The following is a 57,671-nucleotide window of genomic DNA, read 5'->3' as shown; positions in this document are numbered from 1 at the left end:
CCGGCGTAGCTCGCGCAGCGTATCGAGGGGAATCACCCCGCCGCCGCCACGGTTGTGGGTCTGCTCCACCGCGATCGCCCGGGTGGGCACCACCCAGGGGGCGTCGGGACGGACCATGCCGGCGACCACGTCGGGATCGAGCCGGGCGCCCACCGGTGGCCAGGTCCGCGAGGTGACCCCACCGTACGCGGCGGCGGCCCCCATCTCGTACGTGACCACGTGCGCGTCGGCGTCGCAGAGCAGCTCCGCGCCCGGCGGCACCAGCAGTTGCAGGGCTATCTGGTTGGCCATCGACCCGCTCGGGCAGAACAGCGCCGCCTCGTGCCCGAACATCGCGGCGACCTCGGCCTCCAACGCCCTGACCGTCGGATCCTCGCCGTAGACGTCGTCACCCACCTCGGCGGCGGCCATGGCCTGCCGCATCGCGGCGCTCGGCCGGGTCACCGTGTCCGACCGCAGATCGATCAGATCATCAGCCACGGAACACCTGCACGGCTGCCGACTGCGGGGCTCGCAAGCTCACTCCTCGCGTCAGCCACGGAGCATCTCCGCTACGAGGAACGCCAGCTCCAGCGACTGCTGGGTGTTCAGGCGGGGGTCACAGGCGGTCTCGTAGCGGTCCGGCAGGTCGAGGTCGGCGATGCCCTGGGCGCCGCCGAGGCACTCGGTGACGTCCTCACCGGTCAGCTCGACGTGCAGACCGCCGGGGTGGGTGTCCAGGCCACGGTGCACCTCGAAGTAGCCGAGCACCTCGTCGACGATCCGGTCGAAGTGGCGGGTCTTGTAGCCGTTCGACGACTCGTGGGTGTTGCCGTGCATCGGGTCGCACTGCCACACCACCTTGGCTCCGGCGGCGGTCACCTTGGCCACGATCGGCGGCAGCGCGTCCCGGACCTTGTGGTTGCCCATCCGGCTGATCAGGGTGAGCCGGCCGGGGATGTTGTCCGGGTTCAGCTTCTCGCACAGCTCGATGGCCTCGTCCGGCGAGGTGGTCGGGCCGAGCTTGACCCCGATCGGGTTGGCGATTCGGGAGATGAAGTCGATGTGCGCGCCATCGATCTGCCGGGTGCGCTCACCGATCCACAGGAAGTGCCCGGAGAGCCCGTACGGTCGGCCGCCGGAGACCCGGGTCAACGCCCGGTCGTACTCCAGCGCGAGGGCCTCGTGCGAGCAGTACAGGGTGACCGTGCGCAACGCCTCGTCGTCGGTCATCCCGCAGGCGCGGATGAACGCGAGAGCCCTGTCGATCTCCCGGGCGATCGCCTCGTACCGCTCGCCGGCCGGAGAGTTGCGCACGAAGCCCTTGTTCCAGTCGTGCACCGCGTGCAGGTCGGCCAGCCCGCCGGCCAGGTAGGCGCGCAACATGTTCATGGCGGCGGCCGAGTTCGCGTACGCCCTGATCATGCGCTGCGGGTCGGCGACCCGCGCCTCCGGCGTGGTCTCCAGCGAGTTGATCATATCGCCGCGGTAGGCCGGCAGCCCTCGGGCGTCGGTCGGCAGCGACCGGGGCTTGGTGTACTGCCCGGCCACCCGGGCCACCTTCACCACCGGCAACGACGCGCCGTAGGTCAGCACGATGGCCATCTGGAGCAGCGTGCGGGCGTTGGCCAGCAGGTGGCTCTCGGTGTTGTCGGCGAAGGTCTCCGCGCAATCACCGCCCTGGAGCAGGAACGCCTTGCCCTCACAGACGAGCGCCAGACGCTGGCGCAACTGATCGACCTCGTACGGGGCGACCACCGACGGCACGGTGTCGAGCACCTTGCAGACCTCGGCGACCTGGGCCTCGTCGGGCCAGGGTGGGGTCTGGGCGCGCGGCAGCTCCCGCCAGCGGTCCAGGCCGAGAGCCTCGTCCTCGGCGGAGTCGACGGTCGGGCGGCTGGTCTGCAGCACCGGGCTGCCCACCGCCGGATGACTCAACTGATGCCACTCATGGCGCATGGTATTCAGCCTACGGCGACCAGCCGAATAGGCGACCGGCGAGGGGCCGGGTTCCGGCAGATGGACGACCCTCGACGGTGACGCAGGTCAGGGCGTGGGCGCCGGGGCTGGGCTGTTCGCACCGGGCCGCTCGTCGGAGATGCACCAGTCGATCCCGTCGCGGGTGACGGTGAACAGCAGCGGGCGGGTCGCCTTCTTCTTGCCGACGGTCACCGTGACCGCGGTGCTGACCTCCTGCCCGGACGGACCGGGCCGGATGTCGGTGATCTCGGACTTGGAAACCTCGAAGTGGTCGGCGAAGTCGCCGTTCGGCTCGGTGGCGGCGGCGTCGAACGCCTCGTGCAGCACCGCGCAGAGCTGGCCGCGACCAGCCGCCACGTCCTTGGCCGCCATCGCGTCGAGGTACGCCTGGACCCGCTCGCGAGACTTGAGCATGGCCTCCTCAGCCGGCGCCCGCTCGGGCTGCTCCGCCTCGGTCTCACCACCAACGAGCCCACAGCCGACCACGACGAAGGGCAGAGTGGCCAGCAGCGCGGCGGTGCTCGCCGGACGCCGGTACGTGACCCGCATCGTCACCTCCCTCGATGGCGGACATCGAGACACGGTCGAGCGGCGAGTCTGTCACACCGCTGGTCGGGCCGGGAGATCGGCCCCGGGCACGCGGGACGGGGAGGGGCCGGTGCGGGCCCCTCCCCGTCGTGTGGGTGACGCGTCGGCCGTCGGCTCAGCCGAGACCGCCCTTGATGGCACCGATCAGCTCACCGTTGCTGGTGTCACCGGAGAGCTCCCAGAAGAAGGCGCCACCGAGGCCCTGGTTCTTGGCGTACGTCATCTTGCCGCCGATTGTCGACGGGGTGTCGTAGCTCCACCAGTTGCTGCCGCACTTCGCGTACGCCGTACCACCGATGGTGCCGGTGGCCGGACAGGTGTTCTTGAGCACCTTGTAGTCCTCGATGCCCTGCTCGTAGGTGCCCGGAGCCGGTCCGGTCGCGGTACCGCCCGGCGCGGTCTGGCTGACCCCGGTCCAGCCACGGCCGTAGAAGCCGACGCCGAGCAGCAGCTTGTTCGCCGGGATGCCCTTGCTCTTGAGCTTCTGGATCGCCGCGTCGGACCAGAAGCCCTGCTGCGGGATGCCGGAGTACGAGTACAGCGGCGAGTGTGGGGCGGTGGGGCCCTGCGGGGCGAAGGCGCCGAAGTAGTCGTACGTCATCGGCATGATCCAGTTGAGGTGGGTGGCGGCACCGGCGTAGTCGGTGGCGTCGATCTTGCCGCCGTTGCTGCCGTCGGCGGTGATCGCGGCGGTGACCAGGTTGCTCGAACCGAACCGGGTACGCAGCGCGCTGGCCACGTTCCTGAACGCGTTCGGGCCGCTGGCGTCGCAGGTCAGGCCGCAGGCGTTCGGGTACTCCCAGTCGATGTCGATGCCGTCGAAGACGTCGGCCCAGCGCGGGTCCTCGACCAGGTTGTAGCAGCTCTCGGCGAAGGCGGTCGGGTTCTGCGCGGCCTGGGTGAAGCCACCGGACCAGGTCCAGCCACCGAACGACCAGATCACCTTGAGGTGCGGGTACATCTTCTTGAGCTTGCGCAGCTGGTTGAAGCTGCCACGCAGCGGCTGGTCCCAGGTGTCGGCGACGCCGTCGACGCTCTCCGCCGCGGTGTACGCCTTCTCGTAGTCGGCGTAGCTGTCACCGATGGTGCACCGGCCGCCTGTGGTGTTGCCGAAGGCGTACAGGATGTGGGTCAGCTTCGACGCCGAGCCGCTGGTGTGGATGTTCCGGACGTGGTAGTTGCGAGCGTAGACGCCCCACTGGGCGAAGTAGCCGACCACCTTCTGCGCGCCCGGGTTCGGCGGCGTGGTGGTCGGTGGCGTGGTGGTCGGCGGGGTGGTGGTGGGCGGGGTGGTGGTCGGCGGCGTCGTGGTGGGCGGTGCGGTGGTGGTCGGCGGCGTGGTGCCGCCACCGCACGGCGCGCCGTTGATGGTGCAGTTCAGCGGCGCCCGGTACGCGCCGGTGCCGTTGTAGCCCCAGCTGAAGGAGGCGCCCGGGGCCAGCGCACCGGCCCAGCTCTTCTTGACCGCCACATAGCGGTTGCCGTCGCGGGTGACGTCGGCGTCCCAGGAGTTGCCGATGCTGGTGCCCGACGGCAGCTCGAACTCGATGCGCCAGGTGCTGACGCTGGCGTCCGACCCGTTGGTGATGGTGACCCGCGTTTCGTGACCGGTCCCCCAGTCCGAGACCCGGGTGAACGAGGTGGTCACGCTTCCGGCGCCGAACGCCGAGGCCATCGGGACCGTGGCGACGGTCACCGCGACCACGGCGCCGACCCAGAGGGTCCGGCGAAGCGATCTTCTCATGTGGCGTCTCCAAACAGTTAGGAAACTTTCCAAAAGGATGAGGAGACGCTACTCACACGCCACCACTTCGTCAAGATGTGCATGTATCGATTGCGCGCGGACGGCCAGATCGACGGGCGACGCCATCACCGCCGGCCAACGGTCGGGTACCGCTCGGTAACGTCGCCCCACCCGCACCGTCCGCCGCCACCGGCGCGGCGGTAGCCTCCGGGCATGACCGTCTTCGACATTCCGGTCGGTGCGCTCGCCGGCGGCCCGGCCGACCTCGCGCAGTACCGCGGACGCGCCCTGCTGATCGTCAACGTCGCCTCCCGCTGCGGCCTCACCCCGCAGTACGCCGGCCTGCAGACCCTCCAGGACGAGTACGCCGATCGCGGACTGACGGTGCTCGGCGTACCGTGCAACCAGTTCGCCGGGCAGGAGCCGGGCAGCGCTGCGGAGATCAGCGAGTTCTGCCAGGTCAACTACGGGGTGACCTTCCCGATCACGGAGAAGGTCGAGGTCAACGGCCCCGACCGTCACCCCCTGTACGCGGCCCTGGTGGACACCGCCGACGCTGACGGCCACACCGGCGACGTCCGCTGGAACTTCGAGAAGTTTCTGGTCGCCCCCGACGGCACCGTCGCCGCCCGCTTCGCCCCCACCGTCACCCCCGACGACCCCACCCTCCGCACCACAGTCGAAAAAACCCTCCCCACCTAAACCCCACCCCCACCCCCACCCGCCCCGCCCTACCTCGCCCCGCCCCGCCCGCCCCGCCCGCCCCGCCCCGCCTCGTCGATCTTGCAGTTGTGGTCGCCGTTTTCTGGCTTTCGCACCCTTTTGGGCCGACAGAAACTGCATGATCGACGTATCGGGGGGGGCGGGACGGCCGGGTGCGCTGGGTTCAGGTGGGATGGAGCTGTGGGTATGGCGACGGTGGGATTGATCGGCAGCGGACACATCGGAGGGACGCTGGCGCGGCTGGCCGTGCACGTCGGCTACGACGTGGTGGTGAGCAACTCACGCGGGCCGGACACCCTGACCGGCCTGGTCGAGGAGCTGGGGCCGCAGGCCAGCGCGGGCACCGTCGACGCCGCGGCTCGCGCCGGCGACCTGGTGGTGGTCACCATCCCACTCAAGTCGTACCGGGCCGTGCCGGCCGAGCCGCTGGCCGGCAAGGTCGTCATCGACACCAACAACTACTACCCGCAGCGGGACGGTCAGTTCCCCGAGTTGGACGAGGGCAGCGTCACCAGCAGCGAGCTGCTGCAACGCCACCTGCCGCAGTCCCGGGTGGTGAAGGCGTTCAACAACATCTACTTCACCCACCTGCTCACCCTGGCCCGGCCCGGCGACGCCGCCGACCGCAGCGCGCTGCCGATCGCCGGTGACGACCCCGAGGCCAAGGCAACCGTCGCCACCTTCCTGGACCGGATCGGGTACGACGCGGTAGACGTCGGTGCGCTCGCCGAAGGCTGGCGCTTCCAGCCGGACACCCCGGCCTACGGCGTCATCTACTCCGCTGATCCGTCGGACGCGGCGCGGGAAGCCCCGGCCGGCACGGGCATCCTGCGCTCCGCCCTCGCTGCCGCCGGCTGACCGGCCGCACTCCGACACCCCACGCCGGCCCCGTGGATGCGCCCGGGCTCACCTCGACTCAACGCAGCTCGTCACTGCCGGCGCCTGCCCGACCCTCGACTCAGCGCGGCTCGTCACTGCCGGCGCGCCGGGTCCGCCACTCAGGGGCCAACACCGACCAGACCTCCAGGTCGATACGCCCCTGCGGACCCGGTAACGCGTCCCGCAGCACACCGTCGCGGCGCATGCCCAGCCGGCGGGCCACCGCGATGCTGCGCACGTTGCCGGCGTTTGTCTGCCACTCGACCCGGTGCAGCCCCCGCTCGACGAGCACCCAGTCGATCAGTCGTTCGACAGCCCTGGTCACCAGGCCCCGCCCCTCCGCGGCCGGTTCCAGCCAGCAACCCGCCTCACAAACCCCGGACGCCGCGTTGAGCGACACCAGCAGCACCCCACCGACCAGCGTGCCATCGGACCAGATCCCCCAGATGCCGCCGTCGTCCCGGGCCCACCTGTCGGCGTAACGCTGGAGCACGTGCCGCGCCCCGTCGAGGTCGGTGGCCACGAAGGACGGCGACACCCAGGGCGCGATGTGCTGTCGTGACCGGTCCAGGTTGGCCAAGAACTCCTCGGCGTGCCACGGGTTCAACGGCCGCAGCTCGGCGTCGGCATCCAGTGGTGTGGCGAACATCAAGGCCCTCCGACCCGCCGCATCGCGGCCATCGACGTTTGACGGAAGCCGAGCTCCCGGTAGAGCGGCTCGCCCTCCGGGCTGGCCTTCAGGTCCACCGTGCGCACACCCCGGTCGGCGAACCAGTCCAGCAACGCGACAAGGCAGGCCCGCGAGAAACCCCGACGACGGTACGCCGGATCGGTCGCCACGTTGAAGACGTACCCGGACCGGCCGCTCGGGTCCATCGGCCCGCCGAGCCGCAGGTCGACCACACCGACCGCGCAGGCGGCAAGCGTCCCGGGCCGGCCCGGCGCATCCACGACGTACGCGGCGAGGTCGGCCTCCGGATCCGGCAGCTGTCGCCGGAGCGTACCCAGGGCGGTGTGCTGCCACTCGCCGGGCTCCGGCGGCGCGCCACCCATCGCGCCCAACATGACCGTCCGCAACCGGACCAGCTCCCGGGCGTCGTCCACAGTCGCCCGCCGCACGTCGCTCACCGGCAGAGACTAGCCGGCCGCGCGCCTACGCCCCGCCCCTGATCGGGCTCAGGCTTCGCCGCCGTACCCACATCCAGCGGTCGCCGTCCGATCCGGCCCGGGTCAGATCGGGCGGCGCCCGGCGAAGCCGCAGTCGGCGCGGTGGTACCAGCGCACGTCGGTGTCGCCCTCCAGCCAGCACCAGAGCACCTGCCGGCCCTCGCGCTCACCGGGGAAGTCGAGCAGCACCGGCGCCACGCTCTTGACCTCGATGCCGTGCTGCTGGATCTCGTCGAGGACCGCGTACAGCCGGGCCTCCAGGCCCTTGACCTCGGCCCGACCACCGAGTGCGCTGAGCCCGTGGCCGGCCAGGTCGGCCTGCAACTCGGCCAGGTCGGCCCGGACCCGGATCAGTTCGTCGATCCGGGGATGCAGGGTGGCTACCAGGTGCCGAGCCTGGGCGAGAGTGAACACCGCGCCAGTATGCGCCACCCCGATCACCGCACCGACCCCCCACCACACTCCGGTACGCCGAAAGCGTCCCACTCCCGTTGATCATGAGGTTAGGCAGTTCAGAGATCGACTACTGCCGCTAACCTCATGATCAACGCGGATGGGCGGGGGTGGGGAGGGGTTACTCGGCCTGGGTGGCTAGTTCGCGGGCACGGTCGCGGGCGGCCTCGAGGGCGGCCAGCAGGGCCGCGCGTACGCCGTGGTTCTCCAGTTCTCGGATGGCGGAGATGGTGGTGCCGGCGGGCGAGGTGACCGCCTCGCGCAGCTTCACCGGGTGTTCGCCGGAGTCGCGCAGCATCACCGCCGAGCCGATCGCGGTCTGCACGATCAGGTCGTGCGCCACCTGGCGGGGCAGGCCGAGCAGGATGCCGGCGTCGGTCATCGCCTCGACAAGCAGGTAGAAGTAGGCCGGGCCGGAGCCGGAGAGGGCGGTCACCGCGTCCTGCTGGGTCTCCGGCACCCGGATGGTCGCGCCCAGCGGCTTGAACATCTCCTCGGCCAGCGCCAGGTGCTCGCCTGTGGCGTAAGCGCCGGCCGAGATGGCGGTCATCGCCTGGTCCACCAGGGCAGGGGTGTTGGTCATCACCCGCACCACCGGGGTGCCCTCGGGCAGCCGGCGGCTGAAGAAGCTGCTGGGCAGGCCGGCGCAGAGCGAGATCAGCAGCTTGCCGGGCGGCACCTTGGGGCCGATCTCGTCCAGCAGCGCGGCGGCGTCCTGCGGCTTCACCGAGACGGCCAGCACCTCGGCCTCGTCCACGGCGGTGAGGTTGTCCACCACCCGTACGCCGTAGCGGGCGGCCAGTTCCTCGGCGCGGGCCGGACGGCGGGCGGTGGCCAGCAGCCGGTCCACCGGCCAGCCCGACCGCAGCAGCCCGGAGAGCATCAGCTCGCCGATCTTGCCCGCTCCGATCACCGCGACCGTGTGCACCCCGGCTGACACCTGGCGTACCCCCTTCGTGGGCCGGCGTCGCGGTGGGCCCGGCGGCCCGTCCGCGACGCCGGAACGACGATCAGCTACCGAAGAAGACCTCGGCCTCGGCGTACCGCTCCAGCGGAACGGTCTTGAGCTCGGCGGTCGCGTCGGCGAGCGGGACACGGACGATGTTGGTGCTCTGCATCGCGACCATCTTGCCCCAGTCACCCTCGTGGGCGGCGTCGATGGCCTGCAGGCCCAGCCGGGTGGCGAGCACCCGGTCGAACGCGGTGGGGGTACCGCCGCGCTGGATGTGGCCGAGCACGACCGTGCGGGCCTCCTTGCCGGTCTTGGCCTCCAGCTGCTCGGCCAGCCACTGGCCGATGCCGCCGAGCCGGACGTGACCGAACGCGTCCAGCTCCTGGTTCTGCAGGACCATCTGGCCCTCCAGCGGCTGGGCGCCCTCGGCGACCACGACGATCGGGGCGTACTGGTGCTGGAAGCGCTTCTCGACGTAGCCGGCGACCTGCTCGACGTCGAAGTTGCGCTCGGGGAGCAGGATCACGTTGGCGCCGCCGGCCAGGCCGGCGTGCAGGGCGATCCAGCCGGCGTGCCGGCCCATCACCTCGACCACCAGGGTGCGGTGGTGGCTCTCGGCGGTGGTGTGCAGCCTGTCGATCGCCTCCATGGCGATGTTGACGGCGGTGTCGAAGCCGAACGTGTAGTCGGTCGCGCCGAGGTCGTTGTCGATGGTCTTCGGCACGCCGATGACGTTGACGCCCAGCTCGTGGAGCTTGGTGGCAACGCCGAGGGTGTCCTCACCGCCGATGGCGATGAGCGCGTCGACCCCCTGCGCGGCCAGGTTGTCCTTGATCCGCTCGACACCGTTCTCGATCTTGAACGGGTTGGTCCGGGAGGAGCCGAGGATCGTACCGCCACGGGGCAGGATGCCGCGGACCTCCGCGATGCCGAGCGGGCGGGACAGCCCCTCCAGCGGACCCTTCCAACCGTCGCGGAAACCCACGAACTCGTGGCCGTAGCTGGCGACGCCCTTACGGACCACCGCCCGGATGACCGCGTTGAGACCCGGGCAGTCGCCGCCGCCGGTGAGCACGCCGATACGCATGATCCGCTCATCCTCCTGGGGAGCATCTGGTCAAGCCCGATCAAGCCCCAGGATATGTGTCAGCGCGGACCCTCGGCACCGTTGCCGGCCCGGGGCGGGCCGTCCCTACGAACTGTAGTCGCCGCTCGGTACTGCCCGCACCGCGCCCCGCTACCGGTCAGTAGCCAGCCTCCCGGCGATCGGCCGGAGATCCACCGCTTGACGCCGCGCCGACCGGGCCGATCAACTCGGCCTGGCCACCCCGGGCGTCCCAGCACCGGGCGGCCGTGGGGTGCACGACGACAAGCGTCAGACCCGCCGTCGCCGGACCGTCCGGGAACCACGCGGCCAGTCCCGGGTGCCACAGCCGCTCGGCGCGCGCCTGGTCATGGTCGTCCCGGGCGCTGCCGGTGATCGATGCCCACACCTGGGCCCGCGGGTCGTGCAGGCTCAGCTCGATCTCCGGGTTCACCCGCACCTGCCGGACCGTCGACGATCCGGCGTACGCGAAGAACCACAGCTGCCCGTCGAACTCCGCCCGCTGAAGCGTCATCGGCCGGGCCACCAGCCGACCGTCGAGGGAGAGCGTGGTCAGGGTGCAGATCCGCGCGGCCCGGATCAGCTCGGTGATCCGGGTCCGGGCCTGCCGGCCGCCGAGCACCCCGCCGCTCACGTCGGTACTCCACTGCACCTGTTCACGCCGGCACTCCCTCGCCTCGACCCGTCGGCGAACCCGGTGCCCGGGACGGCACGGGTCAAACCACCGAAATACCGGATCTCACGAACCGGTCATCGCCCGCCACCGGGCCAGGTTGTGCCGGGCGTCGACAAGCGCGTCGTGCCGGGCCGCAGCGGCGTTCGGCAGTGGCGGCCGGCCCCGGTCGTCCCACAGCTGCCGCAGCTCCTTGGTGTACCTGGGGATCTCCCGAGGCAACGCCGGCATCGCACCCCACAACTGGGCCAGCGCCACGTGGTCGTACGCCGCGTACCAGGCCCACAACTCCAGATCCTCGCCAGGGTTGCCGCGGATCGGCTCGACCAGGAAGTCGTACAGGTCGTCGCGGATACGTTCGCGGGACCGCCAGGACCTGTCGGCCGGCGAGGGCAGCTTGTCCAGCACGTTGCGGCGGACCCAGGGCACCGCCCGGGACGCGTCGAACTCGGTGGAGACCGCGTAGAACTCGCGGCCGTGCTCGTCGACGACGCCGATCGAGACCAGCTCGACGGTCCGGCCGTCCTCGATGAACTCACAGTCGTAGAAGTAGCGGTAGGCCATCCGCACCATCCTCGCCGACGGTCACCGCGGCCCGACGATCGGGTCGCCGACACCGGGAGCGCTTCCATCGGCCCTCGGGAGGTCACGCCCCAGCTCGAACCGGTCACGGAAGTGATTTGAGGGGTGTACAGCACGCGACCGGACCGTCATGATCTGATGTGTTACCGCTGCCGGACGCCGAACGGGTGTCGGATCACCTCGTCAAGGGCCGCCAGGCTCACCCGGTGAGCGAGTTGGGGTCCTTGACCGGGGAGGGGTGGGGCCGTGGAGATGCGCTTGCCGGAGCCGGGCGACGCGCTCACCGGCGTCGACATGTTCGCCGGACTCGAGCCGGAGGTACGCCAACGGGTGGTTGCCGCGGCGGTGCCCCGGACGTACCGCAAGGGTCAGTTGCTGTTCGTGGAGAACGACCCGGGCGAGTCGCTGATCATCCTGCGGCGCGGCGCGGTGGCCGTGTTCCGGACCGCGCCCACCGGCGAGCGGGCGATCCTGACCGTGATGCGACCGCCGGACGTGCTCGGTGAGGTCTCCCTGCTGGACGCCTCGACCCGGTCGACCTCGGCGGAGGCGATCGAGGACACCGCCGCGCTGGCGCTGTCCCGGCCGGCGTTCATGGAGCTGGTGCATTCGAACGCCCGCATCCTCGACGCGGTGATGCGCTCCCTCGGTGCGTTGATCCGCCGGCTGACCGAGCAGAACGCCGACCACGTCTTCCTCGACCTACCCGGCCGGGTGGCCAAGACGCTGGTCCGGCTCGCCGGTGAGAGTCAGGCCCCGATGATCACCATCGAGCTGAACCAGAGCCAGCTGGCCGAGATGGCCGGTGGTTCCCGGCAGAGCGTCAACCAGGCGATCGGGTCCTTCGCCAACCGGGGTTGGCTGCGTACCGAGGGCCGGCGGATCGTCGTCACCGACGTGCCCGCGCTGCGCCGACGCGCCGGGATGAACGAGCGCTGAGCGGCCCGCCGCCGTCGAGGACATCAGGTACGCGGGCGGGGCCGGGACGATCGTCCCGGCCCCGCCCGCACTCGTTGTGGTCAGGGCTTGGTGCTGCCCGGCCCGACCCATTCGGTGTCGCCCGGTCCGACCCAGTCCGTACCGTCCTTGCCACCGCCGGGCACCTCGCCGACGATCCCCTGCGCCTGCAACTGGGCGAGCGTGGCGGCGTCCACGTCCACCGAGTCCCCGGCGGAGTGGGTGACCCCGTTACCGTCGGTCCAGTCGCTCTTCAGCATCACGTACACCATGGAGCTGTCCCCCTATCAGCTGTCGACAAATCGGCTGCCTGAATCTAGCCGTTCCGGAACGTGTTGAGCTGCCCGGCTGAGTGTCCACAAACCAACAGCCCGGTACCCGACAGTGCGTCGGACGGCGATACTCGATGCTGCGCCCCGGGGCGTCGGGGCCTGCCAGTGGAGGGTGTCATCGCCGCGCAGTGTGACCGCTGTGGACGTACCGCCGCCGAGGGCGACCGCTTCTGCGGTGGCTGCGGCGCGGAACTCGGTGCCGTCTGCCCGCACTGCCTGCGCCCGCTCGCCCCCGACGTGGCCTTCTGCACCTCCTGCGGGGCGCCCCGCGCCGGCACCGACCGGCCGGCCACCATGAACCAGGAGGATCGTCGCCGGGTAAGCGTGCTCTTCGTCGACCTGATCGACTTCACCCCGTACGTCGAGCGGGCCGATCCGGAGCTGGTACGCGGCATGCAGACCGGCTTCTTCTCCGCCGCCCGTCGAGTGGTCGGCCAGTACGGCGGCGTGGTGGAGAAGTACATAGGCGACGCGGTGATGGCGCTGTTCGGTGCGCCGGTGGCCACCGAGACCGACGCGTTGCGGTGCGTGCGGGCCGGGCTGGAGTTGCAGCGGGTGCTGACCCGGTTCACCCCCACCGGCACCGACGGGCTGCGCTTCCGGGTCGGCGTGGCGACCGGGGAGGCGCTCGTCGACGTGGCCGCCGCCCGCGACGGCGGGCAGGCGATCGTCGCCGGTGACGTGGTCAACACCGCCTCCCGGTTGCAGTCAGCGGCACCGCCCGGCGGCGTGCTTGTCGACGGTGCCACGCACGCGTTGACCCGGGACACCATCCGGTACGACGAACAGCCCCCGGTCACCCTGCGCGGCCGGTCCGCGCCGACCGAGGTGTGGCTGGCCCGGTCCGCAGTACGCCAGCAACCCACCGACCGGGAGCCGGACACCACGCCCCTGATCGACCGGGAACACGAGCTGGGCATGCTCGTCAACGCCCTGCACCGCAGCCTGCGCGACCGCCGGCCCCAGGTGGTGACCGTCTTCGGCCGGGCCGGCATCGGCAAGAGCCGACTCGTCCGCGAGTTGCACAGGCACACCGGCCGGCTGGTGGACGAGCCGCTGACCTGGCGGATCGGCAGGTGCCCACCGTTCGGCGAGAACGTCACGTTCGCCGCGCTCGCCGACATCGTCAAGGCCGAGGCGGGCATCCTGGACACCGACCCGGCCGCCAGCGCCGCGCAACGACTCACCGCCGCCGTCGGGGAGCTCGTCGGTGTCGCCGAGCGGGACCGGGTCACCGACGCGCTGCGTCCGCTGGTCGGGCTGGCCGGCACCCCGCTGCCGGCCGAGGAGGCGGAATCGGCGTGGCGGCGGTTCCTGCTGGCCCTCGCCGCCCGCCGCCCCACCGTGCTGGTCTTCGAGGACCTGCACTGGGCCGACGACGCGATGCTGCGTTTCGTGGAACTGCTGGGCGCGGCGGCCCGGGACGTGCCGCTGCTGCTGCTGTGCACCGCCCGTCCCGAACTTGTCGACAGGGATCCGAGTTGGGCGGGGACCATCACCGGCTCGGTCACCATCGCCCTGCCGCCGTTGCGGGACACCGGCATCGCCGCGTTGTACGCGCACATGTTCGGCCAGGCCGCGTTCTCCGCCGACCTGCTGACACCGCTGATCGAGGTGGCCGGCGGCAACCCGCTCTACGCCCACGAGTACGTCCGGATGCTTATCGAGCAGGGGGCGCTGCGACAGTCCGGACGCGGCTGGTCGCTGGAGAAGCACCTGGACCTGCCGATGCCGGAGAGCGTGCACGCGGTCATCGCCAACCGGGTCGACCTGCTCGACGCCAAGGACCGGACCGCGCTGCTGGCCGCCGCGGTCGTCGGCGTCCAGTTCTGGCCGGGTGCGGTGGCCGCCGCCGTCGGACAGCCTGTCGAGTCCGTCGAGCGGGCCCTACGCCGGCTCGAACAGCGGGACTTCGTCCACGAGCAGGCCGACTCCACGATGGCCGGTCAGCCGGAGTACCGCTTCCGGCACGTCCTGGTCCGCGACGTGTGCTACCAGCGGCTGCCCCGCACCGAGCGGGTGGCCCGACACGAACGCACCGCCGACTGGCTGGACACGCTGTCGCAGAGTCGGGACACCGACCTGGCCGAGGTGCTTGCCCACCACCGTTGGGCGGCGCACGAGATCGCCCGTTCGCTGGGCATGGAGACCCGCCGCTACGCCGCGCCGGCACGGGCCGCGCTGCACCGGGCGGCGCGCCGGGCGTACGCGCTGCACGGCCTGGACGCCGCCGCCAGCCACGCCGCCCGGGCGCTCGGCCTGGCCGACGACTCCGATCCGGTGGGTCGGCTCCAGTTGGAGCTGCTCAGCACCGAGATCTCGTTCCACCGTGACGGCAACGCCTTCCTCTCCAGTGGCGGGCCGGAGCAGGTGCAGGCGCTCGCCGAGCGACTGCTCGCGTACGGCGACGAGGCGTGCGCGGCGCGGGCCTGGACGCTGCTCGGCCAGGCGGCGTGGCTGCGGGCCGACCGGCCGGCGGCGCTGGCCTGCCTGGACCGGGCGGTACGGCTGTTCGAGCCGCTTCCGGACAGCGCGCAGAAGGCCGACGCCTTCGCCGAGCTGGGGCGGCTGCACATGCTCAACTACGAACGTGATCCGGCGGTGGCGGCGGCGGACACGGCAGCGGAGATCGGCGAACGGCTCGGGCTGACCGAGACCCGCACCAACGCCCGGATCACCGCGGCCACCGCCCGGTACCAGGCCGGCGACCGCGCCGGGCTGGACGAGTTGTACAGCATCGTCGAGGTCAGCCGGGCCGGGCAGTTGCTCGCGCTGCCCCGGGCCACGCAGAACCTCGCCTACGCCGTCTGCGAGGAGGGCGACTGGGTACGCTCCAACGCTCTGCTCTCGGCTGTGCCGGCGCGTACCGCGAGCGGGCAGACCCTGACCACCAGCTACTCCAGCGAGGCGATGCGAGCCTGGTTCGAGGGAGACTTCGGCCGGCTGCTCGCCGCCGCCGAGGCGTTCGTGGACACCCCGACCGGCAGTTGGGACATGCAGGTGCGCGGCCTGCGGTCGTGCCTGCTGGTGCTGCGTGGCCAGCCGGTGCCACCGGGGCCACCCACCGACCAGTCGACCGACGGGACACCGCCACGCGACGACGTGGCCGCCGCGTTGGACATCGCGCGGCGCAGCGGCTTCCACCGGCTGCACTGGACGATGCTCGCGATGGGGGCGCTGTGCCGGGCGGTACAGGGTCGCCTCGACGAGGCCGCCGCGCTCGTCGACGAGTTGGCCGAGTCGTGGAGTGCGGTGCCGGCGCTGGCCAGCGGCGAGTGGATCGCCGCGGCCAGTTGGGCGGCGTGCCTCACCGGCCGCAAGCCCGCCGCCCGGATACGCGCCATGCTCGACCAGGTCGGCCACCGTACGCCCTGGTCGGAAGCGGCGCTGCGGACGGTGACCGGCGCGCTGGCCGGCGCCGACGACAACCACCAGCACGCCGCCGAGCTGCACCTGGCCGCCGCCGAGACCTACGCCGGCATCCCCGACGTCACCGACCGGATGCTGGCGCTGACCTTCGCGGTACGCGAACTGACCGCCGCCGGTGACCACGCGGCGGCCGACGCGCCCCTGGCCGAGCTGCGCGCCTTCGCCCACCGCAACGGCGCACCCGGCCTGCTCGCGCTGGCCCACCCACCCGTCGACGCCGCGCGGACCCTCGCCTCCTGAGTCCTCGCCGGCCCGACCGCGTCCCCGCCCGGTCCGCCGACCCGGGGTCGGCGGCTCAGGCCGGGACCGGCGTGGCGGGCTGGGTCTTGAGCTTCTGGGCGTAGATGTCGACGTACTCCCGACCGGAGAGCTCCATCAACTCGTACATGATCTCGTCGGTGACCGCGCGTTCGACGAACCGGTCACCGGCCAGCCCGGCGTAGCGGGAGAAGTCGAGCGGCGGGCCGAAGCGGATCCGGACCTGCGCCAGCTTCGGGATGAGCTGACCGGGCGGCTGGATCTCGTCCAGGTTGAGCATCACCACCGGTACGACAGGCGCGCCGCTCTCCAACGCCAGCCGGGCCACGCCGGTCTTGCCCCGGTAGAGCCGACCGTCGGGCGACCGGGTGCCCTCCGGGTAGATGCCTGCGATGCCGCCGGCCCGCAGCACCGTGAGCTGGGTGTCCAGCGCGGCGCGGGCGGCCCGGCCGCCGGAGCGGTCCACCGGGATGGTGCCGGTACCTGTGAAGAACATCTTGGTCAGCCAGCCCTTGATCCCCTTACCGGTGAAGTACTCCGCCTTGGCCACGAAGGTGACCTTCCGGGGCACGATCAGCGGCGTGAAGATCGAGTCGGAGAAGGAGAGGTGGTTGCTGGCCAGGATGACCGGACCGGCAGCCGGTACGTGGTGCAGACCCTCCACCCGCGGCCGGAAGATGAGCCGCAGCAGCGGGCCGAGCAGCACGTACTTCAGCAGCCAGTAGAGCACCGGCGTCCCTTCCCCGAAGTGCCCACCCGGGTGGACCGGGCGGTGGTGGCACGAGCCTACGAACCCCCACCCGCCCACCACAACGCCTCAGTTGTGGGGCACCGACGTCCCTTGTGCCGGGCGAGGTCGGCGTCGTCGCCCTCCGGGTCAACCCGCTGCGCTGTGCAACGCGTCTGGTGGTCCGGCCGGCATGGTGGTGGGCTCGGCTGGTGCATGGTGGATACCGAGGGTTCGGTGCAGCGACTGGATGGGTCGGGGCGCCCACCAGTTCGCTCGGCCTGCCAGTCGCATGAACGCCGGGACGAGGGCCGCCCGGACGATTGTGGCGTCAACGATGATGGCGAGCGCGAGGCCGACGCCGAGGAGCTTGATGATGGAGATGTCGCCGGCCGCCAGACCGATGAAGACGATGGCGATGAGCGCGGCGGCGGCGGTGATGATGGGGCCGGTGCGCTGCAGGCCGGTGGCGACGGCGTCGGTGTTGTCGTGGGTCTTGTCGTACTCCTCCTTGATGCGGGAGAGCATGAAGACCTGATAGTCCGTGGCCAGGCCGAAGGCCAGGAAGAACAGCAGCACCGGGATGGATATCTCGATGGTGCCGGTGCTTGTGAAGTTGAGCAGCCCCGCCAGGTGACCTTCCTGGAAGCCCCAGACCATCGCGCCGAAGGCTGCGGACAGGCTGAGCACGTTGAGTACCAGACTGATGAGTGGCAGGAGAACGCTGCCGAAGACAACCATCAGGACGAGGAAGCTGACCGCCGCGATCAGCGCTCCGGCGAGGGGTAGCCGGTCAGCGATGAGGGCCTTTCCGTCAAGTAGTTCAACGGATGGACCAGCCAGCTTGACGGAGAACGGAGCCTCGGTGGCGCGGATGCGCTTGACCAACGCTTCGCCCTCTGGCGAAACGGGCTCGACATCAGGCACCACCTGAAGCCAGGTGGCCGTCGCCGTGGCGAAACGGGCGGTGGCAGGTCCGGGTGGAGCGACCTGCTGGCCGTTGGTGTAGCTGCCGGTCACGGCGTCAACGCGGGCGACACCCTCGATGCGGGAGAGGGTGGTGGCGTACTCGCTGACAGCTGTGGTCTGGGTGGCGGGATCTCCGATGTCGGTGGCCACGGCGGCGATGGCGTCGGCGTCGCGGGTGTCGAAGTCGGTGCGGAGCTGGTCGGCGACCTGCCGTGCGGTGGCGGTCGTGGGTAGGGCGCGGTCGTCGACGTCGCCGAAGCGGATGCCGACAACAGGCGAACCGAGCAGGAGCAGGATCGCCACCGCGACGGTGGCCACGATCACCGGGCGACGCATGACGGCATGGGCGATGCGCTGCCAACCGGTGCCCTCGCGTCGCTTGGCGCGACGCACGGCCAGGGCGTTGACGCGATGGCCGAGCACCGCGAGCAGCGCGGGAAGAACGACTATCGCGGCGATTGTGGCGCAGGCGACCACCGCAATGCCGGCGTAGGCGATGGACCGCAGGAACATCTGTGGGAACACCAGGAGGACCGCAAGGGAGCCGGCCACGGCGAGCGCGCTGACCGCGACGGTACGGCCGGCGGTGTTGACCGTCCGGAGCACAGCCTGAGGTACGTCGAGACCTGTGGCCAGTTCTTCGCGGAACCGCGAGACGATGAACAGGCTGTAGTCGATGGCGAGACCCAGACCGAGCGCCGTGGTGAGGTTGAGCGCGAAGACGGAAACGTCGGTGAGGCCGGCGAGGCCGTAGAGGATGAGCAGGGCCCCGAGAACTGTGAAGATCCCGACGGCGACCGGAAGCAGTCCGGCGACGAGCCCGCCGAAGACCACTATCAGCAGGATCAGGGTGATCGGCAACGCGATCACCTCAGCGCGGATGAGGTCCTTCTCGCTCTGGACACTGAGCTGCCGGATCACCTCGGCGCTGCCGCCCACGGCCACCCGGAGGGTGCCGTCGGACTGGGTGTAGGCGGTGCTGAGATCACCCGCCCGGGCCTCGATGGTCTTGTCGTCGCCGGTGATGCGTCCGACGACGATGGCCTTGGTTCCGTCCCTCGACTTGAGCGACGGCAGGCCGGTGGTCCAGTAGGAGGCGACGTCGACGACACCGGGCTCGGCGGCCAGCCGACTCGTCAGGGCCTGGCCAGCCGCGGCAGCCTCGGGGCTGTCCACATCGCCCGCTCCGGCGTCGGCCAGAAGAATGATGTTGGGTTCGCCGGCCTTGAATTCGACCTCGAGGGCCTGCACGGCCGCGGCGACCTCGTCGCCAGCGTCATTGAAGCCTCCGCCAGCGAGTCGTTCAGTGACACCACCGGCGGTCAGACCGGCGGCCACGAGCACCGCGACGGCGAGAACGAGCACGATAGCGCGGGCGCGCACGGTGAGGTGGCCCAGCCAGTTCAGCATTCTAGTCCTTCTGGGGATTCTCCGAGTGGCGAGCATGGCGATCATCGCAGGTGGAAATGAAATCGGTGTGAAGCGATGACTCTTGTTCGCGTGCGGCCGAGCAGGTGGACGCTGGAAAGTGCGGGCTGCGGCGCTCAACTCTGCGCCGCACACCGATCATCACATGTATTTGTTCGGCTGTGGGGATGCTCCCGTGACGGGACAACGTCCAGCAGCCACGGGGGCGGCGGCACCGAGGGAAAGGGCACGCGCCTCCGGGTCCAGGTAGAAGTTGGGGCGAAGGTCGGCTTCATGGTAATAGCGGTGGAAAACGGGGGTGGTGCTGCCCGACAGAGGCGGCACGATCCACGTCCAGTCGGTCGGGACGGGACGGCCGAGGCGCGCCTCCCGCTCGAGATGGGTGCAGAAAAGGTGCGCCTCGGTATGGTGATCGCTGATGCGCATGCCTGCGGCAGTGAACGAATGCAGCACGGCTATGTTGAGTTCGACCAGGGCCCGGTCGCGCCAGAGTGTCACGTCGGTGCTGGTGTCGAGGCCGAGATTTTCGGCCACGACGAGAAGCATGTTGTAGCGGTCGAGGTCCGCGAGATTGCGCGCACCGATCTCGGCACCGAGGTACCACCCGTTGAACGGGGCACACGGGTAGTGGATCCCGCCAATTGTCAGACGCATGTGAGAGATCGCCGGCACGACGTGCCAACGCAGGTCAAGATTGGCGAACCAGGGGTGTTCGGGGTGGGTGAGGTGAACCTCGCTGACGGCATGTTCCGGCAGATCGAACAGGCGAGGGCCGTCGGCGGGGGTGTCGATGACCAGAGGAAGGATGTCGAATGCGCTTCCCTTGCCGATCCAGCCCATCGCGGTGACGGTGGCGGTGAAGTCGACGTACCGTGGATCGCCCACCACGCTGCCGTCGGATCGACGGTGCCCCGCGTAGCGGATGAGCTGTTCGTTCCAGATGCGGGCGTAACGCTCACCAGGCCGGGCTGGAGGAAAGACCGTGATGGTGGGCCGGATGTTGCCGTTGTTGGTCGCGGTGCACAGATGCTCGACCAGGCTGCTGTAGATGCCGTCGGCACTGTGCACGTCACGACGATCGAGCAGACGCAGGCTGCGCCAGTAGAGGCGACCGATGCAGCGCGACGAGTTACGCCAGGCGACGCGGGCACCGAAGGTCAGTTCCGCACGGGTGTGCGTGTAGGTGCCGGTGGCGGCGATCTCGGCGCGGACCGCGGCCAACCGAGGGAGCAGGTTCCGCGAGTCGTCGTTCTCGTCGTGGAACAGCCGGAGGAACGCTTCGGCCTCGTCCACGTCGGTCGGGGCGTCGGGATCCCACCGGGAGGTGGGGACGTCCCGGTACCCGGGCACTCCCCCACCTCCCGACGGCGAACTCGGGACGGATTGCGGACCGGGCTGGCCGACACCGGTCGCCTGGAGATAGGTGTCTGTCACTGTGCGGCCCGCCGGCTACGGCTGATCGCGGTGCCGAACACCTTGTCCCAGTAGGGTGCGGAAACCCCGAACCCGCGGCCGTCGTCGCGGAAGTGGTGACGCATGTGCAACTCGTGCAGCCACTTCATCGGACCAGCCTTGGGTCGTGAGTGGTGCAGGTAGAGATGGATGAGGTCGTAGGCGAGGTAGCCGAGAACGAAGCCGGCCGCGTACATGCTCGGCAGGTCCAGCACCACTATCGACACCACCAGGGCGGTCCCGACGATCGGGACGGACAGCAGCGGGGTCATGATTGACCGGCGGGAGTCCTGCGGGTAGTCGTGGTGCAGGCCGTGGACGATGCGGTGGAACCAGGCACCCCAGCCTTGTTCCGGTTCGAAGTGCAGCACGATGCGGTGGCCCCAGTACTCGACGAGGGTCCAGGTCAGGTAGCCGCCGACCGCCCATCCGACAAGAGCCAGCGGACCGGCCTGGTCGAGCGAGGCCACTGCCGCGACGACGATGACCGGCAGGTAGAGAGCGACCGCGACAAGCGGGTGGACATGGACGATGTGGTCGATGAATGTGGATGAGAAGACGGCCGGACCGCGGCCACGCAGAATCGCTCCCCGATTGGCCATGGGTCTACACCTCACGGGTCAGATTCGTCGCCCGAGCCCGCTCCTCGTACCGGACGCGAGCGGCAGCATCGGTGGTCTTCAGCAACTGGTCGGCCTTGAGCAGCCGCCCTGCGGCGTCACGCAGGCCTTGCGGCAGCAGACCGAGGATGCGGGTGACCGGGTTCGTCCAGCCCGGCACGTAGACGTGGTAGCGGGGCCGGCGGGCGGTGCGTACGGCGGCCCCGGCGATGTCGGTGGCCTTCAGGTAGGGCACGAAACGGCCCTTACCGACTCCGGAGGTCAGTTCAGTCTGCGCGGGAATCGGCAGGATGATGGACAGATCGACGCCGGCTCCGCGAAGTTCGCCCCGTACCGCTTCGGAGAGGCCGACGACGCCGTGCTTGGCGGCGGAGTAGGTGGCACAGCCGGGCAGGCCCACCATTCCGACGGCGGAGACCATGTTGATGATGTGGCCACGCCCCCGGGCGCGCATCCGCGGCATCACCGCCTTCATGCCGTTGATGGTGCCGAGCAGGTTGACGTTGAGCTGCTGAGCGGTGGCGTCATCGCTCTCGTGTTCGAGGCGCCCGACGAGCATGACGCCGGCGTTGTTGATCAGGACGTCGATCGGCCCGAGGGCTTCCTCGACCTGCCGGCAGAACTTCTCCACACTGCCGGAATCCGTGACGTCGAGGGGGAAGGCGATCGCGCCGATCGACCTGGCCGTGCTGGTGGCTCGATCGAGATCGCGGGCGCCGATGGCGACCTGGGCTCCGGCCGCGATGAACGCCTCGGCGGTGGCACGGCCGATGCCGAGACTGCCGCCCGTGATTGCGACGACCTTGCCGGAAAGGGTGTGTTTGGCCATGGTCAGGACCTCCTGGGCTGGTCGGACAAGTGATCACCAGCGGCCGGGGCCAGCCGCCGGTAGCTTCGGGCGTGCCACAGCAAGGGCTGCCCGGCGTGATGGGAGACGGCCGTGATCCGACCGACGACGATTGTGTGGTCGCCGCCGGGGTGGGTCTGCTCGACGGCGCAGGTGAACACGGTGAGCGCATCGCTCAGTACGGGCACCGCGTCGACGATGCGGTACGGGGCGCAGGTGAACCGGTGCCCCGGGTACGGCTCCGGGTTGGCGAACGTGTGGGCCAGCCTGCGGTGCCCGGCGGGAAGTGTGTTGACGGCGAACCGTCCGTGTGCGCGTAGCCGGGCGAGTGTGCCGGACGTGTTGGCGGCACAGACCAGTAGCAGCGGTGGATCCAGGGACAGGGACGAGACCGCGCTGGCTGTCATCCCCGCTGGTCCGTCGGGCGTGAGGGTGGTGACCACAGTCACCGCTGCCGGCAACTGAGCGAACGCCTCACGCAGTGCCTGGATGGTGACAGCCGCGGGCGCGGCTGCTTCGTCGCGTCCGGTGGCCGCCGCGTCGCGAGTGGCCGCGCTCGACATGTCATCCCCTCTGCGCGACGGCGAGCCCGGGTGCGTCGGCGTCACTGAACGCGACGTCGTCCCCGAGCAGACCATGCATGATGAGCTGGATACTCTCCGTCAGCGCCTCACAGGCGATCGGGTTGACGATGGCCGCGAGGCTGGGCATTCCGAGGTCGAAGGTGCACGCGAAGCGCACCCTGACGCCGGAGTCGTCCGGGCTCACCGACCAGGAGCCGTCGAAGCGGTGGAAGTCGCCGTCGGTCTGGCTGAACGCGATTGTCTGATTGGCGTCGTCGAAGGTGTCGCGTTCGGTCCAGCAGAGCACGCCGTTGCGGAAGTTGACCGACCAGCGGGCCTCCACGTTGTGGTCATCGACGGGGAGAACCCTGACCTCCCGGACGGCATCGGTGTACCGGGGGTAGGCACCGAAGTCGCGAAGCTTGCGGTAGACCTCGGCTGCGGTGGTTGTCGGGACGAGGGCGTCGATCGTGACATCAGGCACGGCGGATGGCCTTTCGGTGTGTCGTTGCGTGGCGGACGAGTTGGCGCGCCGCGGTGCTCAGCGCGCCGTGCAGCTCGTCAAGGTCACGGTCAGTCATGACCGCCGGAGGGGTCAGTCGGACGACGCGATGCGCGTTGAGGGAGTGATTGACGACCACGTTGGCCTCCAGCAGATGCAGCATCAGCTGCCCGGCCAGTGCTTCGTCGGCGAGTTCGACACCCAGCAACAGCCCTCGACCACGGATGTCGGTGACCACATCGCCGCGCAGTCCGCCGAGCGTCTCCTCGAGCAGACCCCGGATGCGCTCACCGAGGCTGGCGGCCCGGGCCACCAGCCCGTCGCGGGCGATGATCCGCACCGCCGCGGCGGCAGCGGCCATCGCCACCGGAGCGCCGGCGAAGGTGGAGGTGTGCAGGAACGGGTCGTTGTCGAGCGGCGCATAGGTGTGGGCGGTCGCGACCGCGGCAGCGACGGGGACGACACCGCCGGAGAGGTTCTTACCCACGAGCAGGACGTCCGGCCGTATCCGCTCGTCGTCGGCGCCCCACCAGGAGCCGAGACGTCCAAGGCCGGTCTGGATCTCGTCGAGCACGAAAATCGCCTCGTGGACGCGACAGAGTTGCTGCACTCGGGACAGGTAGCCGGACGGGGGAACGATCACGCCGCCCTCGCCCTGGACCGGTTCGACCACGACGCACGCCTGCCCAGGATGCTCGGCCAGCACGGCTTCCAGGGCCGATGCGTCGCCGTACGGCACGTGGATGCTGTCCAGCAGTGGCCGGAAGGGGTCCTGGAACACCGGTTTCGCGGTCAGCGCGAGCGCGCCTGTGGTCTTGCCGTGGTAACCGCCGGTCGTCGAGACCAGAACATGCTTGCCGTGGGCCCGGGCCAGCTTGATCGCGGTCTCCGTCGCCTCGGCACCGGAGGTGACGAAGTGGGCGTAGTCCAGTCCCTCCGGCGTCACCTCCGCGAGGGCCGCCGCCGCCGTGGCCGCCGTCGGTTCCAGCAACAGCCGGGTGGCCATGGGATGGCGGCGGATCTGATCTATCACCGCCTCGGTCACTTCCGGGTGCGCGTGCCCGAGCAGGAACACGCCGTAGCCGCCGCAGTCGAGGTACCGTCGGCCCGTCGAATCCCAGACGTGTGCGCCGGAGGACGCGACCTCGACCGCTGCGCCGGTCATCGCGGCGATCCTGGCCCGGCCTCGGCCGATGTGTCGGCGGTAGGTCTCCAGCACCATCGCCGCGTCGATGCCGGCAGCCGGTGCGGCCCTGGTCCCCACGGCGCTGGTCATGCCGGTGCCCCCACCCGCGAGGAAAGCGGCACCGCCAGCTTCTTGGTGTGGGCAAGGTAGATCAGCGACGCCCGGTAGGCGTCGGTGACCTGCTCGGCCGTCAACGCCGCGGTCTGCCGCGGCAGTTGCCCAAGCGTGCTGGGGAACACCGGTGCGTTGACAAACAGCGCGGTCATCGCGAGCAGGTCATCGAATCGCCGCCGCGCGGTCGGTGGCAACGGGTCGATGAACACTGGACGGATCAGCCTGTCCACCATTTCCGGCTCGACCATCCTGGGGCGGTTCACCTCGATACCGAGTTCGGCACCGACGGTCACCGCGGTATCGACAAGCGCCTCGATCGAAGGGGCGGCCCGCCCGGCGGTGATCCACACCTCCCCGTCGCGGTGCCTGTCGAAGACCAGAGCGGCGATCGCGCGGGCGACCACGTCGCACGGCACGAAGTCGAGCCGCGAGGATGCCGGCATCGGCATCAGCGGAAGAAGGTTACGCAGCAGCACTGTGGAGATCTCGTGCAGGCCCTGGAAGCGGCTGATCACGCCGGTGCGGGAATCGCCGATCACCACTGAGGGCCGGATCAGCACCGCTGGAAGGCCGCTGTCGCGCACCAACCGCTCCGCCAGGCGCTTGGAGTCCAGATAGTCCTCGGGACGCGCGCTCGCGTCGTTGCTGCCGCAGCCGAGTGACTGCCGGGTCAGCTCGGTGCGGGCAACGAACGCCGTGGACACGTAGTACAGGGGTGCGCCCGCGTCCGCGGCGAAGGCGATCACCTCCCGGGTCCCGGCGACGTTGACGTTCTCGGCGATCTGGCGACCGCCGGAAAAGCCGGTGTGCGCGGCGCAGTGGACCACCGCATCGACCCTGGCGGCCAACGACGCGTAAGCGGCCGGGTCCAGGCCGAGTCTCGGCGCGGTGATGTCACCGGCGACCGACTCGGTCGCGCCGGGGCAGGGGGTCCGATGCACCAGGGCCACCACGTGAGCAGGCGCCAGTTCCGGAATGAGGGCGGTGCCGATCACCCCGGACGCGCCGGTCAGCAGCACCGTTCGAACAGCCGTCATGATCACAACCTTGGGTTGGCAGAGGTGATGTCAACGCCGACGGCAGGCAGGTCGGCGAGGTGAGGCGAGGCATCAGGGAGCGGGATCGGCACCGCCGGCCTACGGCACGCGCAGCGGACCACCGGTGAAGTAGTCCCGCAGCGACGAGGCCATCCGGTGGCGTGCGGGAGGGTGGAACGCCAACGCCCGACAGGCGCCCGCGAGGTAGGCGACCTCTCCCGACGAGATGAACGCCATTCCCCCCAGGGCCTCGATGGTCAGATCGAGCACCCGGGTTATCGCGTCCTGCACCGCGTAGCGGCAGACGAGCACGTCGGCCAGCCGATCCTCACCGATCGCCCCCGGCCTGGTGGCGGTGCCCTCCACAAGCAAGGTCGCCGCCCGTATCGTGCTGGCTACCTGCGCCTGCACCCCGACATCAGCGCTTGTCGACCCCAGCAGGCGGTCGGCCAGCGCGGTCGCCGCACCGAGATAGCTGGCCGACATCAGCAGCTCGAACCATACGAACCCAACTGTCTGCAGGTGGTCCAACCGGTCTCCGTCGACCAGTTCCGTCCGCACCACAAGGTTCTGCGGAACCTCGACATCGGTGAGGGTCACCTCGTCACTTTCCGCACCGGCGAGTGACGGGGTGTTCCAGAACGGCCGCACCGACACTCCGGGTGACGAGGCAGGCACCACCGCGATCGCGAGCTGCGGGTTGCCATCGGCTCCCGGAAGGACGACTGACGCCGACAGGAGGTCCATCGACCGGGCCAGACTGCACGGCTTCTTCGTTCCATTGAGCACGACCACACCGTCTCGCTCGGTGGCCGTCATCGTCGGCGTGAGGATTCCCTGACCGGCACGGCCCTCGGCGAATCCGGAGGCGACCAGAAGACTGTCGCGGGCGACCGCGGTCAGTAACATCCACTCCATTCCGGAAGAACGCGTAGCCAACTCGACAAGCGATGCCATCGAGAAGTGATGCATCGTCGTGGCAACAGCCAACGACGGTGACCGAGAGCCGATTGCCCGCTGCACCTGGGTGGCGGTCAGCAGATCCCCACCGAGCCCACCGTGTTCCTGCGGCACCAGCAGCGCCGGCCCACCAGCCTCCTTGAACACCGCCAAACCCGGCGCGTCCGGCTGCTCCCAAGTCGCCAGCGGCGCCTCGGCCAGCCGCTTGTCCAGCCCTGGTAGTACCTCGTCAAGTACCACGCGCGCTTCATCGAGCAGCCGCATACTTGGAGCCCCTCACTCAGCGAACCGTCATCGTGCGTCCCTCGTGGAGTCGCCTCATCCAACGGATGGCCGCGCTCCTGGTGGTACGCGATCCAGGCTAGGGATCGGACCTGCAACAGATGTCACAGCCGACGGCAGGGCTCAGACAATTCTTCTGCACGAACGGAAAAGGGCAACTGCAGGTCGCTTGCATCCCCGCTGACCACAAATTCCACCAAGTGGCGGAAGAGAGCAAGCCAGACATTTGGGCGCACCGTCGAACCAGTTGGTCGGGTGGGCGACGCCAGAGCCGTTCGCTGCGCACCAGGCTTCGGCGGCGGCCGGAAGAGGCGTCGCCGGGGCAGCTGCGGCGGGGCCGCGTCAGCGCTTCCCGCCACGAGGGGGGTCCGGGCGCGCAGGGCTCAAGCGCCGTTCCGGCGTGGTGTCACGCTGGACCGAGTCAGGAGGACCCGGAACGGTGTCCTACCCGGAAGATCTGCTGACGCCCCGGTCGGTGTCCGGCATTCGGACGCGGAATCCGACACCCCGCACCGACTCGATCCACCGTCGATCGCCGAGTTTCGTCCGCAATGATCCGACGTGGACATCCAGGGTCCGGGTCGAGCCGTGCCAGTTCTCGTCCCACACCCGTTCGATCAGCTCCTGACGGCCGACCACCGCACCCGGGTCGTCGAGCAGTACCGCGAGCAGATCGAACTCCCGCCGGGTAAGCGTGACCTCGCGGTCGTGCAGTGAGGCGCGGCGCACCCGGAGATCGACCTGAAGCGGGCCATGGCGCCGCCGCTCCTCCGCGGGCCCCGCCGACGGCACCCGGAGCGCGCGACCAACCTCGCCCACCGCACCGCGCCGCACCACCGCGTCCATCCGGGCCAGCAACTCCCGCATGCTGTACGGCTTCACGACAAAATCGTCAGCGCCCGTCTCCAACAGCAGGACCCGGTTGAGCTCGTCACCACGACCAGTCACCACGATGATCGGGATCCACGACTGTTGCCGGATGCGCCGGCACACCTCCTGGCCATCCAGATCTGGCAGGCCCAACTCCAGCAGGACGAATTCGGCCTTCCCGAGCGCTGTCAACGCCTCAAGGCCGGTCGTCACGTGCTCGACATCGTGCCCGAAACGCCGCAGCGCCTCGACCATCGTCCCGGCGAGCGATTCATCGTCTTCCACCACAAGTACCCGCACAGTCTCTGCCCCCAGTTAACCTCGGGTACGCCTTATGGGTGGACACGCCTATCGCGGGGATCCGCCGTCAGCATAAGCGATTTCGATGCCGGCCTCCATGAGGAACCCGCCCTCGCCAGCGCGTGCAAAATGCGATCAGACAGCGCCGCACTAAACGGATGCGGTCGTGAACTTTGCTAATTACCAGGCCCGGCCCGACGCCTCCCCCCGGCCGTGAAGAATGCATAGCCGTTACGGTAGCGGAACACCTACCGAAGATGCCCGTCCGACGGACGCCACTTCAATGCTGTCGGGGGAGCGAGACCTCGGCGCAATGTCCGGCGTCAGCCGCCCGGATGGCCATCTGCCGCCCCCCGCCTGGCGGCACGTCGCACCGCGACACCAATGCGACTTACCGTATCCTGTCGCGTTATACCCGGTTACGGATCACACCTCGCGACACAGCTCCGGAGAATTAGCCGCAACTGAACCACCACGTCAGACGATCGCCATTCCGCGATCGACTTAGCAAGGTGACGGCAGGCCCGAAACCGCGACGCGCAGCGTCTACGGATCTCTCCAGTCGGGATAACGTCAGATACAAATCCGAAAATCGATTGTTGCGGCGCAAACCGAGGGTCGCTCCGCAGTGCGGGCCGGCTTCCTCTCTGCCGGGGCCCGCCCTGCGGTGGAGCGGAAAGTCGACAACGGACGGGAGGTGGCGGGGGTTCCGCATACGGGGACAAAAAAGGTGAAAGTGTCGGACGCGGCCCCGGACCTCACTCCGGTCGGCCGTACGCCGCGCCACAAGGCACTCCCCGAACCCACCCTCGACGTGTCACGATTCAGGGCACGGGGCGTGCGGGGGCGCGTCGAGGGGCTGCGGGGCGCGCCGGTGGCGCGATGAGGAGGATGGTCCGGTGTCAGCGGGTGGGGCCCGCCGGGGACGGCGGGACAACGGGCTCGACGCGAGCGAGTACGCCATCGCTGGCGATGTCGACCCGCGCGTCGGCGAGCACCTGCTCGACGTGCTGGCCGCCGGCGGGATCGCCGCCTACCTGCAACCGTCGGCCGACCTGAACCCGGTCACCCGCACCACCACCGTGCCGTCCCGGCCGGTGGACCGGCTCTACGTGGATCGCTCGCACCTGAGCACCGCCCGGGATTACCTCAGCCAGCTCGCCGACGAGTCCGGCGGCGCCCGCGCCAGCGAGGACCCGGACATCGACGCCGAGTGGGAGCGGATCGTCGCCGGCTTCCACACCCCGCCGGACTCCGGCGACCACCCGTGGCCCGCCGCCGAGAACGTGGACGACCAGGCCGGGCGGGGCGGTGGCACGGCGACCGCCACCCGCCCCGGCACCGAGGAGACCGGCCCGACCGCAACCGACGTACGCCGACTGCCGTACGCCGCCGACATCTCCGGCGTCTCGGTGGGGCGGGGCCCCCGCGACGGAGAGGGGCCGTCGCTGCTGGACGGCCTGGACACCTTCGGCACGGAGCTTCCTGACGACCCGGACGACGACGAGCGCTACGTTCCGCCGCCGCCACCGCCGCTGCCCCGGGTGTCGAAGTTCGCGATGGCCGGCATCCTCGCCGTGCTGCTCGGCTTCGTGCTCTTCCTCTTCCCCGATCTGCTCCCCGCTGACCAGGGCATCGTGACGTTGCTCGGCTTCACCGGCATTCTCGCCGGCTTCGTCACGCTGGTGTGGCGGCTGCGGCCCGGCGACGCCGACGACCGTGACCCGGACGACGGGGCCGTCGTCTGATTCACCGCGCAGGGTAGCCGCCCGGATACCGGGACGGCGACAGCCCGTGCCGGCGTGCGTAACAGTGGTGTAACTTACTGTCAGTAGGAATACCGCAGTACGTCACGTCACCCGCCGACTGCCCGGTTGTTCCTTCCTCGTGGCGGTCCTCCCCTGCTGATCGGAATGCCCGAGATGCGACAGAGTTCCCTCGTGGTGGTGGCCAACCGCCTACCCATCGACGACAGCGTGGCCCCCGACGGTGCCTGTGAGTGGCGCCGCAGCCCTGGTGGGCTGGTCAGCGCGTTGCACCCGCTGCTGCGACACACCCCGGCGACCTGGGTCGGCTGGGCCGGCGGGACCGGTCCCGCACCCGCCCTGCCCGACATCGACGGCGTACGGATGCACTCCGTGCCGCTCAGCGGCGAAGACCTGCGCGACCACTACGAGGGTTTCGCCAACGCGACGCTCTGGCCGATCTACCACGACGCGGTTGAGCAGCCGCAGCACCATCGGCGCTGGTGGGACGCGTACCTCCGGGTCAACCAGCGGTTCGCCGAGGCCACCGCGCAGGTGGCCGAGCCCGGCGCGGTGGTCTGGGTGCAGGACTACCACCTGCAACTGGTGCCGGGGCTGCTCCGCACCCTCCGACCCGACCTGCGCATCGGCTTCTTCCTGCACGTGCCCTTCCCGCCACCGGAACTGTTCATGCAGTTGCCCCGCCGGGCCGAACTGCTGCGCGGCATGCTCGGCGCCGATCTGGTCGGCTTCCAGCGCGCCCAGGCGGCGCACAACTTCGCCCAACTGGTCACGAAGGTGCTGGGGCTGCCGGCCACCGACCGGCGGATCGGCGTCGAGGACCGGGTGGTGCGCATCGGCGCTTTCCCGGTGTCGATCGACACCGTCGAGATGGCGGCGCTGGCCGACCGCCCCGACGTGGCCGACCGGGCCCGCCGCCTGCGTCACGACCTGGGCAGCCCTGACCAGGTGGTCCTCAGCGTCGACCGGATGGATTACACGAAGGGCATCGAGCAGCGGCTCAAGGCGTACAGCGAGTTGCTGGCCGGCGGGCACGTCAAGGTCCGCGACACGGTGCTGGTGCAGGTGGCGGTACCGAGCCGGGAGCGGGTCAGCCAGTACCAGATCCTCCGGGACCGGGTCGAGCGGGAGGTCGGGCGGATCAACGGCGAGTTCGGCCGGGTGGGTGAACCCGCGATCCACTACCTCACCCAACCGTTCGACCGCGCCGAACTGGCCGCGCTCTACCGGGTCGCGGACGTGATGGCGGTGACCCCGCTCCGCGACGGCATGAACCTGGTCGCCAAGGAGTACGTCGCCGCCCGGGTCGACGACACAGGCGCGCTGCTGCTCAGCGAATTCGCCGGGTCCGCCGCCGAGCTGCCGCAGGCGTACCTGGTCAACCCGCACGATCTGGAAGGGCTCAAGCAGGGCCTGCTCGCGGCGTTGCGGGCCGACCCCGCCGACATCCGGGAGCGGATGCGGGCGATGCGCGCCCACCTGCACGAACACGACATCCGGGCGTGGGCCCGCTCCTACCTGTCCACTCTCGACCAGAGCGGCTCGATGCTCAGCCGCCTCGGCGGCGGCTGAGCCCCGGCCCGCCCGGCCACGCCCGCGACGCCTCAGCCCCGGTCGTCCCGGGACGGGTCCTTGACCAGCCAGTCGAGGATCGCGTCGATCGGCTCCCGCCACCGGGCGTCGAGCATCATGTCGTGCCCCATCCCGGGAAAGAGCAACGGAGCCGAACCGTAGCGCCGGGCGGCCTGGGTCAGCGCCGAGGCCGGCACCACGCGATCGTCCGGGCTGCCCAGCACCAGTACGGGCGGCTCGCCCACGGCCGGCTCCGGATCGGCACCTGTCAACAGCTGCCACTGGGCCCGCCGGGCCGCCCGCCCCAGCCGCGCGGCGTGGCGCCGGGCGTCGGCGTCGGGCAGCTCGCCGCTGAACAACTGCTTGCGGTTCAGCCGCAGCCCGGCACCGAACACCGCCGGCAGGGTACCTAGTGGATTGCGACGCACCGCGGTGCCGAACGTCGCCCAGCCGCCGAGCACCGGCGCCACGAGCACCGCCGCCCGGGCCGGATAACGGGCCATGGCGTGCGCCACCACCAGGGCCCCGGCACCGTGCCCCACAAGCACCGCCCGGCGCGGCAGGCCGGCCGCCACCTGGACCACGTCATGGGCGTACGCCCGCAGGGTCGCCTCCGGCGCCGGATCGCTGCCGCCGTGCCCGCGCAGGCTCACCGCGTGGGCGCTGAAGCCACGGGCGGCGACATGCCCGAGCCAGTTCTCGGCGTACGCCCAGGCGCCGTGACCGAAGCCCGGCACGAACAGCAGTGGCGGCCGTCCCTCCTCCAGCTCCGGGACGGCGCTGAGCACCTCGCGCCGGACCGGGCGCACCGGCCGCGCCCATTCCCAGCTGCGCATCACCCGCTCGGTCACTTGCTCTCCAGCTCGCGTAGGGCGCGCTCCAGCGCGCGCAGGTAGTCGGCGTGCCCGACCTCGAACCAGTGCCGGGTCGAATCCTTCACCTGTCCCGAGTAGCGTTCACCGGCTCCGGCGCGTACCCGGGCGGCGAAGGCCGCGGCCCGCTCCGGACGGTTGGCGCGCAGCCGCAGCAGCCGGGCGAAGAGCACGGCCTGCCAGTGGGCCAGGGTGAAGATGCCGGAGTCCGGTTGGAGCAGCCCGGTCACCGCGAGCGTGGGATGGTCAGGTACGAGGGCGTTGAGCCACAGCCGGGGTCGACCCACCCCCTCGTCGTCGCCGAGGATCTTGCCGTCGAGGAACTCGAACCGGGGCAGGTAGCCGGTGGCGAAGACGACAAGCTCCGGGTCGATCTGCCGGCCGTCGGTCAGCTCCACCGAGTGCGGGTGGAAGCGCTCGATGTCCGGTACCGGGGCGATCGCGCCGTGACCCACGTGGTAGACGAGCAGACTGTTGGCGATCGGATGCGTCTCGTACACCCGGTGGTCCGGTTTCGGCAGACCGAAGCGGGTCAGGTCGCCGACCGTCAGTCGCAACGTCCGGTGGTAGAGCCACTGCCTGACGCGCAGCGGCACCCGCAACGCCAGCAGCATGTCGTTTACCTGGTCGGCGGGGCGGCCGAAGACGTACTTCGGGGCGTACCAGTAACCGCGGCGGGTGGAGTGCCAACAGCGCGACGCCTGCTGGGCGGCCTCCACGGCGATGTCGCAGCCGGTGTTGCCGGCACCCACCACAAGCACCCGCTTGCCGCGCAACTGGGCCGAGTCCTTGTACGACGAGGCGTGCATGACCTCGCCACGGAACTGCTCAAGCCCTTCGTAGCGGGGCAGCTTCGGCGACCAGTTGTGCCCATTGGCGATCACCACGGCGGCGTACCGCGAGGTGCGCTCGGGGCCGTAACCACCGGTGCTGCGGGTGGTGACGTCCCACCTGTCGTCGCCGACCGGCTCGACGCGCACCACCTCGGTGCCGAACCAGATGTGCCGGCGCAGGTCGAAGTGGTCGGCGTAGCGCTCGAAGTAGGACAGCAACTGGCTGTGGTGCGGGTAGTCCGGCCAGTGGTCGGGCATCGGGAAGTCGGGGAACTGGGTGAACGGCCGCGACGAGATCAGGTGCGTGCTGGCGTACACCGGGCTGCGGTCGTGCCGCCAGTTCCAGGCACCGCCGACGCCGGTCTCGCGTTCGTAGCAGTCGACCCCGAAGCCGTGCTCGGCGAGGTTCTTCACGGCGGTCAGTCCGCTGGCACCGGCACCGATGACGCAGACGGTGTCGCCCCGGTCGGAGACCGGGCGACCGTCGGGGCCGCGGGCGAGCGTGGTCGTCTCCGGATCTGGCTGGCCGGGCTCGGTGGAGGTGGGCACCGGGGGTCTCCTTCGTCTCGGCACGAGTGCCGGGTCGCGCGAAATCCTCTCCACAACGGAGCGGGATGTCCAGCCCGGCGGAGCGCGGATCTCAGGCGGTGGCGGGCAGCAACAGGTCGACCAGGACCGGGAAGTGGTCGCTGGCCCGCCGGGTCAGCGGGGTGTCCACCACGTCGTAGTCGACAACGCTGATCCGGGGATCGACGAACAGGGCGTCGATGCGGCGCCGGGGGTCGGCGCACGAGTAGGTGAGCCGGTCGGCCCGGTCGGCGGCGACCGCCGCGTCGGTGAGCCCGTCGGCGACCGTGCGCCACGCCGGCCCGCCCGGTTCCTCGTTGAGGTCGGCGGCGGCGATCACCGGGTGAGCCGTGGCGGTCAGGTCCCGCTTGAACAGCTCGGCCTGCCCTGGACGCTCGGCGGGATCGGTGGACAGGTGTGACCCGGCCACGGTGAACCGGGCGGAGGTGCCCACCCGACAGTCGGCGTACGCGGCGCCACGCAGGTGCCGGCCCGGGGTGAGCGGGAAGCGCCGGCAGTGGGTCCCGGTCACCCGTACCCGCAGGCTGGTCAGCACCAGGTTGCCCAGCGACGGCAACCCACCGGCGGCGACCACCAGGCCGAACGACTCGGCCAGCGCTGCCGACTTCTCCCGCCAGCGGAACCGGCGCGGCCCCTCCTGGACGATCACCACGTCCGGTGCCGCCGCGCGCACCACGGCGGCCAGCGCGGCGGTGTCGTCGCGCTGGCCGTGGACGTTGTACGACAGCACACGCAGCGGCACGCCGAGCTCGGTCACCTCATGCGGTGTCGCGGCGCGGTCCGCACCGTCCCCCGACACCGCTAGGCCCGGCGGGCCAGGTCGGCCGCGCCGATGACCCCTGCGGAGTTGCCCAGCTCGGCCGGACGGATCTCGGCCACCGGCAGCCGGCTGCGCTGGGCCAGCGCCTCGGTGAACGAGCGACGGGTGGGGCCCATCAGCAGGTCACCGGCGTCGATGACGCCACCGCCGACGACCAGGATCTGCGGGTCGAGAATCTGCGCCATGTCCGCCAGGCTGGTCCCGAGCCAGCGTCCGACCTGCGCGAACGCCTCGGCCGAGACCGGGTCGCCACTCTTGGCCGCGGCGGTGACCATCGGCCCGGTGATCGCCTCGGCCTCCCCGTCGGCCAGCTCCAACAGGGCGGCGGCCCGGTGCGGCTCCTGCCGCGCGGCGGCCCGGGCGAACCGGACCAGGGCGCTGCCGCTGGCGTACTGCTCGATGCAGCCGAGTCGGCCGCACCCGCACTGGTGACCGTCGGGGACGGTGAGCATGTGGCCCAGTTCGGCGGCGATGCCGTGGGCGCCCCGGACCAGCTCGCCGCCGAGCACGATGCCGCCGCCGACGCCGGTGCCGATGGTGAACATGACCATCGAGTCGTCGGCGTGGCGGGCCGCGCCGTAGCGGAACTCCGCCCAGGCCGCCACGTTGCCGTCGTTCTCGACGATGACCGGCAGGCCGACCGCAGCGCTGACGTACGCCCGCAGGGGCTCGTCGCGCCAGGCCAGATTCGGGGCGAAGAGCACCGTGGAGCGGGTGGCGTCGATCCACCCTGCCGCGCCGATGCCGACCGCCTGGATGTCGTGGCCGGCGGCCAGCTCGGCGACCAGCTCGATGATGACGTCGCGGGTCTTGCCGACATCGTCGGCGGGGGTGTCCCGTCGGGTCTGCACGAGGACCGTGCCGGTGTCGTCGACGACACCGCCGGCCACCTTCGTGCCACCGACGTCGACTCCGATGGTCAGCGTCACCGCTGCCACTCCCCTCTGCTGTGCCACCCCGCGCACACCTGCCCTCGCTGGTGGTGCGGGTCGTCCCTGGTCAGGCCCCGTCGCCTGGTGCGCCCTGCCGCCCGCCGGGCACGGCACTGCCGTCCGGTGCGGGCTCGTCACCCGGCACGGGTTCGCCGTCGGGTACCCGGGAGGCGGGCACCACGCGACGCTCGGTCGACGTCCGGCGCTCGGCCGACGCGACCGGCCCGGCGGCGTCGACGGGCGCGGCGGCCGGGACGGCGACGTCCTCCGCCCGGGTCGCGGCGGACCAGACGTCCCGCTCCGGTGCCGGCTGAGAATCATGCCCGGTACGGGTCGCCTCGCGCCACACGTGGTCGCCGTACGGGTCGGCGGAGGCGGTGCCGCTGGCATCCGCGGCGTACCCGGTCGCCGGTTCGGCGGCCGGCCCGGGGCCCGGTTCGGTCGGGGTGAAGGCGCGCAGGAAACTGGCCAGGCCAGCGGCCAGATCACCGGCGCCGGTGGCCAGTCGTTCGGCGAATTCGGGGCTCGGATCGCGCAGCGCGGCGATGCCCCGACATACCGGGCAGACGCAGCATTCGGCGGCACCGGTGGCGAAACCGCCCCCGGTGGCAGCCGACGTGCCGGCCGGGGCCTCGTTGTGACCGAGGACACCGGTCACGATCCCGCCGAGCGGCCCCAGCGGCACCGCCGCCGGGTTGGCGGCGGCCAACCGTACGGTGGCCAGCAGAGTGGCGACCAGCCGCTCCGCTTCTTCCCGGGCCGTGCCCGGATCTGTCGCACCCATGCTGGGCTCCTCTACCGCGGCGGCCGGATCGCCGGACGCGTCACTGCGCCGCACCTGATGCTTCTACCCGGCGCTTGAGCTGCTTCAACGCGGCATCCATGATCATTTTCTCGGCCTTGCGCCGGAACATCCCGAGCATCCCGACCGCGAGCTCCACCTCCAGGGTGTAGGTCACGGTGGTGCCGCCGTCGGCGTTCGCCACCAGGTCGTACGCGCCCCGCTGCGCCCGCTGCATCTTCGACGGTGCCACCAGGTGCCACTCGATGCGGGACAGGTCCTCGGCGTAGGCGTACGCCAGCACGTACTCGTCGGCCATCACCGTGGCGTCGAGGACGAAACGGACCTGGGAGGCGTAACCGTCCTCGTACTCCTCGATCACCTCCGCCTCGCGGACCGCATCGGTCCACTCCGGGTAGCTCGGGAAGTCACAGATGACCGCGGCCACCCGGTCCGGTGACGCGCCGATGATGATCGACTGGGTGGAGGTGTCCGCCATGCTGGGAGGCTACCGTCCGGTGACCGCCCACGTGCCACGCCGCCCACCTGCGGTGTGCTCCCGGCCGGCCGGGCGGGTAGGTTTCGACACAGCCACCGGCGCAGGTGGCGGCCCGACCCGGTCCTGTGAGCACGAGGGAGTGCAGGTGCGCGAGTTCACCGTCCCGCCGATCGTCACTGTCGGCGATTCGGCCAACCTCACCGATCCGGTCTGGGAGAACGCCGAGGCCGCGCCCGACGCGGTGCAGTTCGTCCGCCGCGACGCGGCGGGTGGTTGGGTCGACGTGACCTGCCGGCAGTTCCGCGACGAGGTGACGGCTGTCGCCCGTGGGCTGGTCGCCGCCGGGGTGCAGCCGGGCGACCGGGTGGCGTTGATGAGCCGCACCCGGTACGAGTGGACGCTCACCGACTACGCCATCTGGGCGGCCGGTGCGGTCACCGTGCCGATCTACGAGACCTCCAGCGCCGAGCAGGCGTCCTGGATCCTGGGCGACTCCGGGGCGGTGGCCGTCGTGGTGGAGACCACCGCGCACGCCACGCTGGTGGCCGGCGTCCGTGACCGGCTGCCCGCGCTGTCCCACGTCTGGCAGATCGACCTCGGCGGGGTGGACGACCTGGTGGCCGCCGGCGCTGAGGTGGAGCCGGCCGAGATCGACAGGCGGCGCGCGGGGCTGCGCTCCTCGGACATGGCGACGATCATCTACACCAGCGGCACCACCGGCCGGCCCAAGGGCTGCGTGCTGACCCACCGCAACATGTACGCCGACATCGCCAACGCCGTGCCGGTGCTGCCGAACCTGTTCGGCCCGAACGCGTCGACGCTGCTGTTCCTGCCGCTCGCGCACGCCTTCGCCCGGCTCATCCAGATCGGCGTGGTGCAGGCCCGGGCCACCATGGCGCACTGCGCGGACACCAAGGATCTGGTCGCTCAGCTCCAGGAGGTCAAGCCGACCTTCGTGCTCTCGGTGCCCCGGGTCTTCGAGAAGGTCTACAACGGCGCCAAGCAGAAGGCCGAGGCCGGCGGCAAGGGCAAGATCTTCGCCCGGGCCGAGGCGGTCGCCATCGCGTACAGCGAGGCGCTGGAGACCCCCGGCGGACCGGGCCTGGCGCTGCGTGCCCAGCACGCGCTCTTCGACCGGCTGGTCTACGGCAAGCTGCGGGCCGCGCTCGGCGGGCGGTGCCGCGACGCGATCTCCGGCGGCGCGCCACTCGGCGCCCGGCTCGGTCACTTCTTCCGGGGCGTCGGCGTGACCGTCTGCGAGGGGTACGGCCTGACCGAGACCTCTCCCGCCGCCTCGGCCAACCTGCCCGGCTTCACCCGGATCGGCACTGTCGGCCGGCCACTGCCGGGCGTGACCATCCGCATCGACGACGACGGCGAGGTCCTCATCGCCGGCGATCTCATCTTCCAGGGGTACTGGCACAACGACGAGGCCACCGCCGAGGCGATCACCGCCGACGGCTGGTTCCGCACCGGCGACCTGGGGTCCCTCGACGGCGACGGCTACCTGACCATCACCGGCCGGAAGAAGGAGATCATCGTGACCGCCGGGGGCAAGAACGTCGCCCCCGCCGTACTTGAGGACCAGGTCCGGGCGCACCGCCTGGTCAGCCAGTGCGTGGTGGTCGGTGACCGGCAGCCGTTCATCGCCGCGCTGATCACCCTCGACGAGGAGGCCCTGCCGGGCTGGCTGGAGTCGGCCGGGCTGCCAGCCGACACCGGGATCGAGGTGCTGCGCCAGCACGAGGGACTGCGGGCCGAGATCCAGGCCGCGGTGGACCGGGCCAACCAGTCGGTCTCCAAGGCCGAGGCGATCAAGGTCTTCCGGGTGCTGCCGCGCGACTTCACCGAGGCGACCGGGGAGTTGACCCCGTCGCTGAAGGTCAAGCGTCAGGTCGTCCACAAGACCTACGCGGCGGAAATCGCCGACATCTACCGCGGCTGACTACCATCCGTCACGTGCCCGCCTCGACATCCGCCCTGGCCCGCTCGCATCCGCTCGCCGCGGCGGCGCGCGTCGTCGTGCTGACGCTCGTCGCCGTCCTGACCCTGTTCGCCACCCGCGACGTGACCCAGCTCTGGTGGATCGTCCTGCTGGCGCTGGCCGGGCTGCCGGCGATGCTGGCACCCCAGCACCGGCTCGTCGGCCCGCTCAGCCGGGTGGCGGAGGTGCTGGTGCTCGGTCTGGCGGCCAGCCAGGTCGCCGCGGTGGCCACCGTCGGCGGTCACATCGGCGGGCTGGGTGCCTCCGCCGTGCTGCCCTACCTCGCGGTGCCGGTGACCGTCACCGCGCTACGTCGCCGCTTCCGCGAGGGCGCGGCGCTGATCGCCGTGACCGCCGGCAGCCTGCTGGTCGCCGGCGCGATCACCGAGGTCGGCGGTGTGCGCCAGCTGAGCCAGCCCGGATATCTCGCCGTCTGCGCGCAGTGGCTGATCCTGGCCGCCCTCGGTCTCTACGCCGCCGGCACGCTGCACCGGGTGATGCAGGCCCGGCACGACAGCAAACCCCAGCCGTACGCCGAGGCGACCCGGCTGCTGACCCAGTTGCGTACCGTGGCCCGCCAGCTGCCCGGGGCCACGCTGGACCCGGGCGGGATCTCCGAGCACCTGTTGGAGGAACTGCGCACGGTGGCCCGTACCGACCGGGGCGCGGTGCTCTCCGCCAGCGGTGGTGGCCGGCTGGTGGTGCTCGCCCAGCTCGGTGCCGACCGGGTCGACTGGGAGACCACTATCGACGCGGACTCCGCCATCGCCGACGCCTGGGCCAGCCAGCAGTCGCAGACCGCGGCCCGCTCGCAGTCCCGCTCGCACCGGAGTGGTGAGGTCTCGGCGCTTATCGTGCCGCTGGTGGCCGGGTTGCGCACGGTGGGCCTGGTGGTGTTGGAGACCGACACGGCGAACGCGTACCCGCCACCGGTGGTGGCGCAGGTGACCGGGCTGACCGGCCCGGCCGCGCTGCGCCTGGAGGCCGCCCTGCTCTTCGACGAGGTGCGCTCGCTGGCCACCAACGAGGAGCGGCAGCGGCTGGCCCGGGAGATCCACGACGGGGTGGCCCAGGAGCTGGTGATGGTCGGCTACGGCATCGACAACGCCCTGGCCACCGTCCACGAGGATGCCGAGGAGACCGCCGAGTCGCTGCGCCTGCTCCGCCAGGAGGTGACCCGGGTGATCACCGAGCTGCGGCTGAGCCTGTTCGAGCTGCGCAGCGAGGTGGACCGGCACGGTGGCCTGGCCGCCGCGATCGCCGAGTACGCCCGCACCGTCGGCGCCTCCGGCGGCCTGCGGGTGCACCTGTCGCTGGACGAGTCGACAGCCCGGCTGCCCGCCGCGACCGAGGCCGAGTTGCTGCGCATCGCCCAGGAGGCGGTCACCAACGCCCGCAAGCACGCCGGCGCGGCCAATCTCTGGGTCACCTGCGAGGTGGATCCGCCGTACGCGCAGATCGAAGTGTCGGATGACGGTCACGGCATAGGTGACCAGCGCTCGGACGGGCACTATGGTCTTGCGATCATGGCCGAGAGAGCGGAACGTATCCGGGGCCGGTTGGAGATCAGGCCGCGGCAGCCGAGCGGGACGACCGTCGCGGTGGTCGTCGGTTCACCGCCCCGGCGCGATAACGTTCGCGGTAGCGCCGCCGCAGCAGAAGGGGAGTAAGCCGAGGATGACCACAAGCCCGACACCGGCAACCCGTACCAAGGTCCTCCTTGTCGACGATCACGACTTGATCCGCAAGGGCCTGCGGCACGCCTTCGAGCGCGACCGGCAGTTCGAGGTCGTCGGCGAGGCGGCCACCGCGGCGGAGGGCGTCCGGCAGGCCGGTGCCCTGCAGCCGGACGTGGTGATCATGGATCTGCGGCTGCCCGACGGCAGCGGCCTGGAGGCCACCCGGGCGCTGCGCAAGTCCAGCGCGTCGATGGGCATCGTGGTACTCACCATGTACGCCGGCGACGACCAGCTCTTCGGTGCCCTGGAGGCCGGTGCCAGCGCGTTCGTGCCGAAGACCGCGCCGGCCGACGAGGTCGTCGCCGCCGCCCGGCACGCCGCCTCCTCCCCCAGCGCGTTCACCGCCGCCGACCTGGCCGAGGCGATGAAGCGTCGGCTCGCCCCGTCCGGCCCGCAGCTGTCCCCCCGCGAGGGTCAGGTGCTGCGGCTGCTCGCCGACGGAATGAGCGTCGCCGGCATCGCCAAGCAGCTGTTCGTCAGCGAGTCGACAGCCAAGACGCACATCTCCAAGCTCTACGAGAAGCTCGGCGCGGCCAACCGCGCGCAGGCGCTGATGACCGCGTTGCGGCTCGGTCTGCTCGAAGCGCCGGACGCGCCGAAGTTCTGAGGCGCCAGGCGCGGCACCGACGGGGATCCGTGTCCCGCCCCCCGGCGGGCACGGATCTTCGCATCGATCGCCCTCCGCACGGACCGGCTATGGCCTCCCTCGCGAAAGCGGGGCAGAATACCCGCCGGGGCGGCGTCGCCCCGAGGGTGTGCGAAGGGGTGAGGTCATTGCAGCGACCGGACTGGGCACCCGAGACGATCGACGTCGAACGTCCCAGCGTCGCGCGCATGTACGACTACTATCTCGGCGGCTCGCACAACTTCGCGGTGGACCGGGCCGCGGCTCGGGCGATGGTGGCGGCGGTGCCGCAGGCGCCGCTGATGGCCCAGGCCAATCGCGCTTTCCTGCGCCGGGCCGTGCAGTTCCTCACCGACGCCGGCATCCGGCAGTTCCTGGACATCGGCTCCGGCATCCCCACCGTGGGCAACGTGCACGAGATCGCGCAGCGGCACGCCCCCGACTCGCGGGTGGTCTACGTCGACGTCGACCCGGTCGCCGTGGCGCACAGTCGGGAGATCCTGGCCGGCAACGACCGTACGGCTGTGGTCCAGGAGGATCTGCGCCACCCCGACCGGATCCTGGGCCACCCCGACGTCCGCGCGATGCTCGACTTCTCCCAGCCGGTGGCCGTGCTGGTGGTGGCGGTGCTGCACTTCGTCGCCGACGACGACCGGCCGGCCGAGGTGCTGCGGACCCTGCGCACGGCCCTGGCCCCCGGCAGCTACCTGGTCCTGTCGCAGGCCAGCGACGACGGCCGGGACGAGACCGAGCGGGCCGAGGCCGAGGAGGTCTACCGGCGCACCGACAACCCGCTGTGGGTACGCGGCCGGGCCGAGCTGACCGGGTTCTTCGACGGCTTCGAGCTTGTCGACCCCGGCGTGGTGTGGGTGCCGCAGTGGCGTCCGGAGACCCCGGAGAGCGCCGAGGACGCCGAACGGGCGGTGTTCCTCGGCGGGGTCGGGCGACTCGGTGGCTGAGCCTCCGGACGGCCGGCCCTGCGTCGGCGTGTTCGCCCGCGCCTGGGCGAAGGCGGTGGCCGGCACCAGCTACCTGCCGATGACCCACGCCCAGTTGGAGACGCTGCTCCAGCGGCTCACCAACCTGCTGGCCGAGGCGCTGCGGGCGGAGCCGCTCGACCTGCGAGTGGGTCACCGGGTCGCCGATGAGCTGGTCGCCGCGCACATCGCCTCCGCCGAGGCGCTCGGCCGGACCGTGGAGGTGATCCAGCTTCGCCTGGTCCGCGACCTCGACCTGGTGGCCGACGACATCGAGGACCGGATGGCCCGCCTGCTGGGCGCGGTGGCCACCGGCTACGCCCGGGCGCTGCGGGACCGGACCCTCGACGAGCAGGAGTCCATCCGGCGTGCCGCGATGACCGCCCAGGCCGAGGCGGAGCAGGCCCTGCGGGCCAGTGAGGCCCGCTTCCGGCACCAGGCCACCCACGACCCGTTGACCGACCTGCCGAACCGCACGCTCTTCGCCGAACGTCTCGCCGCCGCCGTCGACGGGTCGGCCGGCAGTGGCCGCCGGGTCGGGCTGTGCTTCCTCGATCTCGACCGGTTCAAGCGGGTCAACGACTCGTTCGGGCACCAGATCGGCGATCGGGCGCTTGTCGCGGCGGCACGGCGACTGCGGCGGGCGGTCGAGCCGCACCTTGTCGCGCGGCTCGGTGGCGACGCCTTCGTGGTACTCGTCGAACGCTCGACCGGCACCGGGGACGTGGTCGCCGTCGCCGAGGCGGCGCTGGCGGCGCTCTCCGAGCCGGTGGTGGTCGACGGGCACGACGTGACGGTCACCGCGAGCGTGGGCATCGTGGAGCGGCGGGTCGCCGGGACCTCACCCGACGACCTGATGCGCGCCGCCGGCAGCACCCTGCACTGGGCCAAGTCCGCCGGGGGCGCGGGCTGGGCGCTGTACGACGCGGAGCGCGACGGCCGGGAGCAGGCCCGCCAGGAGCTGAGCGCGGCCATCCCGGCGGGACTGGAACGGGGTGAGTTCTTCCTCGACTACCAGCCGTTGACCTCGTTGCACGACGGCTCGCTGCTGGGCGTGGAGGCGCTGGTCCGGTGGCGTCACCCACGGCTGGGTGTGCTGCGCCCGGACAGCTTCATCGGCCTGGCCGAGGAGACCGGGTTGATCGTGCAGCTCGGCGGCTGGGTGCTCGCCGAGGCGTGCCGCGAGGCGGTCGGCTGGACGTCCGCCTCGGGCCAGCCGCCGTACGTGAGCGTGAACCTGGCGGTCCGTCAGGTTCGCCGCCCGGGGCTGGTGCAGGAGGTGCGGGCCCTGCTGCGGCGTACCGGCCTGCCGCCCAACCGGCTCCAGCTGGAGATCACCGAAAGCACCATGATGACCACGTCCGAGGAGCCGGTACGTGCCCTTCGTGCCCTCGCCGACCTGGGCATCCGCATCGCCATCGACGACTTCGGCACCGGCTACAGCAACCTGGCCTACCTGCGGGATCTGCCGGTGACCGAGTTGAAGGTGGCAGGTGAGTTCGTCCGTGGCCTGCGCGCCCCGGAGGCCCGCGCCGACGAGCGGATCCTGGCCTCGCTGGTCTCGCTGGCGCACGCGCTGGACCTGACGGTGACCGCCGAGGGTGTGGAGACCGGCGGGCAGGCCGAACGGCTGCGGGCGATCGGCTGCGACGCCGGCCAGGGCTGGCACTTCGGCCGCCCCGCTCCCCCCGACCACATCCTCGCCCGCATCCGCTGAACCAGCCCCCGCCGCCACCCGAACCAGGGTGTGCCGACACTGTCGAACTGAACCGTTCGCGCTATCGCCAAACCACACGGTCCCGCCGGGCCACGACGCCGGCCGAACCGTGAGCGATTACCGATCCGGCTGCGCTCTCAGCTCGACAGCGTGCGACACCATCACCCGGCCCTGGGCTCAAGGCGCCCGCGCGCCCGTACGCCGGCACGCCCCGCACGCCCGCAAGCCCCCGCGCGCCCCCGCGCGCCCCCGCGCCGGCGCAGGCGAACGCTTCGGCCCGGGCCGGCCGCCACACCGGACAGGGGAGACCCCTCGGTGTCTCAGCCGGCGAGCAGCGTCGCCAGGCGTTGCGCCTGTGTCTCCCAGCGCCACTCCCGCTCCACCCAGGCGCGGCCGGCGGCGCCGAACTGCCGGGCGAGGTCGCGGTCGGCCAGCAGGGTGGCCACCCGGTCGGCGAGTTCCGCGAGGTCCCGACCGTCCACCACGTAGCCGGTCTCGTCCTGACGCACCGCGTCCGGCGCGCCACCGGAGTTGCCGGCCACCACCGGCAGGCCGGTCGCCGACGCCTCCAGGTAGACGATGCCGAGCCCTTCGACGTCCAACCCCCGGTTGCGGGTGCGACACGGCATGGCGTACACGTCGCCGGCCGCGTAGTGGGCGGGCAGTTCGGCCGAGGGTACCGAGCCGGTGAAGACCACGTCCCGCTCCACCCCGGACTGGCGGGCCAGCCGGGCCAGCGTGGCCCGGTACGGTCCGCCGCCGACCACCAGCAGCGCGGCGTCGGGCACCCGACGGTGGATCAGCGGCAGCGCCCGGATCAGCATGTCCTGGCCCTTACGGGGCACCAGCCGGGACACGCAGACCACCACCGGCCGGTCGGACAGGCCGAGCCGGTGCCGCACCGCGCCGCCGTCGACGGACGGGTGGTAGACGTCGGTGTCCACGCCGGGCGCGAGCCGCCTTAGCTCGGTCAGGCCGTCCAGTGCCCGGGCCAGCCGGATCCGGGTGTACTCCCCCAGGTAGGTCACCACGTCGGTGTCCCGGCCGATGCGCCGCAGCGCGGCCCGGGCCACCGGCAGCGCCGCCCAGCCGACCTCGTGACCGTGGGTCAGGGCGACAGCGCGCCGGATCCCGGCCCGCCGACGCAACCCGGCGGCGAGCAGGCCGAGCGGCGCCGCCGCACCGAACCAGACCGTGTCGCACCCGTACGAGCGGGCCAGCCGGGCGGCCCGACGCGCCACCACCGGGGTGGGCAGCAGCACCTTTGTGCGTTCTCGAACCACCTCGAACGGCTGGTCGGCGTCGAACTTGTCCGCCCCGGCCCAGCGTGACGCGTACACCACAACCGAACCGGCGGGCTGGCGCACCGCGAGGTTGTGCACGAACGACTGGATACCACCCGGCCGGGGCGGAAAATCATTCGTGACAAGCAGCGTGCGGCTCACCGGCCAACCTCTCTGGCGTACGCGCGGGCGGCGGCGATCCGCTCCACTGTGGACGGGTGCGACGCCGAGTAGAGGTACTCCCAGCGGGGCGGATCGGGATCGGAGAGGTTGACAGCGGACAGCCGACGCTGCATCGACTCGAACGCGACCGGGTCGTTTGTCAACGCCAGCGCGTGTGCGTCGGCGCGGGCCTCGACCCGCCGCGACATCAGCGCCTGCACCGGGGCGAAGATCAGACCGGCCACCGTGACCAGGGCGAGCAACAACGGAAACGCGCGGGGTTGCGCCACCGAGTCGACACCGGCCAGGCGCAGCAGCGGCGGCCAGGAGCCGATCAGGTAGAGCGCCACCACGGCGGCGGCGGCGCCGAGCGCGCCGGTGAGTGTGCCCACCGGTACGTCCCGGTCCCGGGCGTGGCCCAGCTCGTGCGCCACCACAGCTGTCACCTCGGCCGGCGTCGCCTCGCGCAGCAGGTTGTCGTAGACCACCACCCGGCGGGTCGGGCCCAACCCCGAGACGTACGCGTTCACCGCCCGGGTGCGCCGGGACGCGTCGGCGACGAGCACGTCCCGCACCGGCACTCCGTCGCGTTCGGCAAGCTCCATCAGCTGGCTGCGCAGCGGCGACGGCTCCATCGGGCTGAACCGGTTGAAGACCGGCTCGACAAGCACCGGGAGCACGAAGGAGAGCAGCACCACGAGGGTGGCCGCACCGGCCGCGCCGAACGCCCACCACCAGCGGGGGGCGAGTCGCACGACCGCGTAGAAGCCGAGCAACGCCACAGCGCCGATCACGGCGCTCACCGCGTACGACTTGAGCAGGTCCACCGCCCAGCCGCCCCAGCCGTTGGTGGCCAGCCCGTAGCGGGTGAGCACGCCGTGCCGCCAGGCCGAGAACGGCAGCGTCACCAGGTCGGCGACCAGCACCACGGCCAGGCCGCCGAGGATCGCCTGCGCGATCCAGTGGTCGCCGAAGGGCCGCCCGGCCACCTCGATCAGCCGGCTGCCCAGCGGGGTCAACCCGAGCGCCAGCGCCACCAGCAGCCCGACGCCGAGCGCCGCCCATCCGCCGGGACGCAGCGCGGACCGGAACTGCCGGGCCCGCTCCACCTGCTCGGTCGGCAGGTCACGCAGGGCGGCGAGCTGGTCGGCCCGGGGGGCCGGCGGACGCTGCCACGGGATCAGCACGAGTGCCGCCACGACCAGGGCTACGGCCAGTCCGGCCAGGGTCAGCAGCGCCCACCCGCGCGGACTCACCGGGCCACCCCGCTCGACGCCGGCAACCCGCCGCCGCAGCGAACGCGCACCGACAGGTCGTCCGCCGTGCGCCTCATACCGCCCGCTCCTGTCGCCATGGGCGCCCATCCTATGTCCCGGGGCGTGCCCGTCCCCCGCCCGTCGTCCCACCCACCCCGGGCCGGCCGGGATCGTGGCAGCGGGTCAGGACCGCGACAGCCGACGCAGCAGCGAGTCGGCCCCCAGCGGGTACGCCCCGTGCCGGCGTACCCCGTCGGCGACCTCACGGTCGGAGGACACCACCACCACGGGGCGCCCGGGCGGTTCGGCGCGGACCAGCCGGCGGATCAACTCGTCGGCGGTCTCGCCCTTGCGGGAGAACAGCACCCGCACGCCGCGCGGGGTGGGTGGTAGGCCGTGCACCCGTTCGGCCCCGTCGAAGACGACAGTCACCTCGTCACCGGTCTGCGCGGCGATCCCACCGAGGCCGGTGACCAGGCGCTTGCGCTGCTGCTCCAGGGACATCTCACCGAAGCCTCGTTTGGTCACGTTGTAGCCGTCGACCACCAGATGCGCCCGGGGCAGCGCGAGCAGCTGGTCCAGCCGGGCCGGGTCGTCGGTGTCCTGGGCGCGGGCGGCGGCCGCAGTGGCGGTGGCTGCGGGAGAATCGGAGAAGGAGTCGGCCACGAAGTCGGCGGGCAGTTTGTCGACCGGGTCCAGCGCCAGTTCCCGGCGCAGCCCGAGGGCGGCCTGGCCGATCGTCTCCAACAGCAGCCACAGTCTCGCGTCGTCGACCGAGCGGGCCTCCTTGGCGCTGCTGCGGGCCACCCCGGCCGCCGCCTCGGCCTCGGCCAGCCGGGCCCGGGCCCGCCGCAGTTCGGCGTCCGCGTCGGCGGCGGCGCGGGCGGCCCGGCCTCGCTCGGTGGCCAGCAGCTCGCTCGCCCGGCGCTCCCGAGACTGGCTCTCCCGCAGCGTACGGGCCAACTGCCGGGCCTCCTCGCGGAGTTGGCCCAACTCCTCACGCACCCGGGCCAGCTCGTCGCGCAGCTTGTCGGCCTCGACCCGGGCCACCGCCCGGTCATGCTCGGCCCGGGTGGCCCGCTGCTCGGCCTGCCGGACCAGTTCGGCCACGACCGCCGTGTCCGCCTCGGCGCGGACCGCCGCCCCACTGGCGTCGATCAGCTCCCGCCAGCCGCGCGGGCGGGCCAGGTAGGCCAGGGCGGCCACCTCGACCGGGTCGGCGGCGGCGGGGGCGGTGCCGTCCACCACGGCGGCACCCAGGTCACCGACGTCGGCCAGGACCCGGGCGGTGACCCGCTGCCGGAACAGCGGATCGGCGGCGAGTTGCGCGGCGATCACCGGCGCACCGAGCCGGGCCCGTCGATTCGGGGCGAACTTGGCGACCCGGCGCAGCGGCACCGGCACCTCGTCAGCGGGCAGGCCGGGCAGTACGGCGGCGGTGAGCGAGACGATCCGCTGGCGTACCGGCTCAGGCAGACTCGGCTCCGGCTCCGGCTGCACCTGGTCCGCCGGCCCGGTGCCCGGCACCGGGTCGTCGGTGGGACCGTCACCGGCCGCAGGCACCGCGACGACCTGCTCCTCCTGCGGGAGGTTGTCGTCGTGCGGCTCGGCGAGGGGCATGTGGCAAGTCTCCCACCGCGACCGGGCCCACCGCCCGGTGAGTGAGCCGATCTCTCATCCTAGACCGGTGGTGACTGCCGGGGCTGGTGGGGCGCGAGTGTCGGACCGGACCGTTACGGTGCCGCGGATGGCAGCACAGGAGTTCCGGCAACCGGCGCTGGCCGGGCTCGACCCGACCGTCGAAGGCGTCGACCCGGCGCTGCCGCTGTACGCGACGACGTTCGTTGTTGTCGACCTGGAGACGACAGGCGGAGCCCCCGACGGCGGCGGCATCACCGAGATCGGCGCGGTCAAGGTGCGCGGCGGCGAGGAACTGGGCGTACTGGCCACCCTGGTCAACCCCGGGGTACCGATCCCACCCTTCATCACCGTGCTGACCGGCATCACCCAGGCGATGCTGCTGCCGGCACCCCCTGTCGAGCAGGTGCTGCCGAGTTTCCTGGAGTTCATCTCGGACGCCGTGCTCGTCGCCCACAACGCGCCCTACGACGTCGGGTTCCTAAAAGCGGCCTGCGCGAAGCACGGCTACCGCTGGCCCAACCCACGGGTGCTGGACACCGCGGCGTTGGCCCGGCGGGTGCTGCTGCGCGACGAGGTGCCCAACCGCAAGCTCGGCACCCTCGCGGCGTACTTCCGGGCCGCCACGCAGCCGACCCACCGGGCGCTTGACGACGCCCGGGCAACGGTCGACGTGCTGCACGGACTCATCGGGCGGCTCGGCGGGCACCGGGTCGACACCGTCGGCGACGCCATCGAGTTCGCCCGCGCGGTCACCCCTACCCAACGTCGCAAGCGGCATCTGGCCGACGGCCTGCCCCGCTCCCCCGGGGTCTACATCTTCCGGGCCGCCGACGACCGACCGCTCTACGTCGGCACCTCCCGGGACATCGCCACCCGGGTACGCAGCTATTTCACCGCCGCGGAGAAGCGCGCCCGGATCTCGGAGATGCTGGCCGCCGCCGAGCGGGTGGAGGCGGTGGAGTGCGCGCACTCGCTGGAAGCCGAGGTCCGTGAGCTGCGGTTGATCGGGGCGCACGCGCCGCCGTACAACAGGCGGTCGAAGTACCCGGAGCGGGTGGTCTGGCTGAAGCTGACCGACGGGCCGTACCCCCGGTTGTCGGTGGTCCGGGAGATCTCCCCGAGCGACCGCGCCTACCTCGGTCCGTTCACCTCGCGACGCACCGCCGAGCTGGCCGCCGCCGGCTTCCACGACGCGGTGCCGCTGCGCCAGTGCACCCACAGGTTGTCGCTGCGCACCGTCACGCCGGCCTGCGCGCTGGCCGAGCTGGGCCGCTGCCCGGCACCCTGCGAGCACCGGATCTCCCCCGAGGAGTACGACGCCCGCGCGGTCACCCCGTTCGCCACCGCCACCACCGGCGACCCGCAACCGGTGGTCGACGCCCTGCTCGCCCGGATCGAGGCGCTCTCGGCCAGCCAGCGCTACGAGGAGGCGGCGGCACTGCGCTCCCGCCTCGTGGCGGTGCTGCGGGCCGCCGTACGCATGCAGCGGCTCGCCGCGCTGAGTGCGATCGCGGAGGTGGCCGCCGCCCACCCGGCGGCCGGCGGCGGTTGGGAGCTGGCGCTGGTACGCCACGGCCGGCTCGCCGGTGCCGGCGTGTCCCCGCCCGGGGTCCATCCTCGACCGACGTTGGCCGCCATCCGGGCGACCGCCGAAACGGTGTCGCCCGGTCACGGTCCGGTACCGGCGGCGAGCCCCGAGGAGTCCGAGCGGATCCTGTCCTGGTTGGAGCGACCGGAGACCCGGCTGGTCGAGATGTCCGCTGGTTGGGCCTCCCCGGTGGCCGGCGCGGCACGGTTCCGCGACCTGTTGACGAAGGCCGAGAACGCGGCGTCCCGGCAACTCTGGTCCGAACGCTCATGAGCAACTGTCCGATCGGACTACGTCGACTCACTTACTCTGTTAAGGAAGTGCAGTCCTGCCCGTTTCGAGGGTCTGCTCCCGCTTGCCGGATTCCGGTGGTGGCGCAGCAGGCGTGAGGGGGTGTCCCAGGTGGACGTCAACGCCGGACACGGCGGTGCCCTGGGCGGCGCGCTCCCGACACAGCCCGGCGAGCTGCCCCTGACCCGACGACTCCGATCGCTGCTCACCTGGCCGACCGCCGAGACCGAACCGGTGGGCCAACTGGTCCGCACCCACCGCACCATCCACACCGGCGCCGATCCGGCGGTGCTGCGCCGCGCCTACACCATCGCCGACAACATGCACCGCGGCCAGTTCCGCAAGAGCGGAGAACCGTTCATCACCCACCCGCTCGCGGTCGCCCAGATCTGCGCGGAACTCGGCATGGACACCACCACCCTGGTCGCCGCGCTGCTGCACGACACGGTGGAGGACACCCGCTACACGCTGCAGGCCCTCGCGGAGGACTTCGACCACGAGGTGGCCCACCTGGTCGACGGGGTGACCAAATTCGACAAGGCGTTCTACGGTCAGGCCGCCGAGGCGGAGACCATCCGCAAGATGATCATAGCGGCCGGCAAGGACGTCCGGGTGCTCATCATCAAGCTCGCCGACCGACTGCACAACATGCGCACCCTGGGCGTGCGCTCGGCCGCCTCCCGCGAACGCATCGCCCGCAAGACCCAGGAGGTGCTCGTACCGCTCTGCGACCGGCTGGGCATCCAGACCCTGAAACGGGAGCTTGACGACGTGGTGCTGCTGCACCTCGAACCGGACGAGCACGCCCGCATCGCGCGGCACGTGCACGACCGCCCCGGCTGGGACAGCTACCTGGCCGAGGTGGTCGCGCAGGCCAAGGGGGCGCTGCGACGCAGCCGGGTCGACGCGGAGGTCGCCCCCCGCCCCCGGCACCTGTACTCCATCTGGAAGGACACCGTGGCCGGCGGCCACACCGCCCCGTTCGACCTGCCCCGCATCACGATCGTTGTCGACGGCCCGGCGACCGACTGCTACGCGGCCCTCGGCGCGGTGCACGGTCTCTGGCGGCCGGTGCCGGGCCGGTTCAAGGACTTCATCGCCTCGCCGAAGAACAACCTCTACCGGTCCCTGCACACGAGCGTCTGCGGGCCGAGGAACCGCACGGTCGAGGTGCTGATCCGCACCGTGGAGATGCACCGGGCGGCCGAGTTCGGAGTGGCCGCCGACTTCCGCTTCCCCCGCTCCGGCGGGGCCACGGCCCGCTCGGGCCAGCTCGACTGGCTGCGCCGGGTGCTGGACTGGGAGCAGGACGCGGCCGACCCGGCGCAGTTCCTCCACTCGCTGCGTTGCGACCTGTCCGAGGCGCAGATCCAGGTGGTCGCCGACGGCCGGCAGATCGTGCTGCCGGCCGGTGCCACACCTGTCGACCTGGCGTACGAGCTGGGTTCCGACCGGGGTGACAGGTGCCTGGCGGCACGGGTCAACGGTCGGCTGGTCCCGCTCTCCTCCGAGCTCGAAGAGGGCGACGTGGTGGAGATCTTCACCGAGACCGACGAGGAGAGCAGCCTCGACGCGGAGGTGGCCCCCCGGGGACCGCGCCGGGAATGGCTCGGCTTCGTCAAGTCACCGCACGCGCAGATGCAGATCAACAGATGGTTCGCCGAGCACAGCGAGCCGGGCATCTCGATAAGCGACAAGGTACGCCTGGGCCGGGCCACCATCGGGCTGGCCCTGCGTCAGCACAACCGAGGGCTGGCCAGCGACCTGCCACTGCTGCGCCTGTCCGAGGAACTCGGCTACCCGGACCTGGAAACCCTGCTGGTCGCGGTCTTCGACCGGGTCATCGAGCCGGACACCGTGGTACGCCAACTCATCGACCTGGTCGACCACCGTCAGTGACGGTGGCGGCCCGCGCCGTACCCGGCGTGCTCCTCGTGGCGCGAGCGCGCCTCACGGCCACTAGCCTGGAGCCATGATCCCCCGTACGCGCCGCACCGGGCGCGCCGTCGCGTACCAGGTCTTCTACCGGCTGCCGCTGCCGGTACGACGTCGGCTGGTCCGGATGGCCGTGCCCAAGTACATCGTCGGCGCCGTCACCCTGCTGCGCGACAGCGAAGCCGACGGGGCGGGACGCCTGCTGCTGCTGCGGCAGCCGCCCGGCCGGGGGTGGACGCTGCCGGCCGGGTTGCTGCAACGCGGCGAGAACCCGGCGGTCGGCGCCGCCCGGGAGCTGTACGAGGAGACCGGCGTCCGGCTCTCCCCCACCCGACTCACCCCGGCGGTGCCGAACGCTGTCGTGCACGCCAAGGGCTGGGTGGACGTGGTGTTCACCGCCGAGGTGCCGGCGTCGAGCACCGAGCTGACAGTCGACGGCGCGGAGGTCTTCGAGGCCGCCTGGCATCCGCTGGACGACCTGCCGAAGCTGACCTGGCCCACCGCTCGCCTGCTCGCCTACTACGACATCGGTCCGCTGGCCGGGCAGTTCCCGCCGCCGCTGCCCGACACGACGCCGTGACCCGGTCCGAGGGTGCCCCGACCGGCAGTTGGCCCGCCGCACCCTCCGCCGGGATCTGCGCGGTGGTGCTCGCCGCCGGTGAGGGCACCCGGCTGCGTCCGCTCACCGAACGGCTGCCAAAGGCACTCTGCCCGGTGGGCAACGTGCCCCTGCTGGACCGGGCCCTAGCCCGGCTCGCCGGTCTCGGCCTGAGCGGCCCGGCGACGGTCGCGGTGAACGCCTGCTATCTGGGCGACCAGGTGGTGGAGCAGGTCGGTGACCGAGCCCATCTCTCGGTGGAACCGGGCAGCCCGCTCGGCACCGCGGGCGGTGTGGGACGGCTGCGGGACTGGATCGACGGCCGGGGTGTGCTTGTCGGCAACGCCGACGCCTACCTGTCCGATCCGGCGGCACCGCCCGGTCCGGACATCGCCGCGCTGCTGGACGGCTGGGACGGCGACTCGGTACGCCTGCTCGGTCAGCCGGCCGGCGACCCGGCGGCACCTGGCACCTTCGACGGTCACGTCTTCACCGGTTTCTCGCTGCTGCCGTGGCGGCTGGTCCGTGACCTGCCCGCCACCTTCGGCGACCTGGTACGCGCGGTCTGGCGTCCGGCCGAGGCCGCCGGTCGACTGGACGTGGTGGGCTACCCGGGAACCTTCATCGACACCGGCACCCCGGCCGACTACCTCGCCGCGAACCTGCACGCCGCCGGTGGCGACTCTCTGATCGACCCGACAGCCACCGTCACCGGCCACTGTCACCGTTCGGTAGTCGGCGCGGGGGCCACCGTCCGGGGGACGGTCAGCCGCAGCGTGGTCTGGCCGAACGCCAGCGTCGGCGACGAGGAGCACCTGCGGGACGTGATCCGGGTCGGCGTCGACCTGACCGTCCCGGCGGCCTGAGCCGGGGCCCGGCCTTAGCATGAGCGACGACGCCGACGAACGGAGAGCCACGTGATCACCGCGATCGTGCTTATCGACTGCGCCACCGACTCGATTCCCGAGGTGGCCGAGACACTGGCGAACCTGCCGGGGGTGAGCGAGGTCTACTCGGTGGCCGGGCACGTCGACCTGATCGCCATGGTCCGGGTCCGCGAGTTCGACGAGATCGCGCAGATCATCGCCGGCAGCATCTCGAAGGTGCCGGGGGTGCTCAACACCGAGTCGCACATCGCCTTCCGCGCGTACTCCCGGCACGACCTGGAGGAGGCCTTCGCCATCGGGCTGGGCAGCACCGACTGACCAGGCGCGGGGTCCCGGAGGGCACCGATCCAGCTCACCCGCCGGCAAGGCGGCACGAGCCGGCCCACCGCACAGGTGGGCCGGCTCGCCGCGTACCGCCGGTCAGCTCTGCTGCGGCACCGGGGTCTCGGTGACGGTGCCACCCGGAACCGGGGCCTCCTCGGTGAAGGTCTCACCCGGAGTCGGCGTGGTCGCCCCCGGAGCCGGAACGGTGCCACCCGGGCTGGGCGTACCGCTCGGGCTGGTCTCCGGAACCGGGATGCCGAGTTCCTCGGCCAGCATCACCAGGGCGTCGTAGTGCGCCTGCAGGACCGGCAGCGCGGTCTGCGCCAGCTGGACCACCTGCGGCTCGGTGCCCTGCGAGATCTCCGTCTGGGTCGCCTGGATGGCCTGGACGTGGCCGGCCAGCCCCTGGGTCACCCAGAGCCTGTCGAACTCCTCACCACTGGCGTTGTTCAGCTGGTCGAGAGCCGTCTGCTGGTCGGTGGTGGGCTCGCTCGGCAGCTCGACGTTGAGCTGTCCGGCCAGATCCTGCACCGACTGGTCCAGTTCGGTGTGATCCGTGACGAACTGCTGCCCCAGCTCCTTGACCTGCTGGTTCTGACCCTTTTCCTGGGCCAGCTCACCGGCGGCGATCTCGTACAGGTTGACCTGGTGGACCGCCTGCAGGTACTGGGTGTCCTGTTCCGACGGCTGCGCCGCCGCCTGCGCTGCGGCGGCGGGTGCGACACCCACCAGCACCAGCGCGGCCAGCAGGCCGAGGCGTTTGATACCCAACATGCTTCCTCCCCGTTGAGACGTTGGACCGCACGGATACCCGGCTGGCCGGGGTTATTCCTGCGATCCGCCGACGGCGGGGAGCGCCGACGACGTCCGGAAGAGGCGAAACGAGTGTGGCGCCCGCCGGAGTCCGGTGGGCGCCACATCACGTTGGGACGGATCTCAGGGTCGGGTGTCCCCGCTGGTGATCTCTTCCCGCTCCGGGCGCGGCTCGACCGGCGGGTGCCCCGGCGAGACCGGTGCCTCGGCCGGCCGCTCGATCGGGTAGAAGAAGCCGCGGATGGCCGGGCCCAGGGCACCGAGCCGGTTCATCTTCTTCGGTACCACCCAACCGACGTAGTCCAGCTCGCCGTGCCCGTCGCCCGCGCTGAGCGGCTGGTGCACCTCGACGAACCGGCCGTCCGGCAGTCGCCGGATGATGCCGGTCTCCACGCCGTGGGCGAGGACCTCCCGGTCGTGCTGCTGCAGGCCGAGGCAGATCCGGTAGGTGACGTAGTACGCCAGCGGCGGAAGGAGCAGCAGACCGATCCGGCCGGCCCAGGTCATCGCGTTCAGGCTGATGTGGAACTTGTCGGCGATGACGTCGTTGGCGCCCGAGAGGGTCAGGATCACGTAGAACGTGACGGCCATCGCCCCCAGACCGGTGCGGAAGGGCACGTCGCGGGGACGCTGGAGCAGGTTGTGGCTGCGGTAGTCCTTCAGGTGGCGGGCCTCCATGAAGGGATAGAGCAGGGAGATCGCGACGAGGATGCCGGGTAGTACCACTGTCGGCCAGAACAACGGCGGGATCACGTATCCCTCGCCGATGGGTATGGTGATCTCCCAGTCCGGCATCAGTCGCGTCGAGCCGTCCAGGAACATGACGTACCAGTCGGGCTGGCTGGCGGCCGAGACCACCCACGCCTCGTACGGGCCGAACAACCACACCGGGTTGATCTGGAACAGACCGCCCATCAGCGCGATCACGCCGAAGACGACCATGAAGAAGCCGCCCTGCTTGATCGCGTAGCGGGGGAACATCCGCTCGCCGACCACGTTGCCGTTCGTCCGGCCCGGGCCCGGCCACTGGGTGTGCTTCTGCTTGAACACCAGGCCCAGGTGCACGGTGATCAACGCGACGAGCAGCCCGGGGATGAGCAGAACGTGGGCGATGAAGAACCGGCTGATGATGATCGTGCCGGGGAACTCACCGTTGAAGACCGCAGCGGTCACCCAGGAGCCGATCACCGGGATGGACAGCATGATCGCGGAGGCGATCCGCAGGCCGGTGCCGGAGAGGCCGTCGTCCGGCAGCGAGTAGCCGGTGAAGCCGGCCAGGAAGCCCACCCAGAACAGCAGCGAGCCGATGATCCAGTTGGTCTCCCGCGGCTTACGGAACGCGCCGGTGAAGAAGACCCGCAGCATGTGCACCACGATCGCGGCCATGAACAGCAGCGCCGCCCAGTGGTGCATCTGCCGCATGATCAGGCCGCCGCGGACGTCGAAGGAGATGTCCAACGTCGAGGCGTACGCGGCCGACATCGGCGTGCCACGCAGCGGGGCGTAACTGCCGTTGTAGATGACCTCGGTCATCGTCGGCTCGAAGAAGAAGGTCAGGAAGACACCGGTCAGCAGCAGGACGATGAACGAGAATAGCGCGATCTCGCCGAGCAGGAAGGACCAGTGGTCCGGGAAGACCTTGTTGAGCAGTCGGCGCAGTGGAGTCGACACCTGGAAACGCTCGTCGACCGCCCGGGCGGTGTTGCCCGGCACCGCTGCCACGTCAAACTTTCGCCGCTTCACGGCCGCTCCCAGAAGTCGGGCCCGACGGGTTCAGTGTAGTCGGACGTAGCCACGAAGTAACCCTCGGCGTCCACCTCGATCGGCAGCTGCGGCAGCCGCCGGCTGGCCGGACCGAAGATGGGCTTGGCGTTGTCGGTGATCAGGAACTGCGACTGGTGGCACGGGCAGAGCAGCCGGTTGGTCTGCTGTTCGTACAGGCTCGCCGGGCAGCCGGCGTGCGTGCAGATCTTCGAGTACGCGGCGTAGTTGCCCCACATGTAGCCGCCGTGGCCCTCGCGCTCGTTGTTGCGGCGCGACGCCTCGGCGTCGGCGTCCCGCAGGTGGATCAGCAGGGTGGGCGAGTCCGCGTACCTGTTGCTCACCCCGTGCTCCACGCCCGGGAAGACGGTGATCTGACCACCGGCGCTGATGTCGGCCGGCCGGATGGGCCGACCGTCCTCGCGGACCAGGCGGATCTTCTGACCGTCCCGGGGGGCGAACCCGGTGGTCATCATCTGGTCGTCCTTGTGCGGGTTGGAGATCAGCCCGCCGACCAGCGGCGCCGCGGCGACCGCGCCGACCGGCAGCAGACCGGCCAGCAGCGACACACCCAGCAACGGCCGGCGCTTGACGCCCAGCTCGTCGGCCATGTACGCCATGGTCTCGCCGGTGATCCGCTGGTCCTCGGAGGGCACCGCGCCCTCGTGCCGATCCTGGATCGACACCTCCTTGGGCAGCAGCTTCTTGCCCCAGGTGAGGATGCCGAAGCCGACGGCGAGCAGGGCGATGCCGAGGGTCACGCCGAGCAGCGGGGTGTAGAGCTTGTCACCGCCGCGACCCGGCTCGTACTCCCAGGGCCACCAGATGTAGACCGCCAGGAAAGCGGTCGCCGCCAGCCCGGTCAGCAGGAAGAAGGCCGCCACCGTGCGGACCATCCGACGCTCGGCCTTGGTGCCCGCGAGCACCTGCGGCTCGTAGTGGACGATCTCGATGTCGTCCCGCCGGGCGCCTTCCCGGACGATGTCGAACCGGCTGAGCCGGGGGTCGTTCACGTCGAGCGGGTCCCGGCCCGGCAGGGCCGGCTGCCCGGTCTGGCTGCTCATGGTCCCCCCGCTCACGACTTACCCGCGATCCACAGGCTGGCGAAGACCAGCGCGACGATACCGACGAGGAAGATCGCCACCCCCTCGGTGGAGGGTCCGTACCGGCCGAGGTTGAACAGGCCGCCCGGGTCGCCGTCGTCCTTCAGCGTCGTCTGGATGTAGGCGATGATGTCCGCCTTCTGCTCCGGCGTGATCTGGTTGTCGCCGAAGACCGGCATGTTCTGCGGGCCGCTGAGCATCGCCGAGTAGATCTGCCGGTCGGTGGCCGGCGCGAGGCTCGGCGCGTACTTGCCGGAGGAGAGGGCGCCGCCGCCACCGCTGAACGCGTGGCACTGCGAGCAGTTGATCCGGTAGAGCTCCCCGCCGATCGCGACGTTGCCGTCGGCGTGCAGGTTGTCACCGGCGGGAACGACAGGTCCACCGCCGAGTTCCTGGACGTACGCGGCCAACTGGTCGATCTCGTCACGGGTGAACACCTCGGGCTTGCGCGCCGCCTGGGCCTCCTGCCGGGCCATCGGCATCCGGCCGGTGCTCACCTGGAACTCCACCGAGGCGGCGCCGACGCCGACGAGGCTCGGCCCGCGCCCCTCGACCCCCTGCGCGTTGCGACCGTGGCAGGTCACGCAGCTCACGTCGAACAGCGCCTTGCCGTCGACGGCGGCGCTGCTCAGCGGCGGATTCTCCTGGGCGGCGGCGCCGGGGGCG

52 protein-coding genes (2 of these 52 cut by a window edge) are annotated in these 57,671 nt (G+C 71.2%); 16 read left to right on the top strand and 36 right to left on the bottom strand.

The window, feature by feature from the left end:
* The 4 genes from Van01_RS16450 to Van01_RS16435 all read right to left on the bottom strand — a co-directional run.
* Window positions 1-480: the beginning of a threonine aldolase family protein gene (locus Van01_RS16450; RefSeq protein WP_204007857.1), read on the bottom strand. It extends 552 nt beyond the left edge of the window; only the first 480 of its 1,032 coding nucleotides appear in the window; it begins with the start codon at window positions 478-480; its stop codon lies beyond the left edge, outside the window.
* A gap of 51 nt (window positions 481-531) precedes the next feature.
* Window positions 532-1,938 (bottom strand): class II 3-deoxy-7-phosphoheptulonate synthase, encoded by a 1,407-nt coding sequence (locus tag Van01_RS16445; protein WP_204007855.1) that lies wholly within the window; start codon window positions 1,936-1,938, stop codon window positions 532-534.
* Between the two features lie 87 nt (window positions 1,939-2,025).
* Window positions 2,026-2,508, bottom strand: coding sequence for a hypothetical protein (locus Van01_RS16440; RefSeq protein WP_204007853.1), 483 nt, complete (start codon window positions 2,506-2,508; stop codon window positions 2,026-2,028).
* Window positions 2,509-2,662: 154 nt separating this feature from the next.
* Entirely contained in the window at window positions 2,663-4,291 is a 1,629-nt protein-coding gene (locus Van01_RS16435) for a glycosyl hydrolase family 18 protein (protein ID WP_204007851.1), read from the bottom strand.
* A gap of 213 nt (window positions 4,292-4,504) precedes the next feature.
* Here Van01_RS16435 and Van01_RS16430 point away from each other — a divergent pair, with 213 nt between their 5' ends.
* On the top strand, window positions 4,505-4,993 hold the full coding sequence (locus tag Van01_RS16430) for a glutathione peroxidase (protein WP_204007850.1): 489 nt from the start codon (window positions 4,505-4,507) through the stop codon (window positions 4,991-4,993).
* Window positions 4,994-5,200: 207 nt separating this feature from the next.
* Window positions 5,201-5,872, top strand: a complete 672-nt coding sequence (locus tag Van01_RS16425; RefSeq protein WP_204007847.1) for an NADPH-dependent F420 reductase — start codon at window positions 5,201-5,203, stop codon at window positions 5,870-5,872.
* Between the two features lie 100 nt (window positions 5,873-5,972).
* On the opposite strand, the gene Van01_RS16420 is transcribed toward Van01_RS16425, so the two are convergent.
* The 7 genes from Van01_RS16420 to Van01_RS16390 all read right to left on the bottom strand — a co-directional run bounded on the left by Van01_RS16420 (window position 5,973) and on the right by Van01_RS16390 (window position 10,807).
* Window positions 5,973-6,542 carry a GNAT family N-acetyltransferase gene (locus Van01_RS16420; RefSeq protein ID WP_204007845.1) on the bottom strand — a complete coding sequence of 190 codons (570 nt, stop codon included), beginning with the start codon at window positions 6,540-6,542 and terminating at the stop codon, window positions 5,973-5,975.
* Window positions 6,542-7,021: a GNAT family N-acetyltransferase gene (locus Van01_RS16415; protein ID WP_204007843.1), complete on the bottom strand. Its 480-nt coding sequence runs from the start codon at window positions 7,019-7,021 to the stop codon at window positions 6,542-6,544. Before Van01_RS16415 ends, Van01_RS16420 begins: the two co-directional genes overlap by 1 nt.
* Before the next feature lie 102 nt (window positions 7,022-7,123).
* Window positions 7,124-7,474 (bottom strand): DUF2203 domain-containing protein, encoded by a 351-nt coding sequence (locus Van01_RS16410; RefSeq protein WP_204007960.1) that lies wholly within the window; start codon window positions 7,472-7,474, stop codon window positions 7,124-7,126.
* A gap of 160 nt (window positions 7,475-7,634) precedes the next feature.
* Window positions 7,635-8,453, bottom strand: a complete 819-nt coding sequence (gene proC / locus Van01_RS16405; protein ID WP_204007840.1) for a pyrroline-5-carboxylate reductase — start codon at window positions 8,451-8,453, stop codon at window positions 7,635-7,637.
* Window positions 8,454-8,523: 70 nt separating this feature from the next.
* A complete protein-coding gene (locus Van01_RS16400) occupies window positions 8,524-9,552 on the bottom strand; it encodes a 6-phosphofructokinase (RefSeq protein WP_204007838.1) in 1,029 nt (342 codons plus the stop codon).
* Between the two features lie 157 nt (window positions 9,553-9,709).
* Window positions 9,710-10,204 carry a pyridoxamine 5'-phosphate oxidase family protein gene (locus Van01_RS16395; RefSeq protein ID WP_204007836.1) on the bottom strand — a complete coding sequence of 165 codons (495 nt, stop codon included), beginning with the start codon at window positions 10,202-10,204 and terminating at the stop codon, window positions 9,710-9,712.
* A gap of 105 nt (window positions 10,205-10,309) precedes the next feature.
* Window positions 10,310-10,807: a polyadenylate-specific 3'-exoribonuclease AS gene (locus Van01_RS16390; protein WP_204007834.1), complete on the bottom strand. Its 498-nt coding sequence runs from the start codon at window positions 10,805-10,807 to the stop codon at window positions 10,310-10,312.
* A 264-nt stretch (window positions 10,808-11,071) separates the two neighbouring features.
* Between Van01_RS16390 and Van01_RS16385 the strand changes: the two genes are divergently transcribed.
* Window positions 11,072-11,764, top strand: a complete 693-nt coding sequence (locus tag Van01_RS16385) for a Crp/Fnr family transcriptional regulator (RefSeq protein ID WP_093401197.1) — start codon at window positions 11,072-11,074, stop codon at window positions 11,762-11,764.
* Window positions 11,765-11,844: 80 nt separating this feature from the next.
* On the opposite strand, the gene Van01_RS16380 is transcribed toward Van01_RS16385, so the two are convergent.
* A complete protein-coding gene (locus tag Van01_RS16380) occupies window positions 11,845-12,054 on the bottom strand; it encodes a hypothetical protein (protein WP_099850916.1) in 210 nt (69 codons plus the stop codon).
* Window positions 12,055-12,219: 165 nt separating this feature from the next.
* On the opposite strand from Van01_RS16380, the gene Van01_RS16375 reads away from it, so the two are divergent.
* On the top strand, window positions 12,220-15,783 hold the full coding sequence (locus Van01_RS16375) for an ATP-binding protein (RefSeq protein ID WP_204007825.1): 3,564 nt from the start codon (window positions 12,220-12,222) through the stop codon (window positions 15,781-15,783).
* Window positions 15,784-15,838: 55 nt separating this feature from the next.
* On the opposite strand, the gene Van01_RS16370 is transcribed toward Van01_RS16375, so the two are convergent.
* The 11 genes from Van01_RS16370 to Van01_RS16320 form a co-directional block, all read right to left on the bottom strand.
* Window positions 15,839-16,531, bottom strand: a complete 693-nt coding sequence (locus Van01_RS16370) for a lysophospholipid acyltransferase family protein (RefSeq protein ID WP_204007822.1) — start codon at window positions 16,529-16,531, stop codon at window positions 15,839-15,841.
* A gap of 147 nt (window positions 16,532-16,678) precedes the next feature.
* Complete coding sequence (locus Van01_RS16365; RefSeq protein ID WP_239099119.1) at window positions 16,679-18,952, bottom strand: MMPL family transporter; 2,274 nt, start codon at window positions 18,950-18,952, stop codon at window positions 16,679-16,681.
* A 114-nt stretch (window positions 18,953-19,066) separates the two neighbouring features.
* On the bottom strand, window positions 19,067-20,275 hold the full coding sequence (locus Van01_RS16360; RefSeq protein WP_204007820.1) for a nitric oxide synthase oxygenase: 1,209 nt from the start codon (window positions 20,273-20,275) through the stop codon (window positions 19,067-19,069).
* A gap of 80 nt (window positions 20,276-20,355) precedes the next feature.
* Window positions 20,356-20,979, bottom strand: a complete 624-nt coding sequence (locus Van01_RS16355; protein ID WP_099850909.1) for a sterol desaturase family protein — start codon at window positions 20,977-20,979, stop codon at window positions 20,356-20,358.
* A 4-nt stretch (window positions 20,980-20,983) separates the two neighbouring features.
* A complete protein-coding gene (locus tag Van01_RS16350; protein ID WP_099850907.1) occupies window positions 20,984-21,826 on the bottom strand; it encodes an SDR family oxidoreductase in 843 nt (280 codons plus the stop codon).
* 2 nt (window positions 21,827-21,828) lie between these two features.
* Window positions 21,829-22,407 (bottom strand): flavin reductase family protein, encoded by a 579-nt coding sequence (locus Van01_RS16345; RefSeq protein ID WP_204007818.1) that lies wholly within the window; start codon window positions 22,405-22,407, stop codon window positions 21,829-21,831.
* A gap of 1 nt (window position 22,408) precedes the next feature.
* The gene (locus tag Van01_RS16340) at window positions 22,409-22,891 is read right to left on the bottom strand and encodes a type II toxin-antitoxin system RatA family toxin (RefSeq protein WP_204007816.1); all 483 of its coding nucleotides are present in this window, start codon (window positions 22,889-22,891) and stop codon (window positions 22,409-22,411) included.
* Complete coding sequence (locus Van01_RS16335; RefSeq protein ID WP_204007814.1) at window positions 22,884-24,185, bottom strand: aspartate aminotransferase family protein; 1,302 nt, start codon at window positions 24,183-24,185, stop codon at window positions 22,884-22,886. The genes Van01_RS16340 and Van01_RS16335 overlap by 8 nt, the downstream gene beginning before the upstream one ends.
* Window positions 24,182-25,246 carry an SDR family oxidoreductase gene (locus Van01_RS16330; RefSeq protein ID WP_204007812.1) on the bottom strand — a complete coding sequence of 355 codons (1,065 nt, stop codon included), beginning with the start codon at window positions 25,244-25,246 and terminating at the stop codon, window positions 24,182-24,184. Before Van01_RS16330 ends, Van01_RS16335 begins: the two co-directional genes overlap by 4 nt.
* Before the next feature lie 99 nt (window positions 25,247-25,345).
* On the bottom strand, window positions 25,346-26,446 hold the full coding sequence (locus tag Van01_RS16325) for an acyl-CoA dehydrogenase family protein (RefSeq protein ID WP_239099118.1): 1,101 nt from the start codon (window positions 26,444-26,446) through the stop codon (window positions 25,346-25,348).
* Between the two features lie 486 nt (window positions 26,447-26,932).
* Window positions 26,933-27,643 (bottom strand): response regulator transcription factor, encoded by a 711-nt coding sequence (locus Van01_RS16320; protein ID WP_239099117.1) that lies wholly within the window; start codon window positions 27,641-27,643, stop codon window positions 26,933-26,935.
* Window positions 27,644-28,557: 914 nt separating this feature from the next.
* On the opposite strand from Van01_RS16320, the gene Van01_RS16315 reads away from it, so the two are divergent.
* On the top strand, window positions 28,558-29,406 hold the full coding sequence (locus Van01_RS16315; protein ID WP_204007805.1) for a DUF308 domain-containing protein: 849 nt from the start codon (window positions 28,558-28,560) through the stop codon (window positions 29,404-29,406).
* 174 nt (window positions 29,407-29,580) lie between these two features.
* Window positions 29,581-30,996, top strand: coding sequence for an alpha,alpha-trehalose-phosphate synthase (UDP-forming) (locus Van01_RS16310; RefSeq protein ID WP_204007803.1), 1,416 nt, complete (start codon window positions 29,581-29,583; stop codon window positions 30,994-30,996).
* A gap of 32 nt (window positions 30,997-31,028) precedes the next feature.
* On the opposite strand, the gene Van01_RS16305 is transcribed toward Van01_RS16310, so the two are convergent.
* The 6 genes from Van01_RS16305 to Van01_RS16280 all read right to left on the bottom strand — a co-directional run bounded on the left by Van01_RS16305 (window position 31,029) and on the right by Van01_RS16280 (window position 36,321).
* Window positions 31,029-31,832, bottom strand: a complete 804-nt coding sequence (locus Van01_RS16305) for an alpha/beta hydrolase (RefSeq protein WP_373306266.1) — start codon at window positions 31,830-31,832, stop codon at window positions 31,029-31,031.
* Between the two features lie 11 nt (window positions 31,833-31,843).
* A complete protein-coding gene (locus Van01_RS16300) occupies window positions 31,844-33,250 on the bottom strand; it encodes a flavin-containing monooxygenase (RefSeq protein WP_204007799.1) in 1,407 nt (468 codons plus the stop codon).
* 91 nt (window positions 33,251-33,341) lie between these two features.
* Window positions 33,342-34,046, bottom strand: coding sequence for an endonuclease/exonuclease/phosphatase family protein (locus Van01_RS16295; RefSeq protein ID WP_204007797.1), 705 nt, complete (start codon window positions 34,044-34,046; stop codon window positions 33,342-33,344).
* A gap of 44 nt (window positions 34,047-34,090) precedes the next feature.
* Entirely contained in the window at window positions 34,091-35,038 is a 948-nt protein-coding gene (locus Van01_RS16290; RefSeq protein WP_204007795.1) for an ROK family glucokinase, read from the bottom strand.
* Window positions 35,039-35,108: 70 nt separating this feature from the next.
* Window positions 35,109-35,825, bottom strand: a complete 717-nt coding sequence (locus Van01_RS16285; protein WP_239099116.1) for a hypothetical protein — start codon at window positions 35,823-35,825, stop codon at window positions 35,109-35,111.
* Window positions 35,826-35,865: 40 nt separating this feature from the next.
* Window positions 35,866-36,321: an SRPBCC family protein gene (locus Van01_RS16280; RefSeq protein ID WP_204007785.1), complete on the bottom strand. Its 456-nt coding sequence runs from the start codon at window positions 36,319-36,321 to the stop codon at window positions 35,866-35,868.
* Window positions 36,322-36,466: 145 nt separating this feature from the next.
* On the opposite strand from Van01_RS16280, the gene Van01_RS16275 reads away from it, so the two are divergent.
* The 5 genes from Van01_RS16275 (at window position 36,467) to Van01_RS16255 (ending at window position 43,363) form a co-directional block, all read left to right on the top strand.
* Window positions 36,467-38,266: an AMP-dependent synthetase/ligase gene (locus Van01_RS16275; RefSeq protein WP_204007782.1), complete on the top strand. Its 1,800-nt coding sequence runs from the start codon at window positions 36,467-36,469 to the stop codon at window positions 38,264-38,266.
* A gap of 14 nt (window positions 38,267-38,280) precedes the next feature.
* A complete protein-coding gene (locus Van01_RS16270) occupies window positions 38,281-39,975 on the top strand; it encodes a GAF domain-containing sensor histidine kinase (RefSeq protein ID WP_204007780.1) in 1,695 nt (564 codons plus the stop codon).
* Between the two features lie 7 nt (window positions 39,976-39,982).
* Window positions 39,983-40,651 (top strand): response regulator transcription factor, encoded by a 669-nt coding sequence (locus Van01_RS16265; protein WP_007072219.1) that lies wholly within the window; start codon window positions 39,983-39,985, stop codon window positions 40,649-40,651.
* A gap of 167 nt (window positions 40,652-40,818) precedes the next feature.
* A complete protein-coding gene (locus Van01_RS16260; protein WP_204007956.1) occupies window positions 40,819-41,628 on the top strand; it encodes an SAM-dependent methyltransferase in 810 nt (269 codons plus the stop codon).
* 79 nt (window positions 41,629-41,707) lie between these two features.
* Window positions 41,708-43,363 (top strand): putative bifunctional diguanylate cyclase/phosphodiesterase, encoded by a 1,656-nt coding sequence (locus Van01_RS16255; RefSeq protein WP_204007954.1) that lies wholly within the window; start codon window positions 41,708-41,710, stop codon window positions 43,361-43,363.
* A gap of 320 nt (window positions 43,364-43,683) precedes the next feature.
* Here Van01_RS16255 and Van01_RS16250 read toward each other — a convergent pair whose 3' ends face one another.
* The 3 genes from Van01_RS16250 to Van01_RS16240 all read right to left on the bottom strand — a co-directional run bounded on the left by Van01_RS16250 (window position 43,684) and on the right by Van01_RS16240 (window position 47,684).
* The gene (locus Van01_RS16250; protein WP_204007778.1) at window positions 43,684-44,808 is read right to left on the bottom strand and encodes a glycosyltransferase family 4 protein; all 1,125 of its coding nucleotides are present in this window, start codon (window positions 44,806-44,808) and stop codon (window positions 43,684-43,686) included.
* Window positions 44,805-46,064 carry a M48 family metallopeptidase gene (locus Van01_RS16245; RefSeq protein WP_204007776.1) on the bottom strand — a complete coding sequence of 420 codons (1,260 nt, stop codon included), beginning with the start codon at window positions 46,062-46,064 and terminating at the stop codon, window positions 44,805-44,807. The genes Van01_RS16250 and Van01_RS16245 overlap by 4 nt, the downstream gene beginning before the upstream one ends.
* A gap of 183 nt (window positions 46,065-46,247) precedes the next feature.
* Window positions 46,248-47,684: an NYN domain-containing protein gene (locus Van01_RS16240; RefSeq protein WP_204007774.1), complete on the bottom strand. Its 1,437-nt coding sequence runs from the start codon at window positions 47,682-47,684 to the stop codon at window positions 46,248-46,250.
* 127 nt (window positions 47,685-47,811) lie between these two features.
* Between Van01_RS16240 and Van01_RS16235 the strand changes: the two genes are divergently transcribed.
* From Van01_RS16235 to Van01_RS16215, 5 genes are all read left to right on the top strand, one after another.
* The gene (locus Van01_RS16235; protein ID WP_204007772.1) at window positions 47,812-49,566 is read left to right on the top strand and encodes a DEDD exonuclease domain-containing protein; all 1,755 of its coding nucleotides are present in this window, start codon (window positions 47,812-47,814) and stop codon (window positions 49,564-49,566) included.
* A gap of 129 nt (window positions 49,567-49,695) precedes the next feature.
* Window positions 49,696-51,483 carry a RelA/SpoT family protein gene (locus Van01_RS16230; protein WP_204007769.1) on the top strand — a complete coding sequence of 596 codons (1,788 nt, stop codon included), beginning with the start codon at window positions 49,696-49,698 and terminating at the stop codon, window positions 51,481-51,483.
* A gap of 73 nt (window positions 51,484-51,556) precedes the next feature.
* On the top strand, window positions 51,557-52,099 hold the full coding sequence (locus tag Van01_RS16225; RefSeq protein WP_204007767.1) for an NUDIX hydrolase: 543 nt from the start codon (window positions 51,557-51,559) through the stop codon (window positions 52,097-52,099).
* Window positions 52,096-52,983, top strand: a complete 888-nt coding sequence (locus Van01_RS16220) for a sugar phosphate nucleotidyltransferase (protein WP_239099115.1) — start codon at window positions 52,096-52,098, stop codon at window positions 52,981-52,983. The genes Van01_RS16225 and Van01_RS16220 overlap by 4 nt, the downstream gene beginning before the upstream one ends.
* 51 nt (window positions 52,984-53,034) lie before the next feature.
* Window positions 53,035-53,322 (top strand): Lrp/AsnC family transcriptional regulator, encoded by a 288-nt coding sequence (locus Van01_RS16215; protein WP_099850868.1) that lies wholly within the window; start codon window positions 53,035-53,037, stop codon window positions 53,320-53,322.
* A gap of 102 nt (window positions 53,323-53,424) precedes the next feature.
* On the opposite strand, the gene Van01_RS16210 is transcribed toward Van01_RS16215, so the two are convergent.
* The 4 genes from Van01_RS16210 to qcrC all read right to left on the bottom strand — a co-directional run.
* Window positions 53,425-54,102 (bottom strand): DUF4142 domain-containing protein, encoded by a 678-nt coding sequence (locus Van01_RS16210; RefSeq protein WP_099850866.1) that lies wholly within the window; start codon window positions 54,100-54,102, stop codon window positions 53,425-53,427.
* 162 nt (window positions 54,103-54,264) lie between these two features.
* Entirely contained in the window at window positions 54,265-55,884 is a 1,620-nt protein-coding gene (gene qcrB, locus Van01_RS16205) for a cytochrome bc1 complex cytochrome b subunit (protein WP_204007765.1), read from the bottom strand.
* Window positions 55,881-56,966 (bottom strand): cytochrome bc1 complex Rieske iron-sulfur subunit, encoded by a 1,086-nt coding sequence (qcrA, locus tag Van01_RS16200; protein WP_204007763.1) that lies wholly within the window; start codon window positions 56,964-56,966, stop codon window positions 55,881-55,883. Before qcrA ends, qcrB begins: the two co-directional genes overlap by 4 nt.
* An 11-nt stretch (window positions 56,967-56,977) precedes the next feature.
* Window positions 56,978-57,671, bottom strand: partial view of a cytochrome bc1 complex diheme cytochrome c subunit gene (gene qcrC / locus Van01_RS16195; RefSeq protein WP_204007743.1) — the 3' portion only. Its footprint extends 146 nt past the window's final position; 694 of the gene's 840 nt are visible here — the last part of the coding sequence; its start codon lies beyond the right edge, outside the window; the stop codon is at window positions 56,978-56,980.

Origin of the sequence: Micromonospora andamanensis (assembly GCF_016863495.1) — a bacterium.
Lineage (GTDB): Bacteria > Actinomycetota > Actinomycetes > Mycobacteriales > Micromonosporaceae > Micromonospora > Micromonospora andamanensis.
This window is presented reverse-complemented; position numbering and strand designations above follow the sequence as displayed.

What these genes read in the sequence shown, in the direction of transcription:
- Van01_RS16445 (WP_204007855.1), bottom strand. Translation starts at nt 1,938, where the DNA reads ATGCGCCATGAGTGGCATCAGTTGAGTCATCCGGCGGTGGGCAGCCCG.
- Van01_RS16440 (WP_204007853.1), bottom strand. Translation starts at nt 2,508, where the DNA reads ATGCGGGTCACGTACCGGCGTCCGGCGAGCACCGCCGCGCTGCTGGCC.
- Van01_RS16435 (WP_204007851.1), bottom strand. Translation starts at nt 4,291, where the DNA reads ATGAGAAGATCGCTTCGCCGGACCCTCTGGGTCGGCGCCGTGGTCGCG.
- Van01_RS16430 (WP_204007850.1), top strand. Translation starts at nt 4,505, where the DNA reads ATGACCGTCTTCGACATTCCGGTCGGTGCGCTCGCCGGCGGCCCGGCC.
- Van01_RS16425 (WP_204007847.1), top strand. Translation starts at nt 5,201, where the DNA reads ATGGCGACGGTGGGATTGATCGGCAGCGGACACATCGGAGGGACGCTG.
- Van01_RS16420 (WP_204007845.1), bottom strand. Translation starts at nt 6,542, where the DNA reads ATGTTCGCCACACCACTGGATGCCGACGCCGAGCTGCGGCCGTTGAAC.
- Van01_RS16400 (WP_204007838.1), bottom strand. Translation starts at nt 9,552, where the DNA reads ATGCGTATCGGCGTGCTCACCGGCGGCGGCGACTGCCCGGGTCTCAAC.
- Van01_RS16390 (WP_204007834.1), bottom strand. Translation starts at nt 10,807, where the DNA reads ATGGCCTACCGCTACTTCTACGACTGTGAGTTCATCGAGGACGGCCGG.
- Van01_RS16380 (WP_099850916.1), bottom strand. Translation starts at nt 12,054, where the DNA reads ATGGTGTACGTGATGCTGAAGAGCGACTGGACCGACGGTAACGGGGTC.
- Van01_RS16365 (WP_239099119.1), bottom strand. Translation starts at nt 18,952, where the DNA reads ATGATCGCCATGCTCGCCACTCGGAGAATCCCCAGAAGGACTAGAATG.
- Van01_RS16355 (WP_099850909.1), bottom strand. Translation starts at nt 20,979, where the DNA reads ATGGCCAATCGGGGAGCGATTCTGCGTGGCCGCGGTCCGGCCGTCTTC.
- Van01_RS16350 (WP_099850907.1), bottom strand. Translation starts at nt 21,826, where the DNA reads ATGGCCAAACACACCCTTTCCGGCAAGGTCGTCGCAATCACGGGCGGC.
- Van01_RS16345 (WP_204007818.1), bottom strand. Translation starts at nt 22,407, where the DNA reads ATGTCGAGCGCGGCCACTCGCGACGCGGCGGCCACCGGACGCGACGAA.
- Van01_RS16335 (WP_204007814.1), bottom strand. Translation starts at nt 24,185, where the DNA reads ATGACCAGCGCCGTGGGGACCAGGGCCGCACCGGCTGCCGGCATCGAC.
- Van01_RS16330 (WP_204007812.1), bottom strand. Translation starts at nt 25,246, where the DNA reads ATGACGGCTGTTCGAACGGTGCTGCTGACCGGCGCGTCCGGGGTGATC.
- Van01_RS16310 (WP_204007803.1), top strand. Translation starts at nt 29,581, where the DNA reads ATGCGACAGAGTTCCCTCGTGGTGGTGGCCAACCGCCTACCCATCGAC.
- Van01_RS16305 (WP_373306266.1), bottom strand. Translation starts at nt 31,832, where the DNA reads ATGCGCAGCTGGGAATGGGCGCGGCCGGTGCGCCCGGTCCGGCGCGAG.
- Van01_RS16285 (WP_239099116.1), bottom strand. Translation starts at nt 35,825, where the DNA reads ATGGGTGCGACAGATCCGGGCACGGCCCGGGAAGAAGCGGAGCGGCTG.
- Van01_RS16280 (WP_204007785.1), bottom strand. Translation starts at nt 36,321, where the DNA reads ATGGCGGACACCTCCACCCAGTCGATCATCATCGGCGCGTCACCGGAC.
- Van01_RS16265 (WP_007072219.1), top strand. Translation starts at nt 39,983, where the DNA reads ATGACCACAAGCCCGACACCGGCAACCCGTACCAAGGTCCTCCTTGTC.
- Van01_RS16255 (WP_204007954.1), top strand. Translation starts at nt 41,708, where the DNA reads ATGACCCACGCCCAGTTGGAGACGCTGCTCCAGCGGCTCACCAACCTG.
- Van01_RS16240 (WP_204007774.1), bottom strand. Translation starts at nt 47,684, where the DNA reads ATGCCCCTCGCCGAGCCGCACGACGACAACCTCCCGCAGGAGGAGCAG.
- Van01_RS16235 (WP_204007772.1), top strand. Translation starts at nt 47,812, where the DNA reads ATGGCAGCACAGGAGTTCCGGCAACCGGCGCTGGCCGGGCTCGACCCG.
- Van01_RS16225 (WP_204007767.1), top strand. Translation starts at nt 51,557, where the DNA reads ATGATCCCCCGTACGCGCCGCACCGGGCGCGCCGTCGCGTACCAGGTC.
- Van01_RS16210 (WP_099850866.1), bottom strand. Translation starts at nt 54,102, where the DNA reads ATGTTGGGTATCAAACGCCTCGGCCTGCTGGCCGCGCTGGTGCTGGTG.
- qcrA (WP_204007763.1), bottom strand. Translation starts at nt 56,966, where the DNA reads ATGAGCAGCCAGACCGGGCAGCCGGCCCTGCCGGGCCGGGACCCGCTC.